General features: G+C 63.7%; 53 protein-coding genes and 1 riboswitch (2 of these 54 only partly in view). Of the genes, 22 read left to right on the top strand and 31 right to left on the bottom strand.

The window, feature by feature from the left end:
• The 3 genes from PPN31114_RS21415 to PPN31114_RS21405 form a co-directional block, all read right to left on the bottom strand.
• Positions 1 to 649, bottom strand: the 5' end (the start) of a protein-coding gene (locus PPN31114_RS21415; protein WP_150681524.1) for a 4-hydroxyphenylacetate 3-hydroxylase family protein. Its footprint begins 821 nt before the window's first position; the window shows 649 of its 1470 coding nt (coding positions 1-649); the start codon lies at positions 647 to 649; its stop codon lies beyond the left edge, outside the window.
• A gap of 72 nt (positions 650 to 721) precedes the next feature.
• Positions 722 to 1321: a flavin reductase family protein gene (locus PPN31114_RS21410; protein WP_150681523.1), complete on the bottom strand. Its 600-nt coding sequence runs from the start codon at positions 1319 to 1321 to the stop codon at positions 722 to 724.
• Between the two features lie 138 nt (positions 1322 to 1459).
• The gene (locus tag PPN31114_RS21405; protein ID WP_150681522.1) at positions 1460 to 2356 is read right to left on the bottom strand and encodes a VOC family protein; all 897 of its coding nucleotides are present in this window, start codon (positions 2354 to 2356) and stop codon (positions 1460 to 1462) included.
• Between the two features lie 364 nt (positions 2357 to 2720).
• On the opposite strand from PPN31114_RS21405, the gene PPN31114_RS21400 reads away from it, so the two are divergent.
• The gene (locus PPN31114_RS21400) at positions 2721 to 4574 is read left to right on the top strand and encodes a sigma-54-dependent Fis family transcriptional regulator (protein ID WP_150681521.1); all 1854 of its coding nucleotides are present in this window, start codon (positions 2721 to 2723) and stop codon (positions 4572 to 4574) included.
• Between the two features lie 139 nt (positions 4575 to 4713).
• Here PPN31114_RS21400 and PPN31114_RS21395 read toward each other — a convergent pair whose 3' ends face one another.
• Both PPN31114_RS21395 and PPN31114_RS21390 read right to left on the bottom strand, forming a co-directional pair.
• Positions 4714 to 5313 (bottom strand): TlpA family protein disulfide reductase, encoded by a 600-nt coding sequence (locus tag PPN31114_RS21395; protein WP_150681520.1) that lies wholly within the window; start codon positions 5311 to 5313, stop codon positions 4714 to 4716.
• A gap of 35 nt (positions 5314 to 5348) precedes the next feature.
• A complete protein-coding gene (locus PPN31114_RS21390; protein ID WP_150681519.1) occupies positions 5349 to 6512 on the bottom strand; it encodes a transglutaminase-like domain-containing protein in 1164 nt (387 codons plus the stop codon).
• Positions 6513 to 6723: 211 nt separating this feature from the next.
• On the opposite strand from PPN31114_RS21390, the gene selD reads away from it, so the two are divergent.
• Positions 6724 to 7791: a selenide, water dikinase SelD gene (gene selD, locus PPN31114_RS21385; RefSeq protein WP_150681518.1), complete on the top strand. Its 1068-nt coding sequence runs from the start codon at positions 6724 to 6726 to the stop codon at positions 7789 to 7791.
• On the opposite strand, the gene PPN31114_RS21380 is transcribed toward selD, so the two are convergent.
• Positions 7675 to 8925, bottom strand: coding sequence for an FAD-dependent monooxygenase (locus tag PPN31114_RS21380; protein WP_150681517.1), 1251 nt, complete (start codon positions 8923 to 8925; stop codon positions 7675 to 7677). The two genes, selD and PPN31114_RS21380, sit on opposite strands and share 117 nt — an antisense overlap.
• Positions 8926 to 9069: 144 nt before the next feature.
• Here PPN31114_RS21380 and PPN31114_RS21375 point away from each other — a divergent pair, with 144 nt between their 5' ends.
• Complete coding sequence (locus PPN31114_RS21375) at positions 9070 to 9759, top strand: TetR/AcrR family transcriptional regulator (protein WP_150681516.1); 690 nt, start codon at positions 9070 to 9072, stop codon at positions 9757 to 9759.
• A gap of 21 nt (positions 9760 to 9780) precedes the next feature.
• On the opposite strand, the gene PPN31114_RS21370 is transcribed toward PPN31114_RS21375, so the two are convergent.
• From PPN31114_RS21370 to PPN31114_RS21355, 4 genes are all read right to left on the bottom strand, one after another.
• The gene (locus PPN31114_RS21370; RefSeq protein WP_150681515.1) at positions 9781 to 10620 is read right to left on the bottom strand and encodes an alpha/beta fold hydrolase; all 840 of its coding nucleotides are present in this window, start codon (positions 10618 to 10620) and stop codon (positions 9781 to 9783) included.
• Between the two features lie 30 nt (positions 10621 to 10650).
• A complete protein-coding gene (locus PPN31114_RS21365) occupies positions 10651 to 12225 on the bottom strand; it encodes a benzoate-CoA ligase family protein (RefSeq protein WP_150681514.1) in 1575 nt (524 codons plus the stop codon).
• A gap of 177 nt (positions 12226 to 12402) precedes the next feature.
• Positions 12403 to 13980, bottom strand: coding sequence for a 3,4-dehydroadipyl-CoA semialdehyde dehydrogenase (locus PPN31114_RS21360; RefSeq protein ID WP_150681513.1), 1578 nt, complete (start codon positions 13978 to 13980; stop codon positions 12403 to 12405).
• A 70-nt stretch (positions 13981 to 14050) separates the two neighbouring features.
• Positions 14051 to 14521, bottom strand: a complete 471-nt coding sequence (locus PPN31114_RS21355; RefSeq protein ID WP_150681512.1) for a DUF4863 family protein — start codon at positions 14519 to 14521, stop codon at positions 14051 to 14053.
• Positions 14522 to 14781: 260 nt separating this feature from the next.
• Here PPN31114_RS21355 and PPN31114_RS21350 point away from each other — a divergent pair, with 260 nt between their 5' ends.
• From PPN31114_RS21350 to boxA, 4 genes are all read left to right on the top strand, one after another.
• Positions 14782 to 15696: a helix-turn-helix transcriptional regulator gene (locus tag PPN31114_RS21350; protein WP_150681511.1), complete on the top strand. Its 915-nt coding sequence runs from the start codon at positions 14782 to 14784 to the stop codon at positions 15694 to 15696.
• Between the two features lie 112 nt (positions 15697 to 15808).
• On the top strand, positions 15809 to 17464 hold the full coding sequence (gene boxC / locus PPN31114_RS21345) for a 2,3-epoxybenzoyl-CoA dihydrolase (RefSeq protein WP_150681510.1): 1656 nt from the start codon (positions 15809 to 15811) through the stop codon (positions 17462 to 17464).
• A 104-nt stretch (positions 17465 to 17568) separates the two neighbouring features.
• The gene (boxB, locus tag PPN31114_RS21340) at positions 17569 to 18996 is read left to right on the top strand and encodes a benzoyl-CoA 2,3-epoxidase subunit BoxB (protein WP_150681509.1); all 1428 of its coding nucleotides are present in this window, start codon (positions 17569 to 17571) and stop codon (positions 18994 to 18996) included.
• 47 nt (positions 18997 to 19043) lie between these two features.
• The gene (boxA, locus tag PPN31114_RS21335; protein WP_150681508.1) at positions 19044 to 20309 is read left to right on the top strand and encodes a benzoyl-CoA 2,3-epoxidase subunit BoxA; all 1266 of its coding nucleotides are present in this window, start codon (positions 19044 to 19046) and stop codon (positions 20307 to 20309) included.
• A gap of 144 nt (positions 20310 to 20453) precedes the next feature.
• Here boxA and PPN31114_RS21330 read toward each other — a convergent pair whose 3' ends face one another.
• Positions 20454 to 21140 (bottom strand): TetR/AcrR family transcriptional regulator, encoded by a 687-nt coding sequence (locus PPN31114_RS21330; RefSeq protein ID WP_246182679.1) that lies wholly within the window; start codon positions 21138 to 21140, stop codon positions 20454 to 20456.
• Between the two features lie 126 nt (positions 21141 to 21266).
• Here PPN31114_RS21330 and PPN31114_RS21325 point away from each other — a divergent pair, with 126 nt between their 5' ends.
• Positions 21267 to 21848, top strand: a complete 582-nt coding sequence (locus PPN31114_RS21325) for a DJ-1/PfpI family protein (RefSeq protein ID WP_150681507.1) — start codon at positions 21267 to 21269, stop codon at positions 21846 to 21848.
• Positions 21849 to 21948: 100 nt separating this feature from the next.
• On the opposite strand, the gene PPN31114_RS21320 is transcribed toward PPN31114_RS21325, so the two are convergent.
• On the bottom strand, positions 21949 to 22500 hold the full coding sequence (locus tag PPN31114_RS21320) for a 2-thiouracil desulfurase family protein (RefSeq protein ID WP_150681506.1): 552 nt from the start codon (positions 22498 to 22500) through the stop codon (positions 21949 to 21951).
• A 173-nt stretch (positions 22501 to 22673) separates the two neighbouring features.
• Between PPN31114_RS21320 and PPN31114_RS21315 the strand changes: the two genes are divergently transcribed.
• On the top strand, positions 22674 to 24119 hold the full coding sequence (locus PPN31114_RS21315; RefSeq protein ID WP_150681505.1) for a hypothetical protein: 1446 nt from the start codon (positions 22674 to 22676) through the stop codon (positions 24117 to 24119).
• Here PPN31114_RS21315 and PPN31114_RS21310 read toward each other — a convergent pair.
• Positions 24106 to 25113, bottom strand: a complete 1008-nt coding sequence (locus PPN31114_RS21310) for a LysR family transcriptional regulator (RefSeq protein ID WP_150681504.1) — start codon at positions 25111 to 25113, stop codon at positions 24106 to 24108. The two genes, PPN31114_RS21315 and PPN31114_RS21310, sit on opposite strands and share 14 nt — an antisense overlap.
• Positions 25114 to 25240: 127 nt before the next feature.
• On the opposite strand from PPN31114_RS21310, the gene PPN31114_RS21305 reads away from it, so the two are divergent.
• From PPN31114_RS21305 to nrdR, 3 genes are all read left to right on the top strand, one after another.
• On the top strand, positions 25241 to 26251 hold the full coding sequence (locus tag PPN31114_RS21305; protein WP_150681747.1) for a zinc-dependent alcohol dehydrogenase family protein: 1011 nt from the start codon (positions 25241 to 25243) through the stop codon (positions 26249 to 26251).
• A gap of 31 nt (positions 26252 to 26282) precedes the next feature.
• A riboswitch (ZMP/ZTP riboswitch) is annotated at positions 26283 to 26390 on the top strand.
• 97 nt (positions 26391 to 26487) lie between these two features.
• Positions 26488 to 27735: a serine hydroxymethyltransferase gene (glyA, locus tag PPN31114_RS21300; protein WP_150681503.1), complete on the top strand. Its 1248-nt coding sequence runs from the start codon at positions 26488 to 26490 to the stop codon at positions 27733 to 27735.
• A gap of 18 nt (positions 27736 to 27753) precedes the next feature.
• A complete protein-coding gene (nrdR, locus tag PPN31114_RS21295) occupies positions 27754 to 28236 on the top strand; it encodes a transcriptional regulator NrdR (RefSeq protein WP_058377782.1) in 483 nt (160 codons plus the stop codon).
• A 100-nt stretch (positions 28237 to 28336) separates the two neighbouring features.
• Here the strand turns inward: nrdR and PPN31114_RS21290 are convergent, their stop codons facing one another.
• Both PPN31114_RS21290 and PPN31114_RS21285 read right to left on the bottom strand, forming a co-directional pair.
• The gene (locus PPN31114_RS21290; protein ID WP_150681502.1) at positions 28337 to 29398 is read right to left on the bottom strand and encodes a porin; all 1062 of its coding nucleotides are present in this window, start codon (positions 29396 to 29398) and stop codon (positions 28337 to 28339) included.
• Positions 29399 to 29917: 519 nt separating this feature from the next.
• Positions 29918 to 30856, bottom strand: a complete 939-nt coding sequence (locus tag PPN31114_RS21285; protein ID WP_150681501.1) for a LysR family transcriptional regulator — start codon at positions 30854 to 30856, stop codon at positions 29918 to 29920.
• Positions 30857 to 31028: 172 nt separating this feature from the next.
• Here PPN31114_RS21285 and PPN31114_RS21280 point away from each other — a divergent pair, with 172 nt between their 5' ends.
• The 4 genes from PPN31114_RS21280 to PPN31114_RS21265 all read left to right on the top strand — a co-directional run bounded on the left by PPN31114_RS21280 (position 31029) and on the right by PPN31114_RS21265 (position 36178).
• A complete protein-coding gene (locus tag PPN31114_RS21280) occupies positions 31029 to 31934 on the top strand; it encodes a VOC family protein (protein WP_150681500.1) in 906 nt (301 codons plus the stop codon).
• Between the two features lie 100 nt (positions 31935 to 32034).
• The gene (locus PPN31114_RS21275; protein WP_281351014.1) at positions 32035 to 32955 is read left to right on the top strand and encodes an NAD(P)-dependent oxidoreductase; all 921 of its coding nucleotides are present in this window, start codon (positions 32035 to 32037) and stop codon (positions 32953 to 32955) included.
• A gap of 73 nt (positions 32956 to 33028) precedes the next feature.
• Complete coding sequence (locus PPN31114_RS21270; protein ID WP_150681498.1) at positions 33029 to 34543, top strand: aldehyde dehydrogenase family protein; 1515 nt, start codon at positions 33029 to 33031, stop codon at positions 34541 to 34543.
• Positions 34544 to 34807: 264 nt separating this feature from the next.
• Positions 34808 to 36178 carry a DUF3100 domain-containing protein gene (locus PPN31114_RS21265; protein ID WP_150681497.1) on the top strand — a complete coding sequence of 457 codons (1371 nt, stop codon included), beginning with the start codon at positions 34808 to 34810 and terminating at the stop codon, positions 36176 to 36178.
• Positions 36179 to 36309: 131 nt separating this feature from the next.
• Here the strand turns inward: PPN31114_RS21265 and PPN31114_RS21260 are convergent, their stop codons facing one another.
• From PPN31114_RS21260 to PPN31114_RS21245, 4 genes are all read right to left on the bottom strand, one after another.
• Positions 36310 to 36900, bottom strand: coding sequence for an EF-hand domain-containing protein (locus tag PPN31114_RS21260; RefSeq protein ID WP_246182678.1), 591 nt, complete (start codon positions 36898 to 36900; stop codon positions 36310 to 36312).
• A gap of 95 nt (positions 36901 to 36995) precedes the next feature.
• Positions 36996 to 37241 (bottom strand): glycine zipper 2TM domain-containing protein, encoded by a 246-nt coding sequence (locus tag PPN31114_RS21255; RefSeq protein WP_150681496.1) that lies wholly within the window; start codon positions 37239 to 37241, stop codon positions 36996 to 36998.
• 121 nt (positions 37242 to 37362) lie between these two features.
• A complete protein-coding gene (locus PPN31114_RS21250; protein WP_150681495.1) occupies positions 37363 to 37803 on the bottom strand; it encodes a hypothetical protein in 441 nt (146 codons plus the stop codon).
• A gap of 344 nt (positions 37804 to 38147) precedes the next feature.
• Positions 38148 to 39287 (bottom strand): MFS transporter, encoded by a 1140-nt coding sequence (locus PPN31114_RS21245; RefSeq protein ID WP_246182677.1) that lies wholly within the window; start codon positions 39285 to 39287, stop codon positions 38148 to 38150.
• A gap of 420 nt (positions 39288 to 39707) precedes the next feature.
• Between PPN31114_RS21245 and PPN31114_RS21240 the strand changes: the two genes are divergently transcribed.
• Both PPN31114_RS21240 and PPN31114_RS21235 read left to right on the top strand, forming a co-directional pair.
• On the top strand, positions 39708 to 40352 hold the full coding sequence (locus PPN31114_RS21240; protein WP_150681493.1) for a TetR/AcrR family transcriptional regulator: 645 nt from the start codon (positions 39708 to 39710) through the stop codon (positions 40350 to 40352).
• Between the two features lie 11 nt (positions 40353 to 40363).
• Positions 40364 to 41320 (top strand): LysR substrate-binding domain-containing protein, encoded by a 957-nt coding sequence (locus PPN31114_RS21235; protein WP_150681492.1) that lies wholly within the window; start codon positions 40364 to 40366, stop codon positions 41318 to 41320.
• 99 nt (positions 41321 to 41419) lie between these two features.
• On the opposite strand, the gene PPN31114_RS26470 is transcribed toward PPN31114_RS21235, so the two are convergent.
• The 11 genes from PPN31114_RS26470 to PPN31114_RS21180 all read right to left on the bottom strand — a co-directional run bounded on the left by PPN31114_RS26470 (position 41420) and on the right by PPN31114_RS21180 (position 51518).
• The gene (locus PPN31114_RS26470; protein WP_246182676.1) at positions 41420 to 41779 is read right to left on the bottom strand and encodes a helix-turn-helix domain-containing protein; all 360 of its coding nucleotides are present in this window, start codon (positions 41777 to 41779) and stop codon (positions 41420 to 41422) included.
• A 245-nt stretch (positions 41780 to 42024) separates the two neighbouring features.
• On the bottom strand, positions 42025 to 42735 hold the full coding sequence (locus tag PPN31114_RS21225) for an ABC transporter ATP-binding protein (RefSeq protein WP_150681491.1): 711 nt from the start codon (positions 42733 to 42735) through the stop codon (positions 42025 to 42027).
• Entirely contained in the window at positions 42732 to 43502 is a 771-nt protein-coding gene (locus PPN31114_RS21220) for an ABC transporter ATP-binding protein (protein WP_150681490.1), read from the bottom strand. The genes PPN31114_RS21225 and PPN31114_RS21220 overlap by 4 nt, the downstream gene beginning before the upstream one ends.
• Positions 43499 to 44473, bottom strand: a complete 975-nt coding sequence (locus PPN31114_RS21215) for a branched-chain amino acid ABC transporter permease (RefSeq protein ID WP_150681489.1) — start codon at positions 44471 to 44473, stop codon at positions 43499 to 43501. Before PPN31114_RS21215 ends, PPN31114_RS21220 begins: the two co-directional genes overlap by 4 nt.
• An 8-nt stretch (positions 44474 to 44481) precedes the next feature.
• A complete protein-coding gene (locus tag PPN31114_RS21210; RefSeq protein ID WP_150681488.1) occupies positions 44482 to 45402 on the bottom strand; it encodes a branched-chain amino acid ABC transporter permease in 921 nt (306 codons plus the stop codon).
• Positions 45399 to 46271 carry an alpha/beta hydrolase gene (locus PPN31114_RS21205; RefSeq protein ID WP_150681487.1) on the bottom strand — a complete coding sequence of 291 codons (873 nt, stop codon included), beginning with the start codon at positions 46269 to 46271 and terminating at the stop codon, positions 45399 to 45401. Before PPN31114_RS21205 ends, PPN31114_RS21210 begins: the two co-directional genes overlap by 4 nt.
• A 185-nt stretch (positions 46272 to 46456) precedes the next feature.
• Entirely contained in the window at positions 46457 to 47650 is a 1194-nt protein-coding gene (locus PPN31114_RS21200) for an ABC transporter substrate-binding protein (protein ID WP_150681745.1), read from the bottom strand.
• Positions 47651 to 47860: 210 nt separating this feature from the next.
• Positions 47861 to 48856: an amidohydrolase family protein gene (locus PPN31114_RS21195; RefSeq protein WP_150681486.1), complete on the bottom strand. Its 996-nt coding sequence runs from the start codon at positions 48854 to 48856 to the stop codon at positions 47861 to 47863.
• A gap of 60 nt (positions 48857 to 48916) precedes the next feature.
• A complete protein-coding gene (locus PPN31114_RS21190; RefSeq protein WP_150681485.1) occupies positions 48917 to 49453 on the bottom strand; it encodes a 3-hydroxyanthranilate 3,4-dioxygenase in 537 nt (178 codons plus the stop codon).
• Positions 49454 to 49507: 54 nt separating this feature from the next.
• Complete coding sequence (locus PPN31114_RS21185) at positions 49508 to 49948, bottom strand: RidA family protein (protein WP_150681484.1); 441 nt, start codon at positions 49946 to 49948, stop codon at positions 49508 to 49510.
• A 97-nt stretch (positions 49949 to 50045) separates the two neighbouring features.
• Positions 50046 to 51518 carry a 2-hydroxymuconic semialdehyde dehydrogenase gene (locus PPN31114_RS21180; protein WP_150681483.1) on the bottom strand — a complete coding sequence of 491 codons (1473 nt, stop codon included), beginning with the start codon at positions 51516 to 51518 and terminating at the stop codon, positions 50046 to 50048.
• A 453-nt stretch (positions 51519 to 51971) separates the two neighbouring features.
• Between PPN31114_RS21180 and PPN31114_RS21175 the strand changes: the two genes are divergently transcribed.
• A complete protein-coding gene (locus PPN31114_RS21175) occupies positions 51972 to 52730 on the top strand; it encodes a hypothetical protein (RefSeq protein ID WP_150681482.1) in 759 nt (252 codons plus the stop codon).
• Positions 52731 to 52746: 16 nt separating this feature from the next.
• On the opposite strand, the gene PPN31114_RS21170 is transcribed toward PPN31114_RS21175, so the two are convergent.
• Entirely contained in the window at positions 52747 to 53313 is a 567-nt protein-coding gene (locus PPN31114_RS21170) for an SRPBCC family protein (RefSeq protein WP_150681481.1), read from the bottom strand.
• Between the two features lie 251 nt (positions 53314 to 53564).
• On the opposite strand from PPN31114_RS21170, the gene PPN31114_RS21165 reads away from it, so the two are divergent.
• From PPN31114_RS21165 to PPN31114_RS21155, 3 genes are all read left to right on the top strand, one after another.
• Positions 53565 to 54602, top strand: coding sequence for a LacI family DNA-binding transcriptional regulator (locus PPN31114_RS21165; protein ID WP_150681480.1), 1038 nt, complete (start codon positions 53565 to 53567; stop codon positions 54600 to 54602).
• Positions 54603 to 54743: 141 nt separating this feature from the next.
• On the top strand, positions 54744 to 55757 hold the full coding sequence (locus PPN31114_RS21160) for an extracellular solute-binding protein (RefSeq protein ID WP_150681479.1): 1014 nt from the start codon (positions 54744 to 54746) through the stop codon (positions 55755 to 55757).
• A 36-nt stretch (positions 55758 to 55793) separates the two neighbouring features.
• Positions 55794 to 56515, top strand: the 5' portion of a protein-coding gene (locus PPN31114_RS21155; protein ID WP_150681478.1) for an ABC transporter permease. 103 nt of this gene lie beyond the right edge of the window; only the first 722 of its 825 coding nucleotides appear in the window; the start codon lies at positions 55794 to 55796; its stop codon lies off the right edge, out of view.

Here is a 56515-nt window from a genome sequence, read left to right as displayed (position 1 = left end):
TCATCGGAATGAGGAACGCCAGCGCGAAATCTTCTTCGCCCGCTTTGCGCGGGAAGAAGGGACCGACGTAGCACTCGTTGGCGACCGGTGCGAGCGTGGAGAGCATGCGGCAGCCGCTCACGACGACGCCGTCGGCACGGCGCTCGACAACGCGCACGGCTTCGACGGGCGCATCGGGCTTCGATCGATCCGTTTGCGGATCGATCAGCGCGTGGGTCACCTGAAGATCGTTTTCACGGCAATGCTCGACGATGCGTTGTGCGCGCTCGGCGGCTTCAAATTTGCCCATGGCGCGCAGACCGACCGCCTGATCGAGTAGAAAGCCCGACATGAAGTCGGTCAGGCGTCCCATCAGGCCAAAGGTCGACTGTGTGCGGAAGTGGAAGCATGCCGCCTGTTGACGGAATTCCTCTTGCGTCTTCGCTTCGAGATACGTCTTCGACACGGGCTCGTCGGTCGTCGGCGAGCGATACGTCAGCAGGTCGGAAAGTGCGGGATCGTGCTGCTGATCGTAGAGCGCAGCCATCGTGGCGATCACGCCCTTGAGTGGTCCGTAGGCGGTAACGTCGCGAACGAGCTTGCCGTCGATATAAAGTTTGCGGTTGTCTTGCAGCGAGGCAATGAACTGCTGGCCGGTACGAATACCCATGGTTGTCTCCTTAGTACTTGGGTGTGGGCTTGAATCGGGTTCGGAACAGGTGAGGCAAATTGGGGCGCGCACTCAGGCGGGCGGTGCCCCCGCATCGAGACGGCGGAAGCGGCCGTCGAAATACAACAGGCCGTCTGCGGCGCTGCCGGGCGCGCCGCCAACGCGGCAACTCACGACGTCGCACAGAAAAATCGAATGCGAAGCGGCGGGAATGCGCTCGACGATTTCGCAAGCGAACGCGACGCAGGCGTCGTTGAGCAACGGCACGCGATCGATCTCGTGCCACGTGGCGCTTTCCAAGTTTTCGAAGCGCGCGTCGCCCTTGATGGCGCTCGTGGCGAAGCGCTCGGCGATGTGTTGTTGTGCGCTTGTGAGCACGTTCACGGACAAGCGCCCTTCGGCGGCGATTTGCTCGTGAGCGCTGGCGCTCTGGTTGACGCAGACGAGCAGTCGCGGCGGCTCGGCGCTCACCGAGCACACGGCGGTGGCGGTCAGTCCGGCACGTGCGCCGACGGAACCTGTGGCAATGACGCACACGGCACCGGCAAGGCGGCGCATGCCATGTTTGAAGACGTCGGCTGCCATCGGCGCAAAAGGCACGGCGGGCGCGGTGGGCACGGTGGGGCGTGGTGTGATCGCGGCAGCGATCGAAGCATGCGAGGCGATAGCCATCGGGGGACTCCTGGCGTCAGGACGCACGCCGTCACCGCCGGACTTCGGCGAGTCTGGCGTCTTCGGTCATGCATCGGGTTTGGTTGGGCTGGCGTTACTGACGTAACAAGTGTTAGCGGCGTTAGTCAGCGAGCGGGGCTAGTGGGCTGGATTGCGGTGACCCCAGTCGCTCAGTTGTGCGTAGCGGCGGACTTCCCAATGGGCGTCGTCGACAACGATGCCGCCCGCGCCGAATTCGAGCGCGAAGCCAGAGGGTGTTTTCACGTAGAACGAGAACATCTGGTCGTTTGGGTGATGTCCGAGCTCCATGACGATGGGCAGCCCTGCGGCGACACAGCGGTCGTAGGCGAGCCCCACGTCGTTCATGTCGAGGGCTTCGACCATGATGTGATGAATGCGCTTGGCGTGCGGGAACGGTACGCGCGCGCAGGCGAGCGAGTGGTGACGCCCCGTTGCCGCGTGGAAGAACGCGATGTCGAGCACGACGCCCGGCGCAATTTCACCGCTGATGTAGTCGCTGACCTTCAAGCCGAGCGTGTGGCGGACGAAGGCGTCGGTGGCAGCGGCGTCTTTGGGGACCGCCACGAGATGACCGACGCCGAGGCGCCCGGTACTGAAGCCGCCGCGCATGACGGACGAGCGGAACGGGGCCGACATCGGCGCGCGTGTTGCGCCCACGTAGAACTCGTGACGAATGCCATCGGGGTCTTCGCACCAGAACAGACGCGTGACACCGCGCTGCGCCGCCAACGCGCCGTCGCCGGTTTCCATCGCGGCACCGGCGGCGCGACGCGACGCCACGAAGGCGTCGAGCGCTTCGTCGTTAGCCAACTCCCAGCCAGCGGCGAGCAGATCGTCGGCATCGTGTTTGACGAGCAACATGCGTTGCGCGTAGTCGTCCATGCGCAGCGCCAGCGTCTCGCCAGCGATGCGGTGACCGGCTTGCAAACCGATGACATCCAGCGCAAAGCGCTCCCAGGCGTCGAGATCGCTCACGCCAAGCACGAGGTATCCGAGGTTCGAAATATTCGCCACGGTTTGTCTCCTTCTCACTTCCGTTATCGATGAGCGAGCGCCGTCAGACATGCATCGGCGGCGTCGCATTCGTCCCTTGTTTTCAGGGATGCGTCATCGATATAGCGAATACCGTGCCAGTCTCACGCGTCGTGCTGCGAATCTCACGCGAGACCCCTCGATATTCCACGTTTACCCGTGCTTTGCGCGATGCTGCGCCACTTATCGCCCGGTTTTTGCGATGATCTCGCTCTGCCGCGCAGTGCCCCGTGCGTACGAATTTCGTAATTTCATGAATTCGCGCACGACCGTAGGCGGCGAGTTTTCATAATTTCAGGAAATACCGCCCGCCGCGATTTCCGAAGTCAGCAAGTCGAGGTTGTAGATGCCAGTGTCCCCGCCCCCGAAAGGCATAGCCGTACCCGACGTGCTCGTCGATCTCAAACTTCCGCAAGTCCGCGATCTCGCCAATCGCCTGCGCTTTTCGGTGGCAGAAGGGCGTATCTGGCTGGGCGAACGGCGTGTCGTTTTGCTGCATGCGCAGGCCTTCGCAGCGCTGCGCGACGCGCTGATCGAGACGCTTGGCATGGAGCAGACGCGCATGATCATCACGCGCATCGGCTACGAAGCCGGTCAGCGCGATGCCGAGATGGTGACCAAGATGGGTGGCCCCAACGTCTCCTGGCGCGAGGTGCTCAATGCCGGGGGGACATTGCACGCGTTGCAGGGTTTTCTCTTGCCTGAGCACGCGGGACCGGGATTGGCGGCAGGCGACCTGCACGCCGACGACTATTGCGGCGAAGCCATCTGGAAGGAATCGCTGGAAGACGAGGCGCACATTGCCTCGCATGGCGTGGGTGCGCACGCGGTGTGCTGGAACGCCGTGGGCTACTGCTCGGGATATCTCACCGTCTGCGCGCAACGACAGATCGTTGTGCGTGAAGTCGAATGCCGATCGATGGGGCATGTGCACTGCCGGATCATCGCGCGGCCTGCGAGCGAGTGGGCCGATGCGCAGGAGGATCTTCGCTACTTGCTGCCGCAGGAGCGGCCAGCGCGGGTTCATGTGGCGAGTACGGTGGGCAGTGATGTTGGTGATGGCAGTGGTGACGGCGGCGGTGATGCCACCAGCGGGGCACCGCATCAGCTCCCGCGAGTCGATACGCTGGGTGCTGCTGCGATGGACGATGCTCCCGAATCGCTAGTCACCGGTACGTCGACGGCCTTCACGCTGCTGCGGCATAAGATCGAGCGCGTCGCAGGCACACAGGCGACGGTGCTGCTACTCGGTGAGAGCGGTGTCGGTAAGAGCCTTATCGCGCGCGAAATTCATCGATTGAGCCAGCGCGCCGCGCAACCGTTCGTCGAAGTCAATTGCGCGGCGATTCCGGAGGCGTTGATCGAGTCGGAGCTGTTCGGCGTCGAGCGGGGTGCCTATTCAGGCGCGACCACGGCGCGTGTCGGCCGTTTCGAAGCCGCGCATGGCGGCACGTTGTTTCTCGACGAAATTGCCACGCTGAGCATGACGGCGCAGGGCAAACTGCTGCGCGTGCTGCAAAACGGGCAAATGGAGCGGCTTGGCAGCAACCGCACCGTGACGACCGACGTCCGGGTGATATCTGCCACGAACGAGCCACTCAAGATCGCCGTGCAGGAGGGGCGTTTTCGCGAGGATCTCTACTTCCGCCTCAACGTTTTCCCAATGTTGATTCAGCCGCTGCGCGAGCGCCGCGACGATATTCCCGTGCTCGCAGAAGTGCTGCTGCGCCGGTTCGCAAACCGCCATTCGCGCGCGGTACCGTCAATCTCGCCACGGGCGATGCGCGCGCTGATGCATCACGATTGGCCGGGGAATATTCGTGAACTCGAGAATATGCTGGAGCGCGGCCTGATTATGGTGCCAGCGGGCGAGACACTCGATATCGTGCACCTGACGAGCGTCGAGGACGCACTGAGCGCATCGGCGTTTCTTGAGGTCGGCCGGGACGGGGGACTCACCGAGAACCACGAGCCGCTCTCGGGGGATGTGTCGGACAGCGACTCGCCGGGGCTGTCGCTCGATACGATTGCGGAGGATGTCGTGCGACAGGGAACGATGTCGCTGCCACAGATGGAAGACGCGCTCGTGCGCGCGGCGGTCAAGCAAGCGGGGGGCAATATTTCACGCGCCGCTGGCTTGCTCGGTATCACGCGATCGCAACTCGACTATCGCGTGAAGCGGCTCGGTGATGTGACGTGAAGCGAGGCGACGTGAACCGAAGAAGCGGCTCGGTGATGTGACGTGAACCGAGGTGACATGAACCGAAGCGACGTGAGGTGACGGCCGCGATGCGCTGCCTCCCGCTACGGTCGCGCGCGTCGTCCGTCGCCCGTCACCTTTAAGCCGTAGCCCCGCCTTTCTGTTGCAGCAGCGCTTCGATATGTCCGTGCAGGCCGACGTCGGTCCATTCCAGTTCGCCCATGCGCCAGAAGCGCGCGTTGCCTGCGCGGTCGACGAGATACGTCGCAGGTAGCCCGATCGAGCCGAAACTCTTGAACGCGGTGCCGTCGCGATCGAGCAATACCGTGCCGTCGATCGGCAGTTTGGCGAGGAACGGCTTGACCGTCGGCGGCGACTCTTTCACATTCACCGCGACGAGCGCCAGACCGCGATCGCGGTATTGCCGGGCCACGGCGCCCATGGCAGGAATTTCGTCGCGGCAGGGGCCGCACCACGTGGCCCAGAAGTTGAGCACCACCACACGGCCGCGCCACTCGGACAACGCGTGTTGCTTGCCATCCAGCCCTTCCAGCGTGAAAGCGGGCGTCGCTCCGCGCCACGCCGAGAGCGTGCCGCCCGAGGTACCCGCGAGCGCGCTGTCGTCGACTTCGCCGCCGGGCTTGCCCGGCCCTGCCGCGAGTGCCGGGCTGTCGATGCCAGCCAACGCACCGGCAGTGCCGAGTGCGCCGAGCGTCTGAAGAAAATGACGGCGTTGCATGGTGAAGCTCTCCTTCGTTGTCTGACGCAGTGCAATCAAGCCTTGAGTTCGCGTGCGCTCATGCGATAGCGGAACGCGTCCGGGTCCAGGCTGTCGAGCCGACCCTGTGCCACTTCGCCATTCGGATACATGAGGAACGGTACGGTCCCGTCACGCTTATCTTGTGCGCCCGGCAGCGGCACGTCGGCACCGTGGTTGAACGCGACCCAGTTCATTTCCCACTGACCGAAGAGCATTGCCCGCGCAGCACGCACGCGCAAATCGTCGACAGGCAGGCCACCGGGCACTTCTTCGAGCACGACCTTGCGCACATCGGCCGGATCGACCGGCACCCAGCCGTAACCTGCTGCGTAGAACTCGGCGCGACAGTGCTGCGCACGCGTCACGTCCCCCGCCTTACCCAAGCTGTTGAAGCCGTGATTCGACGCGGCCACGCGCACACCATAAGCGTCACGCGCGGGAATACCCACCGAGCGGACGAGTGCCGTGAAGAGTGCATTGATGTCGGCACACTTGCCCGCGAGATTGCCCGTCGTGAGGATGTAGCGCACGTCGCCCGTGCCGCAGCCGCGCACGGAACCTTCGCGACGGCAGTTGTCGACGATCCACTGGTAAATGGCCTGCGCCTTGGCAACATCGCCGTCTTGCCCGCGCGTGATGCGTTGCGCCGTTTCGCGCACTAAACCGTCGGTCGGCTGCAATTCGGTCGGTTGCAGATAGCGGCGCAGCACCTCGGCCGATTCGCGCGGGGCGTTGGCCGACGGCGGCTGCGACAAATCGACCCGGCGGTCGCGCGTGGTGAACGTGTTGATGAGCGTGACCGTGCGTGCCGGGGCGCCCTGCGCGGGGGCGTCGGGCCAAGCGACGGCGAGCATTGGGACGTCGACGCCAGCCGCGCCGCGCACTTTGCGCAGTTCAGCCTGTGCGCCCGAGGCTTCCCAGCGGGTGCCGAGCGCCTGTTGATACGTGGCAGACGGGGAAATAGCGACCGGCAGCCAGACATTGGCGGGGCCCGCGGAGGCTGGCAAGTCGACTTGCGTCGTCAGTTCGAAGGTGCGCCAGCCATCGGCAGCAACGGGTGCGGTAGGGCCACCGGGCTGTGTGCCAGCGGCTGCGGCCTGGTTCGACACAAACGCAGCAGGGAGCATGGCGGCTGGTACGGTGGAGGCGGCCAGCGAGAGAAAACGACGACGTTGCATGATGGAATCCCCGTCAAAATCAGCGCGCACGGCGCATGGTGGTTGGGAGTTCGAGCGACTGACTTCGCCATGGCGCGGATGGCCGGGCGAAAGCTGCTCCATAATACGTCGACTTTTGGCAAACTGTCGTCATCGCGGCGCAGGGTATATCCGTACCCGCCCACAGACATTGCCGCACATCCCATAACGAATGCCTCCACGGCCCACGACCATGACCGATGCTGCTCAGACACCCCCTGCCACCCCGCGTTTGACGTCGCTCTCGCATGGCGGCGGTTGCGGCTGCAAGATCGCGCCGGGCGTGCTCTCCGAACTGCTTGCACGCAACGAGTCCCCAATGCCCATGCCTGCCGCCTTGCTCGTGGGCACCGAGACGGCGGACGACGCCGCCGTCTATCAACTGAATGACGAACAGGCGATCATCGCCACCACCGATTTCTTTATGCCGATCGTCGACGATCCGTTCGACTTCGGCCGTATCGCGGCGACCAACGCGCTCTCCGACATCTACGCGATGGGTGGCAAACCGATCTTCGCGCTCGCCATCGTCGGCATGCCGATCAACGTGTTGCCGCGCGAGACGATTCGCGACATCTTGCGTGGCGGGGAATCGGTGTGCGCCGAGGCGGGCATTCCGATTGCAGGCGGCCACAGCATCGATTCCGTGGAGCCGATCTACGGTCTCGCCGCGATGGGCGTCGTGCATCCGAAGCGCATCAAGCGCAACGCCGACGCGCAAGCCGGTGACGTGCTGGTGTTGGGTAAGCCGCTGGGTGTCGGTGTGATGTCGGCGGCGCTCAAGAAGAATCAACTCGACGCCGAGGGTTATCGCCGCATGATCGACGCGACGACGCGCCTCAATCGCGTCGGCCCCGCACTTGCCGCGCTGCCGGGCGTGCACGCGCTCACCGATGTGACGGGCTTCGGCCTGCTGGGCCACACGCTGGAAATGTGCCGTGGCGCGAACCTTGCCGCCTATCTGCGCATGTCGGACGTGCCGCTGTTCGACGGCGTGCGCGAGCTCGCCGACAAGGGATGCATCACTGGTGCCTCGGGCCGCAACTGGGCGTCGTACGGCAGCGCCGTGGAGCTGGGCGAGCGCCTCACCGAGCGGGATCGCGACTTGCTGTGCGACCCGCAAACGGCGGGCGGTCTGCTGGTGTCATGCGCGCCGGGTGCGGTCGACGACGTACTCGCCGTGTTCCGCGCCGACGGCTTCATCGAGGCAGGCATCGTCGGTGCCATGCGGCCGGGCCAGCCAGGCGTGCGCGTGATCTGATCCGGTCAACAGCGCACTGAGTAAATCGTCGACCTCGATACCGTTTTTAGCGGCATTCATCTGTGCATCGGGGATGGGGCCCTTGCGCTCCATATCGACGATCGCCTGATTGAGATCGACGTAAGGCCGCAGGCGTCCCTCGTACTCGGCAAACGCGTGCGAGGGGTTCGGCCAGTGCTTTGCCAGTGAGTACGCGAGCACTGCCGCGCCGACCAGCGCGAGGCTGGTGCCTTGCCCGGAGAACGGCGATGCGCAATGCGCGGCATCGCCCGCGAGCGTCACGCGGCCTTTCGACCATGACGGCATGCGGATTTGCGCGAGTTCGTTGTAATGGAAATCGTCCGTCGTGTGCATGGCGTCGATCAGCCCCCGGATGTCTCCGCCCAATGTCTCGCATCGCTGCATGACGAGCCGCTTCTGGGCATCGACGTCGTTGCGCGGCAGGGCGGGCGTGGGAGCCTCGAACCCCACCGCAACGCGTAACGTCGTCTGATCGAGACTCGGGTAGACGATGTAGCCCACGCCGCCTTCGCGATGGCCTAGCTGCCAGTCCTTCAGGTCGATCTGGTTCGGGGTGGTGAACAGCGCGAGGATCATATTCAACGGCCGCACGACCGACGCCTCGTCGTCGAAACACAAACGGCGCACGTTGGAATAAGTGCCGTCGGCGCCAATGACCAGATCGAAAGCGCGCGGCGGATGCTTCTCAAAACTCACCACCACTCGGTCGCCCTGATCGTCTAGCGCGCGGATACTGTCGTCGTAGATCCACTCGATATCGTCGCTGAGCGCGCCCATCAGCACTTCGCAAAGATCGTCGCGGAAAATCTCGAAATCGGCGGTGTTGAGGGGGCCGCCGCTGAAGGTGCGCTCCTCTGTCCGTTCGACTTCATTGCCCTGCGCGTCGAGCATCGACATGCCTTTGAGCCGTGTGCGCAGCGCGCGGGCAGGGGCCAGCAGCCCCATCGCTTCGGTCACATCTAACGCCACACCGCGAATATCGATGGCCTGACCGCCCCGGCGCAGTCCGGGCGCACGCTCGACCACCGTGGTGGCGAAGCCCGCGCGGTCGAGCCAATAAGCCAGCGCCAGACCGCTCACGCCGGCGCCGGAGATCAATACGTTTGCCTTCATGCCTGCCTCTCGTTCGGAAAAGTCGTTCTGGACATCACGGCGCTTGGCGCATCGCCAAACGTTCAATGTTTCCAGTGGAAAGATTTTGACGAAGCCGCCAATTGCCGTCAACATATTTTTCCGTTGGAAACATTGGCCTCGTGTATGACTGAAAAATCAGCAACAAAACCCGCAAGCGGCGGCGCGCAGGGGGCAAAGAAGCGGCCTTACCACCACGGTGGGCTGCCTGAGGCGTTGCTGGCGGCGGCCGAGACGGTGCTCAAGCGCGATGGTTTGCGTGGGCTGACGCTGCGCTCGATTGCGCGCGAGGCGGGCGTGTCGCACACCGCGCCACAGCATCACTTTGGCGATACGGCGGGGGTGTTGAGCGAACTGGTGGCTGACGGCCATCGGCGCATGGCGGCCGCGATGGCGGCTGCGTTGGTGGCTAGCGGCAGCGAGGCTGCGCCGGGGAAGGCGCGCCGCAAGGCGGTGGCGCACGCTTACGTGGATTTCGCGTTGGCGAACCCCGACATGTTCCGGTTGATGGCGCGTAATGAGTTGCTGGATTTGACGCGTCCGTCGCTAAGCGAGGCGCGCAGCAACTCGATGCGCTTGCTAGCGGGGGTGCTGGACCCAGCGCCCGGCGATGCCGAAGGCGACACCGGCCCGACCGAACTGAGCGCCGAGCGTGCCGTTGCCATGGTGGCTGGCTGGGCGTATGTGCATGGGTTGGCGGCGCTGCTGGTCGATCAGCGATTCGCCGGGATGGTACGGCGCACGCCGTCCGTGGCCGATGCGCGGGAGTTGGTGTCGCGCGCGATTGAACAGATGGAAGTGGTACCGGAGCGCTGAGCGCGCCCCGGTGGCTGGCCATCAAGCCGCGCGCTGATCGCCGTCGGCTTTCGCCGCGTACGCGCCATCGATGAACGGCACGATGGCTTGCGCCAAGGCTTCAGGTGCGTCGCGGTGCGGCGAGTGTCCGCAGTTGGGCAGCTTCACCACTTTCGCGTGCGAGACGTTGGCGGCAATGCTGTCCATCTGCGCCATCGTGCCGTACTCGTCGTCTTCGCCCTGAATGGCAAGCAGCGGCTTCTCGATACTCGCCACCGCCCCGACCAGATTCCATTCGCGAAATGCCGGGTTCAGCCAGATGTCGTTCCAGCCCCAGAAGGCGCTGTCGACGTCGTCGTGATAGCGCGCGAGCTTCGTACGCAAGTCGGTCGTTTCGTACACGGTCTTCGTCTTGGCAATGCTCTCGACCGACACGTCTTCCACGAACAAGTGCGGGGCGAGGACGACCGCACCAGCAAGCCTGTCAGGGAACGCGGCCGAGAACAGCAGCGCAATCGACCCTCCGTCGCTATGGCCGACCAGCCACACCCGCTCGGCAGCCTCTTTCCCCACCCCCACCGCATCGAGAAACGCAGGCAGCACTTCACGCGCCTGCTTGTGCATGAAATCCACCGGCCACTTCTCGCCTTGCGGGCGCGGGGTAGAGCGGCCGTAGCCGTTGCGCGAAAACACAAGACCGCGATAGCCACCGACATCGCACAACTGCTGCGGCCAGTCTTTCCACATGGCGACCGACCCCAGCCCTTCGTGCAGAAAGACCAGCAGCGGTGCCTCGGTGCGCTCACGGTTGAGCCATCGATATTCCAGCGAGAGCGCGCCGAGCGAGGCCGTCTCGATCTGGGCAAACTGAACGTCCGACATCGTTTCGTCTTCTCCTAGGGTGAACCGACCCTATAGCATCTCGCGCAGCTTGAAGCGTTGTACCTTGCCCGTGGCCGTCTTCGGCAAATCGTCGACGAACACCAGCTCGCGAGGGTATTTATGCGGCGCCAGACGCGCCTTGACGAACGCCTTGAGCGCGGTGGCCATCTCGTCATCGGCCACGACACCGGGCTTGAGTACGACAAACGCCTGCGTTTTCGTCAGACCGTTGTCGTCACGGCCGACCACGCCCGCTTCGAGGACTGCGTCGTGCTGCATCAACACCATCTCGACTTCGATGGGCGAGACGTACTGGCCGCTGACCTTGAGCATATCGTCACTACGCCCGGCATAGACGTAATACCCACTGGGCAGACGCTGGTACTTGTCGCCGCTCTTGAGCCAGTCGCCGAGAAACGTGGCGCGCGATTTCTCGCGATTGCACCAATACATCAGCGCTGCGCTCGGCCCCTTGATGTACAAGTCGCCGATCTCGCCATCGGGCACGGGCAGTCCGTTTTCGTCGCGCAGTTCCACCGAATAGCCCGGCACGGGCTCGCCAGTCGTGCCGTAGGCGACTTGCCCCGCGCGATTCGACAAGAAGATGTGCAGCATCTCGGTCGAGCCGATGCCGTCCAGAATCTCCGCGCCGAAGTGCGCGGTGAAACGCTCACCGATCTCACGCGGCAACGCTTCGCCAGCGGACGTGCACAAGCGCAGCGAGACGTCGGCGCGCGCGGGCAGATGCGGGGACGCGAGTAGGTTCGCGTACAGCGTAGGCACACCGTAGAAGATGGTCGGACGATGTTGTTTCAGCCGCTGCGCCACCGCTTCGGCGGTGGGCCGCTCGGCCATCAGAACGACGGTCGCACCGACCGACAGCGGGAACGTGAGCCCGTTGCCAAGCCCATAGGCGAAAAACAGCTTCGCCGCAGAAAACACGACATCGTCCTCGCGAATGCCGAGCACGTTGCGGGCGTAAGTCTCAACCGTCCAGTGCAAGTTCGCGTGCGTATGCACCGTGCCCTTGGGCTTGCCGGTCGAGCCCGACGAGTACAGCCAGAAGGCGATGTCGTCACCCGCGGTATCGGCAGGCAGCGCGCTGGGCGGGCCGTCGACGAGCGCATCGAAGGTGACGGGCGGCGTTTGCTGTGCGGCGTCGCTGGCATCTGCCACGGCGACCGGCTGCGAGACGATGCATGGCGGCGGGGCGCTCATTTGATCGAGCGCTGCCTGCACGGTCGGCATCAGCGCGCCGGACGCAATGACGAGCTGCGCTTTACTGTGCGCCATCATGTACGCGTAGTCGTCGGCGGTGAGCAGCGTGTTGACGACGACAGGCACCACACCCGCATAAAGTGCGCCGAGAAAGGCGACCGGCAAGTCGATGGTGTCGAGCATCACGAGCAAAATGCGCTCTTCGCGGTGCACGCCCGCACGCGCAAGTCCCGTGGCGAAGCGCCGGCTGCGCTCGGCGAGTTCGCCATAGGTGAGGGACTGCGTGTCGTCGAGATACGCCGTCTTGGCGGCGCGCGCGCGATTGAGCGCTTCAAGGTGCGCGGCGAAGTTGAAGTTCGCCGGCGGTGGGGTCAGTACGGCTTCCATGTTGCCTCCGGTGGATCGCCGCGCGTGCCCTGCCTACGAGCGAGGGCAACGCGCACACGGCGTTGGTTCTCTACGGCGCTCTGACGGCACCTGTGTGAAACACCTTGACTACGACGGCTTGCGACTACTAACGGCTAACGATTCACTACGATGAAAAGCGGCGACAACGAATAACGATTACTTGGGCAATTCGACGGCATCGGCCGTGAGCGCTTCGACCAGTGCGGCGGGGCCTTGTGCCGCCGAGCGCACGTGATAGAAACGCAGCGCGCGCAGGCCGCCCAATTCCTCACCGCCACCGGCACGCCCCGGGCCGCCATGCAACGATTGGGGCATCACGTTGCCGTGGCCGGTCTGCGTTTTGGCAACCGATGGATCGACCGCATGCACTCGGCCATGCGCGTCGGCCAACGCAAGCGCAGGCGCACGCATCGCGAGGGCGTCATTGCTGAATAGCGACACGACGAGCGATCCTTGACCGCGTTTGGCGAGGGCGACGGCCTCGCCGACATCTCGGTAACCCACCAGCGTGGCGACAGGCCCGAACACTTCGGTGTCGTGCACGCGCTGCCCCGACGCGCCATCGCGCAGGCCGAGCAGCACGGGGGCGAAACAGGCACTCTGCGCATCGGCATCGATAAACGTGGCTTCGCGATTGCCGTCGTACAGCGTCTGCGCTTCGGCTTGCAGCTCGGCAATGCCCTCGAGCACGGTACGTTTTTGCGCCGCACTCACGAGCGACCCCATTCGGACGTTCTCATTGCGCGGATTGCCGACGGTCGTTTTCGCCAAACGCTCGGCAATCGCACTCGCGGCGGCATCGAAGTGTTCCAGCGGCACCAACGCGCGGCGAATGGCGGTGCACTTTTGGCCCGACTTGACGGTCATCTCACGGGCAACTTCGCGCACGAATTGATCGAACGCGGCAGTGCCGGGCGCGGCGTCGGGCAACAGGAGGGCGCTGTTCAGGCTGTCGGCTTCCACGTTGATACGCGCGGAGCGCTCCGTGAAGGCCGGATGCGCGCGCAGCGTGGCCGCAGTGGCCGCCGATCCGGTGAAGGACACCACGTCGAACGGCCCGATACGATCGAGCAATCCGGCGGCGCTGCCGCAAATGATCGAGAGACTGCCCCTCGGCAGCACGTCGGCGGCGACGACATCGGCCACCATGCGCTGCGTGAGCCAAGCGGTAGACGTGGCAGGTTTCACGATTACCGGCACGCCTGCGAGCAGGGCGGCGGCGGCTTTCTCCCACAGTCCCCACGACGGGAAGTTGAAGGCGTTGATGAAGAGCGCCACGCCTGGTGTCGGACGCAAGACATGGCGCACGGCAAACGAGCCGTCTTTCGCGAGCGGCGTCGCAGCGCCATCGAGCAGCGTGTGGGCTTCGCCCAGCGATGCGCCCAACTTGGCGTAGGTCGACAGCGTGTAAATCGCACCATCGATGTCGACGGCAGAGTCGGTGGCGACGGTGCCGGAATTGGCGGTTGCAATGGCGTAGTAGTCGTCGCGATTCGCTTGCAACGTGGCGACGATTTGCGAAAGCCGCTGTGCACGCTCGGCAAACGACAATGCGCGCAACGCCGGTCCGGCCGTGTCGCGCGCGAAAGCAAACGCGGCGTCCAGATCGAGACCGTCGCTCGATACCCGCGCGAGCGTCTCGCCGGTGACAGGGTCGGTGAGGGTGGTGCCCTCGCCACGACCGGCCACCCATTGACCAGCGACGTAGTTTTCCAGCAAAGCAGGCGTACTCATGACAAAGGCTCGGTAGGCAAGCGCACGGGATTCAGATCGCACGAAGACGTAACCCTCGTGTGATCGGGTGTCAGGCGCTGCGGGTGAATTCGATCGCCCCCTGGGGCAGGAGATAAAGGACGAGTGCGCGGCCATGCGCCACTGTCGGGCGATGCGCCGTGCCGGGGCCGTAGACACACCACCCGGCCGGATGCCCGTCGAAGGTCGCGCCGGGCGTGAACGGCATGATCAGATCGATTTCGCCGTTCGGATGCACATGGTGCGGGCCGGCCAGATCGGCCATGTCGACGACATCGACGGAAAAGCCGTGCGTCTCGGGTGTCGGCTTGATCACTCGGCCATAACGAATGCCACCGCCTTCGCGGTTGCACAGCCAGCCGTCGGCAACACCGATGTTGCACGCGTCGGTGAGCGCGGCGAAGCCGGGCGTGTCGGCACCATAGTGCGTGTTGAGCCAGTCGGCGAGGCTGGCGTCGAGCGCGCGTCCGTCGAGTTGGCGCGTGAGGTCGGCGATCAGCGCCTGAAATTGGGGCACATCCATCCATGTCTCCTGGGGATGACGCAATGGCAAACTGGCCGCTTCATGTCACTGCGCAGCGCCTTCGGACGCGCGCAGGTGAAACGCGAGCGGCGGCTCGCACTGTCTTGTTCTGACGATCTTCCGTACACCGGGTTTGACGCCGATCAGGTCGGACTACCGTCCGCGTTTGCTTTTTTATCGACGCATGGTGAAAATTAGAGCATGCAATTTTCGCTGTCAAGCAATATATTACATGTTACCTGTTCCGAGGATCTCGCCCGATGAATAAGAGTGCGCCTGCCGATGGGGTGTTGACGGCGCGTGCCGCCGTAGAGAAAGACCCGTTCCTGGTTGCGCTGGGCGAGCGTGTACGCACGCTGCGCGCCCGCCGTGGCTTGACCCGTAAGGCGCTGGCGCTCGACGCGGAGGTGTCCGAGCGTCATGTGGCCAATCTGGAGTCGGGCGTGGGCAATGCGTCCGTGCTATTCCTGCGCCAGCTTGCACAGGCACTAAATTGCACATTGGCGGAAATCGTCGGGGACGAAACCACGTCGTCCGCCGAGTGGCTGCTGATTCGCGAAATCTTGCACGGCCGTGATGGCGAGGCGCTTACGCGTGCCCGTCAGGCGCTCAGCGAACTGTTTGCAGGCAGCGAGCGCGATCCGGACCGGCGCGGGCGGATTGCCCTGATCGGCTTGCGTGGCGCGGGCAAGTCCACGCTGGGCCGCATGTTGGCCGACGACATGCACGTGCCGTTCGTCGAACTCAATCGCGTGATCGAGCAATTGGCGGGCTGTCCGCCGTCGGAAATCTATTCGCTCTACGGTGCCACGGCTTACCGGCGCTACGAGTTGCGGGCGCTCGAGGCCGTCGTGGCCGAGCATCCGCGCGCCGTGATCGCTTCGCCGGGCGGGATCGTGAGCGACGCGGCAACGTTTAATTTCCTCCTGACTCACTGCTATACGGTCTGGCTGCAAGCTTCGCCGGAAGAGCATATGAAGCGCGTGGTGGCGCAAGGCGATCTGCGGCCGATGTCGGGGAATGCCGAAGCGATGGACGACCTCAAGCGAATTTTGGCAGGTCGCCAAGACTTCTACGCCAAGGCGGATATGAGCTTCGACACCGGCGGGCGGGCGCTCGCGGACGCTTATCTGCAACTTCGGGGACGCCTCGCAGTGCAGTTATCGACCGACTGATCGTCGCGTTACTGCAAAATAATTCATTTTTCTTCAAGTTAACCGTTGACGATGGGTTTGTGCTGCACTATATTGCAATTCAACAAGATCATTATTCGAGTTGGAGGCAATCATGTTCGGCAAACCCCACGTCGACTACCGTACGGACCCCACGCAGTACAAGCACTGGAAACTGAGTTTCGAAGGCCCGGTCGCCACGCTCACGATTGATATCGCTGAGGACGGCGGCATTCGCGAGGGCTACAAGCTCAAGCTCAATTCGTACGATCTCGGCGTGGACATCGAACTGCACGATGCCGTTCAGCGCATCCGCTTCGAGCACCCTGAAGTTAAGACCGTGGTGGTCACGAGCGCCAAGGACCGTGTGTTCTGCTCGGGCGCCAACATCTTCATGCTCGGGTTGTCCTCGCACGCATGGAAGGTCAACTTCTGCAAATTCACCAACGAAACGCGTAACGGTCTGGAAGACTCCAGCCGCCATTCCGGCCTGAAATTTCTTGCCGCTGTGAACGGCGCGTGCGCTGGCGGCGGATACGAATTAGCACTGGCCTGCGACGAGATTTTCCTGGTCGATGACCGCTCGTCGTCGGTGTCGCTGCCCGAAGTGCCGCTGCTTGGCGTGCTGCCGGGCACCGGCGGCCTCACGCGTCTGACCGACAAGCGCCATGTGCGCAACGACCGCGCCGACATCTTCTGCACCATCGTGGAAGGCATTCGCGGCGAGCGCGCGAAGCAATGGCGTCTGGTCGACGAAGTGGTCAAACCGGCGCAGTTCGCCCAAACCATCTCGGCCCGTGCGCTCGAACTGGCCCAGCAAAGCGATCGTCCGGGCGGCAAGGGCGTGACGCTCACCCGCATCGAGCGTACCGACGAGCCGGATGCGATCCGTTACGAATTCGTCGACGTGGAAATCGACCGCGTCAATCGCACGGCAAGCCTGACCGTGAAGGCACCGAAGTCGGCACCGCCGCAAGACATCGCGGGCATCGAAGCCGCTGGCGTGCGCTGGTGGCCGCTGCAAATGGCGCGTGAACTCGACGACGCCATCCTCAATCTGCGTACGAACGAACTCGACATCGGCACTTGGCTGCTGCGTACCGAAGGCGACGCACAACACGTGCTGGCCGCTGACGCCTCGCTCATCGCGAATCAAAACCACTGGCTCGTGCGCGAAACCATTGGTCTGCTGCGTCGCACGTTCGCCCGTATCGATGTGTCGTCGCGCTCGCTGTTCGCGCTCATCGAGCCGGATTCTTGCTTCACCGGCACGCTCGCCGAATTCGCCTTCGCTGCCGACCGCACGTATATGGCAGCCCTGCCGGCCAGCGAAGAAGACGAACCGGCCATCACGCTCTCGGAAGTGAACTTCGGTTTGCTGCCGATGGTGACCGACCAATCGCGTTTGGCACGCCGCTTCTACGAAGACAAGGCCGAACTCGACGCAGTGCGCGAGACCATCGGCCGCCGGGTGCGTCCGGACGAGGCCGAGCGTCTCGGGTTGGTGACGGCTGCGGTCGACGATCTGGATTGGCCCGACGAAATTCGCATCGCCATCGAAGAGCGCGCGGCGATGTCGCCCGATGCGCTCACCGGTCTGGAAGCGAACCTGCGCTTCAACGGCAAAGAGACGATGAACACGCGCATCTTCGGACGTCTGTCGGCCTGGCAGAACTGGATCTTCATCCGCCCGAACGCCGTGGGCGAGAAGGGTGCGCTGAAGGTCTACGGCAAGGGCAACAAGGCGCAATTTGATTTGAACCGCGTCTGACGACAGCTAGCTGACTTCAACCCGCTGACGTCAGCCCGCTGACGTCAACCAGGTACACAACGCGACGTTTCCACAGATACGCACGAGACACGAGGATTCCCACGATGGCTTCGATCAACTACAGCGAGAAGATCCCCAACAACGTCAACCTGTCCGACGACCGCACGTTGCAACGTGCGCTCGAACAGTGGCAGCCGAACTTCCTCTCCTGGTGGGGCGACATGGGCCCGGAAGGCTCGCACGGTTTCGACGTGTATCTGCGCACTGCGGTGAGCGTGGACCCGAGCGGCTGGGCGCACTTCGATCACGTGAAGATGCCGGACTATCGTTGGGGCATTTTCCTCACGCCGGGCGATGCCGATCGCAAGATTCACTTCGGCGAGCACAAGGGCGAGGCCGCGTGGCAGGAAGTGCCGGGTGAGCATCGCGCGAACCTGCGCCGCATTATCGTGACGCAAGGCGACACGGAACCGGCATCGGTGGAGCAGCAGCGCCATCTCGGGCTGACCGCGCCGTCGATGTATGACCTGCGCAACCTGTTTCAGGTGAACGTGGAAGAAGGGCGTCACCTGTGGGCAATGGTTTATCTGCTGCATCGCTACTTCGGCCGCGATGGCCGCGAAGAAGCCGAAGCGCTGCTCGGCCGCCGTTCGGGCGATGAAGACAACCCGCGCATTCTGGGGGCCTTCAACGAGAAGACGCCGGATTGGCTGGCGTTCTATATGTTCACGTACTTCACCGATCGCGACGGCAAGTTCCAGCTCTCGGCGTTGGCCGAATCGGGTTTCGATCCGCTTGCACGCACCACGAAGTTCATGCTGACGGAAGAAGCGCACCACATGTTCGTGGGCGAATCGGGCGTGTCGCGCGTGATTTCGCGTACGGCGCAGGTGATGAACGAGCTGGGCACCGACGACGTCTCGAAGCTGCGCGCTGCCGGGGTGATCGATCTGCCGACGATTCAGCGTTACATCAACTTCCATTACTCGGTGACGATCGACTTGTTCGGTGCCGACCAGTCGTCGAACGCGGCAATCTTCTATAGCTCGGGCTTGAAGGGGCGCTACGAAGAAGGCAAGCGCGACGACGATCATCAACTCAACGGCCAGATGTATCGCCTGCTCGACGTGGACAACGGCAAGCTCGTGGAGCGCGAAGTGCCGATGCTCAACGCGATGAACGAAGTGCTGCGCGACGACTACATCAAGGATTCGGTGGCGGGTGTCAATCGCTGGAACAAGGTGCTGGAAAAAGCCGGTATCGACTTCCGTCTGACGGTGCCGCATAAGGCGTTCAACCGCCAAATCGGTACGTTTGCCGGTGTGCGTGTGTCGCCGGATGGCCGCGTGGTGAGCGAGACCGAATGGGCCGCACACGAGCGTGAATGGCTCGCGAGTGCGGAAGATCGCGCGTATGTCGCATCGCTCATGGGCCGTGTGACCGAGCCGGGCAAGTTCGCGAACTGGATTGCGCCGCCCCCGCTGGGCATCAATCGCCAGCCGATCGACTTCGAGTACGTGCGCTTTAACTAAAGCGGGCCAATCGAGCCTGTAGCGCAACCCCACAAGGAGACAGCATCATGAACGGCCCCGTTCCGGTCGAAGTTCTGAAGCAGCATCTGATCGATCCGGAGATCTGCATTCGCTGCAATACCTGCGAAGAGACGTGTCCGATCGACGCGATCACGCACGACGAGAACAACTACGTCGTGCGCGCAGACACCTGCAACGGTTGCATGGCGTGTATCTCGCCATGCCCGACAGGGGCCATCGACAACTGGCGCGACGTACTCAAGGCCGCGTCGTACTCCGTTGACGATCAGCTCACGTGGGATGAATTGCCCGCGCAGGACAATGCGCTCGCCGGTCAGGGCACGATTGGCGAGGCAGCGCAGGACGGCGCAAGTGATGGTGCGCCGGTGGCGGGCGATTCAGCCGAGCCGGTGATCGGTGGCTCGGACCTCGTGCGCGGCTCGGTCGTGCCGCCGTGGTCCGCCGCCAAGCCCTACGTCAATCTGTACAACCACAAGGCGCCGGTGCAGGCCACCGTCGTGGGCAACTACCGCCTGACCGATACGAGTACCGAAAGCGATATTCATCACATCGTGCTCGACTTCGGCAAACAGCCGTTCCCGGTGCTTGAGGGCCAGTCGATCGGCATCATCCCGCCGGGCACCACCGCCGATGGCCGTGCGCATCACGCGCGGCAGTATTCGATCGCCTCACCGCGCGATGGCGAGCGCGCCGGTTATAACAATTTGGCGCTGACCGTGAAGCGGGTGACGAAAGATCATCACGAGCAAGCGGTGGGCGGTGTCTGCTCGAATTACCTGTGCGATCTGAAGAAGGGCGATGTGGTGAACGTGATGGGCCCGTTCGGCAGCACGTTCCTGATGCCCAATCACGCCGACTCGCATCTGCTGATGATCTGCACGGGCACGGGCGCAGCGCCGATGCGCGCGATGACCGAGTACCGTCGCCGCAACCGCCTGAAAGGCGCGACCGGCAAGCTCATGCTGTTCTTCGGCGCACGCTCGCAGGGCGAGTTGCCGTACTTCGGCCCGCTGCTGAATTTGCCGAAGGATTTCATCGACACCAATCTGGCCTTCTCGCGCACGCCGGGACAAGCCAAGCGCTACGTGCAAGATGTCATGCGCGAGCGCGCGGCCGACGTGGCGGCGCTGCTGCGCCACGATCACACCTATATCTACGTGTGCGGCCTGAAGGGCATGGAAGACGGCGTGTTGCAGGCGCTGCAAGCCATTGCCGCAGAGGTTGGCATCGATTGGCAAGCCCTGTGGCAGCGCATGAAGACGGAAGGGCGCTTGCACCTCGAAACGTATTGAATCGTCAAGTGTGAGCCGCAGGTGACCCGCGGCGCAGACACACGCTCACGATTGACCGACGGCGCATTGCGCCGGCTTGACACCGCGTGCTTCGGCATGCGGTTTTTTTTGTGCGGTGCTTATCCGCTATGTCCGCTTTATCCGCTATTTTCGCGGTGTCGCGATGGGCGAGAGCATTTGCAAACAAGCCTCCGAGAGGCTGCGTGCGAACGCAGCGCGGGCTTGCGCGCCACCGGCGTCGTTTGCGTTGTCCGGGGCGCTCGCCTGTGCGGCAATGATGTCGTCCGTCGCGCCGTGAACGCCTGAATAAATCAACAGCGCGACGATTCTGGGTTGTTCCGGGGCCCACACGCCTGCGGCCTTGCCGCGCTCGATGATCTGCGTCAACTGGTCGAGAATCGCGTTCTTCGCTTGATTGGTCCGGTCGTGGTGGTGGTGATTGGCGTAGACGATGTCGTGCGTGCGGTAAGTCTTGACGTAGGTCTCGACGTTCGTCTGAATCCACACGCGAAGGCGTTGCACCCAGTCGTCCTCGGCACACGCGTCGACCGCCTCCTGCAAGGTCGCCATGAACTGCTCGGTATAGCGCGTGGCCAGCGCTTCGAGCATCTCGTTCTTGGAAGCGAAGTAGTGATAGAACGTGCCCTTCGCGACCTGTGCCTGTTCCACGATTTCATTGATCGTGGTGGCTTCCACGCCCTGCGCCAGAAACAGCTTTTCCGCCGCGCCCATCAATTCGTCGAGACGAACCTCGGCCGGTTTGGTACGGGGGCGCGCCGGGTCTTTCTCCGGCGGCGTCGCGTTGTGCTGTCTCACAGTCATCGAGGTCATGTCACGAGAATGGGGAATCGGCGCCAGTGTAAGGGAAGTCTCGGCACGCTGTCCCAAGGGCGTCATCGGAATTAGGTAACATGGGCGTGCTGTTTCCTTCCATTTTTTCTCTGAACGGAGAGTCTCATGGGCAAGAAGCGGATTCTGGTACTGGCTGGCGACTACGTCGAAGACTACGAACTGATGGTGCCCGTGCAGGCACTGATGGCCGTGGGACATCGCGTCGAAGTGGTGTGTCCGGGCAAGAAGGCGGGCGACAAGGTGCGCACGGCCATTCACGATTTCGAGGGCGATCAGACCTACAGCGAGAAGCGCGGCCATGACTTCACGCTCAACGCCACTTTCGATGGCCTGTCTCCCGCCGATTACGACGCGCTGGTGATTCCCGGTGGACGTGCACCCGAGTATTTGCGGCTCAACGAGCAGGTGCTGGCCGCTGTGCGTCATTTCGCTGAAAACGACAAACCGATCGCCGCAATCTGTCACGGCGCGCAACTGCTGGCCGCCGCTGGCGTGATCGAAGGGCGCGAGTGCTCGGCGTATCCGGCCTGCGCGCCCGAAGTGCGGCTCGCGGGCGGCAAGTATATGGAGATCGAAATCGACGCCGCGCATACCGACGGCAAACTCGTGACCGCGCCCGCATGGCCCGCGCATCCCGCGTGGCTGGCGCAGTTCCTCGCAGTGCTGGGGACGAAGATCGAGCTTTGAGGGCGTTAGGCGTTGCCGATGAGCAGCGCTGCCATGCACCGGATTCACTGCCGGTGCAGACGCTAGCAACGGGGACCGGCGATGGTCCCCGTTTTCATTTCTATTCGAGGCCTGACGGATCCAGTGCGCGCAAACGCGCGTCGGCTTCCGCCAGCGTGTGCTCGCTGAACACCTCGATACCGTGCTCGCGTAACAGCGCAGCCGCGACGCCGTCACCGGCAATCTTCGCGCCGGTGAAGCTCCCGTCGTACACGAACGTGCTGCCACACGACGGACTCCCTTCCTTCAACACCGCAATGCGGATGCCGTAACGCTGTGCGAGCGCCAGTGCGCGTTGCGCGCCGTCGACGAACGCAGCCGTGACATCGGCCCCGGTGTCGTCAACGACGCGTGCCATCTGTTGCCACACGCGTTGGCCGCTGTTCGCGCCGGTGATTTCGGCGGGCGGGCGCGGCGTGGGCAGCCCGCCCGCGACCTCAGGACACACCGCAGCGATCAACCCGGCATCGCGCCAACGATCGAGGATGGCAGCGGCATCGGTTTCGCAGGCGGCCGCGCGGCCGTGATAGCGAACCGGCTGGCCGAGCAAGCAACTGCTCACGAGAACACGAGGGTGGCGGGCAGCAAGAGGAGAGGAGGGCTTCGAAGACATGCGCCGCAGCGTATCACGCGGTTTGAGCAAGCGTCAGTTTTGTCCGATTTCGGCGCATTTTCGAAAGCCTGTCGCCGTGCGGCGCAGCAGAATCCGCCGATCCTGGCCCTCACCGTTGGCGCGCTGCGCAGGCGGTCGGTGTCGGCCTCATGACTCGACGACGGAGGTTCGCCATGTTGCCCCTTGACCTTACCCGCGCCCACAGTGCCACGAATAGCCATCGGGTTGCGCCGGTGCAAGACGATACGACGCGACCAAACGCGGGTGTCGCCGGAGACGACATTCGTGCCGTGCTGCCGGAAGTCGGCCCGCAGGGGATGCAGGGGGCGGTGCTCGGGCACGATGGCAGTGTGGCCGAATTACCGGGGATAGGGCCGTATGACTTCTCGGCGGCGCAACGGGTGCGCGACACATTGCCCATGGGGGCGACGGGCACAGTGGTACGCGTGACACTGACGCACGAGGCGAATTCCCCGCAGTACGTGATCAAGCGCTGCCCGGATGCTTGGCACACGACGCAGACGTGGCTCGCGTCACGGCTTTTCGGTGCCCTCGGATTGCCTACGCCGACGACATTTCTTGTGCGCGGTTGCGACGAGGTCTTCGACGGTCCCCCCGAGTCCGGCCGCATGTATCTCGCGAGCGCCTATTTGCCGACGTACGAAGATCTCGGCCTATGGCTGGTGAGCGACGAAGCGCGACGTGCCATCGTGGGGCAGTCACAGGACGAAGACCGTACCCGGATTTGCGATCGCGCGCGCATCGGTGCCCGAGTGTCGGGCAAGGTGCTTGAGCGCTTGTGCAAACAGGAGGGGGTGGCGTTCTGGGCGCTGTCACCGCGTGGCGCGAACATTCATGCGGAAGAACTCAAGAAGCGCAACGACATGCTCGGCCTGCTGTGCAGCATGTTGCCCGACGTCTACCAATGCGAGTTGGAGCGGCACTACATCGCCGCGCTCTGGCTGGGCAACTGGGATCTGTGCAACGTGTTCATGGAAAACGTGGGCGTGTGGCGCGACAAGGAAAACCTGCCGCGCATGATGACCGTGGACTTCGGGGCGTGTCTTGAGATGGGGTTTCAGGGCACCTGCAAAGACACGGGCTACGATCTGGCCGTGGCGCAGCGTGCTGCGTTGACGGCGCTGCCGCCGCTGACGTCGGTATTCCGGCGCGACGCGGCGTGCTTCGACACGGAACTGGCGCCCGGCGCTCTCTCCGATCTCACGCAATTCCCCTATGGCGAACAGTACGCACCGTTTGTGCGTCGATTGGTGGACTTCACGCCGGGTGCCAACGAAGGTGTCGTCGACGACGAATTGCGCAACCCGACCGGCGTGCGTGCCGTGGCTGCCGAGATGGCGTATCGCCTCGCCAACATTCATCAAGACATGCTCTTGCCATGGGCGAGCGCTGCGAACGAGCTCGCTTGTGCCGAGATGGGAGGCAGCGCCTTGCCCGGGCGGGCCGACGCACGTGATCTAGTGCGCCGCTTGCTCTCGCGGCGCGACAGTGTCGTGCGATTGTTGGGCGGCGAGTGGGCCGCGAAGGCGTGGGCGCGCGCGCATCCGACGCGCGCGGCGGCCATCGACGCCCAGCAGTCGCCCTTTATGCGTCTGTGAGTGACATATCGGTGCCGGGGTGGCCGAGCAACTCAGGGGCGGCTTGCACCAGCGCGTCGATGGCGGCCCTCAGTTTTGGGGACGGATGCCGGGTGTCGGGCCAGACAAGATGCAGGGGCGTGCCAGCCGACCGGGTGTGCGGCATCAATCTGACCAGCGTGCCGGTGCGCAGCGGTAACGCGGCGATCCAACTGGGCAGGCAGACGATTCCCAATCCTTGCTCCGCCGCGGTGACGAGTGCCACGAGATCGTCGAGCACGAAGCGCGGCGTGCGACCACCGGGGAAACCGTGTGTCCCGGAGTTAGCGGGCGTGCGGGTATCGGCAGACACGGTCTGTGTTGTCGCATCCGGCACAAACGTTGGCCATTCATAGACGTTGCTGCCGCGTCCGTACATCAGACGCTCGTGATCGGCCAATTCGGCAGGCAGGTTCGGCGTGCCGTGCTCGGCCAGATAGGCAGGCGACGCACATAGGATCATCGTCTGTTCGCCGAGCGAACGTGCCTTGAGGCCGGGCGTGTCGTCGAGCCGCCCGCTGCGCACGGCCAGATCGTAGCCTTCCTCGATCAGATCGATGCGCCGGTCGCTGAATGCCATTTCGAGCCGCAACTGCGGATGCGTTTTCGCCAGTGCCAGCAAGACCGGCGCGATGCACTGCCGTCCGATCTGCACCGGCATCGTCACTCTGAGTTTTCCCATCGGCGATTGGGTGCCGGCGCTCAACTCGGCTTCCGCTTCCGACAATTCGGTCAGCACCTTGGTGCAGCGCTGATAGAAGGTTTGACCCTCGTCGGTCAGATGCTGGCTGCGCGTCGTGCGATGAAACAGGCGCACGGCAAGGCGCGACTCCAGCCGAGCAATGCGTTTGGCGACTGCCGAACGTGTGAGGTGCAGGCGTTCGGCCGCCCCCGCGAAGCTGCCCGCATCGACGGCTGCCACGAAGGCCGAAATGCCCGAGAGTCGGTCCGGCGAGTAACTGTCATTGATTCCCATTTGTCGCCAATTTGTAGAGAAATCGCCATCACTGCCGCGAAGTATTCTCCAATAAGCTGATGCTTGTCTACCCGGCCGTCTCTCAGAGACCGGGGCTCCCCAAGATAAGGAATTAGCGATGACGACGATGAAGCAATGGCAGATGGCATCCCTCGGAGAAACGGCCCTCGAACTGGCAACGGTCGACGTGCCTCGGCCGGGGCCGGGCGAAGTGCTGGTGAAGGTGAGCGCGGTGTCGCTCAACTTCCGTGATGCCTTGATGATCGATACCGGCATGGGTTTGCCGGTGACCTTCCCATTCGTGCCCGGTTCGGACATGGCGGGAGAAGTGGCCGCCGTGGGGCCGGGCGTGACGCGGGTGGCGGTTGGTGAACGGGTCATCAATACGTTTTGGGACCGCTGGATCGACGACGAGGCCGCGCCCGCCGGGCTGCAAATCTTCGGCGGGACCTTGCAGGGCGTGCTGCGCGAGTACGCGGTATTCCCCGAGGACGCGCTGGTGCCGACGCCGGGCACGCTTGACGACGTGGCGGCGTCGACACTCACCTGCGCCGGGCTGACCGCATGGTTCGCGCTGTTCGAGGCCGGACACAAGTTGCAGCCGGGCCAGACGGTGCTGTCGACAGGGACGGGCGGCGTTGCGCTGTTTGGTGCGCAACTGGCGCTGGCGCACGGGGCGAAGGCCATCGTGACGAGCGGCAGCCCGGCCAAGTTGGCACGTGCGGCGGCGCTTGGCGTGACCCATGGCGTATTGCGCACCGACGGCTGGGCCGACGACGTGCTGGCGCTGACCGAGGGACGCGGCGTCGACCAAGTGCTGGAACTGGCCGGGGGCGACATGACCGGCACCATGAAGGCGCTGGCGCCGAACGGGAAGGTGTCGGTGATCGGCATGCTCGACGGCGAAACGCTGCGGGTGCCGGTCTACGGTGTGCTGGGCAAGCGTGCCCAGATTCAGGGCATCGGGGTGGGGCACCGCCGGGCGCTGGCCTCGCTCGTGGCGGCCGTGGATAGGCACCGAATCGCCCCCGTGGTCGACGCCGTTTACGACTTCGCGGACCTCGGCGAAGCCCTGACGCACCTGCGCCGGGGGGCGTTCGGCAAGGTTGTGGTGCGCGTGGCAACGCCGGTTGCCTAACGCCGAAAGCTCGCATACACTATCGACGCCACAAACCCCGCGTGACTGGCGATTAGGGCGCACAGCCTTGTGTGCCCGAGGTGGAGCAACCCACCGGGAAGCGCCGGGGTCTTATTTGCCGTTCGCCTGGGCAGCCGTGATGGTTGGTGCTGCCCTGTCTATCGTCTTCCGAAGCACAAAGGAAGATGCGCTGCGCCATCCCCCCCGGAAAACCTGTTCAATTCAACGCAAACGCCATGTTCGATAAATCGAAATCCACTGTTGCCGCCGTCGATCCCGAAGTTTGGGCCGCGATTCAGAAGGAAGATCAGCGTCAGGAAGACCACATTGAGCTGATCGCCTCGGAAAACTACACCAGCCCGGCCGTGATGGAAGCGCAGGGCTCGCAACTGACCAACAAGTACGCTGAAGGCTACCCCGGCAAGCGTTATTACGGCGGTTGCGAATATGTCGACGTCGTCGAGCAACTGGCGATCGACCGTGTGAAGGCGCTGTTCGGTGCAGAAGCCGCGAACGTGCAGCCGAACTCGGGCTCGCAAGCCAACCAGGGCGTGTATTTCGCCATGCTGCGCCCCGGCGACACGATCATGGGCATGAGCCTCGCGCACGGCGGCCACCTGACGCACGGTTCGCCCGTGAACATGTCGGGCAAGTGGTTCAACGTGGTGAGCTACGGCCTGAACGAAAACGAAGACATCGATTACGACGCTGCCGAGAAGCTGGCACAAGAGCACAAGCCGAAGCTGATCGTGGCCGGTGCCTCGGCCTTCGCGCTGAAGATCGATTTCGAACGCATGGCGAAGATCGCCAAGTCGGTCGGTGCGTACTTCATGGTCGACATGGCGCACTACGCCGGTCTGATCGCCGCAGGTGTGTATCCGAACCCGGTGCCGCACGCCGACTTCGTGACCACCACCACGCACAAGAGCCTGCGCGGCCCGCGCGGCGGCGTGATCCTGATGAAGGCCGAGTTCGAGAAGCCGATCAATTCGGCCATCTTCCCGGGCATTCAAGGCGGTCCGCTCATGCACGTCATCGCCGGTAAGGCCGTGGCGTTCAAGGAAGCTGCCACGCCGGAATTCAAGGCTTACCAAGAGCAAGTCGTGAAGAACGCACGCGTGCTGGCCGAGACGCTGGTGGCGCGCGGTCTGCGCATCGTGTCGGGCAAGACCGAATCGCACGTGATGCTGGTCGACCTGCGCGCGAAGAACATCACGGGTAAGGCAGCAGAAGCCGCTTTGGGCGCTGCACACATCACCGTGAACAAGAACGCGATCCCGAACGATCCGGAAAAGCCGTTTGTGACGAGCGGTGTGCGTCTGGGTTCGCCGGCGATGACCACGCGTGGCTTCAAGGAAGAAGAAGCCAAGCTGGTCGGCAACCTGATCGCCGACGTGCTCGACAACCCGGAAAACGAGGAAAACCTGGCCAAGGTGCGTGCACAAGTGGCCGAGTTTACCAAGCGTTTCCCGGTCTACGGCTAAGCGGCCGGTCTCGCACGCATGCGCTGCCCGTTCTGCCGGCACGACGACACGCAAGTTATCGACTCGCGTGAAGCGGAAGACGGCGCTGCCATTCGGCGGCGTCGGCGCTGTCCGTCGTGCGACAAGCGATTCACCACTTACGAGCGCGTCGAGTTGACGATGCCGGCGGTCGTCAAGAAAGACGGCAGCCGCGCGGAGTACGACCGCGCGAAAGTGCGCGCCAGTATGCAGTTGGCGATTCGCAAGCGCCCCGTAAGCGCCGAAGCGATGGATGCCGCGATTGCGCGCATCGAGTACAAGCTGCTGGCTGGCGCGGAGCGCGAAGTGGTGAGCCAACGTATCGGCGAACTGGTGATGCGCGAGTTGAAGCGTTTGGACAAGATCGCGTACATCCGTTTTGCGTCGGTGTATCGCAGCTTCGAAGACATCGCAGAGTTCCGCGACGTTCTTGAAGAAATCGACAGTACGGACGTCAAGCCGAAGCGCAAGCCAGTGGCGTGATCATGTGGATCAGCGTGTGATGTGATGCGGTAGAAGACAAAAAACCCGTCGTGCCCAACCAGGGACGACGGGTTTTTTTATGCCCAAGCGCAGAACGCGTTCAGAACGAGTGCGAGACCCCGATATAGGCACCGGTCTGGCCCTTGCCCGGCGGCGGGTTGTCGAGCGAATCGCTCGGAATGGCCGCGACCGAGAAGCTCTGGTTGGCGCTGTTCGCCACGTAGGCAACGGTGCCGTACAGGAACGTGCGTTTCGAGAGGTTGTACGTCGTGCCCAGCTCGAACATCGTGGCGTGACCGAAGCTCGGCACGTTCACGTGATACACGGCGGCATTCGCGGCCCACGCTTGTGTCGCCTGATACTTCACGCCCGCCCAGTAGTGATCGGCACGCGTGGCGAAGTTGGGCGTCGGCGCATCCGGTGCCGACATGTGCGTGTAGCCCAACGACACGGTGAATCGATTTAGGAAGAAGTTGGCACCGGCGAAATACTCGCGTGACGAGGCAAACACGTCGGTGAACTGCCCGTTGGAATCGCGAATTTCGTCATACAACGCACGCAACTGGAAGCGATCGTGTGTATAGGTCAATTGCGCGCCCATGCCCCGGCCGCTGTTGAATTGGCCGACGACGTTGGAGAACGCGTACTGGCCCGCAATATCGAAGCCATACCAGTTCGGGCTTTGATAGTTGACCGTGTTACTCGCCTGCGGCCAGTTACGCCCGCGCACCAGCGACGCCGACGAGAAGGCCTGTTGCTGGAACGGATCGAAGTCCCACACGCCGTTGCTGATAAACAGATTGCGCCCGAGGGTGAATTGTCCCCAGCTCTGCGAGACGAAGCCCACCAACGCACGCCGGTCGAAGATCGAACCCGAGCCGTTATTGTTGTAGCCGTTCATCAACTGGAAGCCGCCTTCCAAGTTGAAGACTGCGTGCAATCCCTGCCCGAGATCTTCATAACCCCGCAGGCCGAACAGGCTGGTGCCGTAGTCGCCGCCCTGCGCGCTCCAGCGCGAGGCGGTGCCGCCATTGCCGTCCTGCAAATTGTTCATGAATTGAAAGCCGCCATCCACGCGGCCATAGAGTTGCACACTCGATTGCGCGTGCGCGAATGTGCCGATGCTGCAAAGCAGGCTAGCTGCAATGAGCTTCTTTTTCATGGTCTGCTCCCCAGGTTGCGTTTGCCCCGCACCTTCCCTTTGCGTGGTTATGACCGTCGTCGTCGTGCGCCGCCCGTGCGGGGGCGAAGCACAGCGCTTCCGGTAAAGCCTGAAAAATCGTCACGAATGGTAAGCAATTGGCAGACGCCAACGCCGGGGCAACGCGGGCCGCGAGAGGGTGCGGGCACGCTTGCGAGGGAAGCCGTCACGCTCTGGTCGTCAGAGTTCGTAGTCATGGCAGTCCACTGGCGTTGAGGCCGCAGCGGGCGCGGTGAGTACGCGTGCCGTGCGGCTGGAGTCGGTGGCGAAGCGCTTTTATCGATGGCGTGACACTGATGTCACGCAAAGCGCACCTTCGCTCGAATGGCTCATTTATATCCGAATTCGCAAGCCCGCAACATCGGGTAAAGGCTTAGTAGCCCAAATGTTGCGTGCCTGCAACCGGGCAGGCATGCCAAACCCAACCTAATCAGGGAATTCCAAACGCGCGGATCAATCGGCGCGGCCAGTCGGGCGCGATCAGTCCGGCGCGCCGAACGCCTCCATCTTGCTGGCCAGATGGGTGAGCAACCGGTTGGCCGCGCCGGACAACCGCCGCCCCGCGCGCGTGATGAGATGCGCTTCTGCGCTCGCCAGAATGGGGTGGTCGACGGGCAGGGCGCAAAGCACCCCCGCTTCGATCTCCTGCGATATCGCGAACGCGGGCAGGAACGTCGCGCCCAGCCCGCCCCGCACGAAATGTTTGAGCACCGAGATCGAGTTGGTCGTCACGGTCGCCACTAGGCGATGCTTCTCGGCCTGCTCGGCCAGTTCCATCAACTGTCGTGTGCCGTATGCGCCGTGCATGAGCGCAAGCGGGGTGTCATAAAGATCGTCGAGCTTAAGCGCGGTACCGGCAGGACTGGCGGCGAGTCGTGCGCGCAACGGCGAGTCGGGGGCCACGATGGCGTGCACCGGCTGGCGCATCTGGGCGCGCGAGACGATCTTGGGTTCGGCGGGCGGGTTGTACACGAGCCCGATGTCGGCGTCGTCTTCCGCCACCGCCCGCATGACCTCGTTGGTACCCGCGAGGTCGAGCGTGAGCGTGATGTCTGGATAGCGCTTGCAGAAGTAACGCAGGGGCGCCCCCATCAGATCGCTCACGAATCCTTCGCCCACGGCCAGCCGGATATGACCGCGCCGCAGCCCTCTCACTTCTTGCAGCTTCGCGAGCAAGTCTTCCTGGTGCGCGCGCTGCTCGCGGTAGTACTCCATGAGCAGGCGCCCGGCCTGCGTCAGGTGCACCCCGCGCTTGTGACGCTCGATGAGCGGCAAGGCGAGTTCCGCTTCCAGCAAGGCGATCTGGCGGCTGACGGCGGAGGGGGCGATGTCGAGCCGGTCGGCGGCGGCGCGAATGGTGCCGCACTGCACGGCTTCGAACAGATAGGGCAGGCGATTTTCGTTAATGGCGGGTGTCATGGCCTAAAGACTAATAATTAGAACAAAAATCTTCAAGCGTTGTCATTGAGCGTCGTTTTTTTTCACTCCACACTGCGAAGCATGCGGATCGGCCCCATCGACGGGCAACGAACCCAGGCGAGGCCCGACGACGGTGGCCCGATTCCGCGCCAGATAAGTACGGAGACGCCAGATGATTCCTCCGGGAAACACGCGATTTGGTATCGATCACCCGCTGGTCACGGTGCATGACCACCCGCGGCGTCTGTCGCATTACCAGCGCATGGGGTTCACCCCGTCGCCGGTGTCGTATCACCCGTGGGGAACGGTGACCTCGCTGATGATGTTCGGCAATAACTTCATCGAGCTGATCGGTGTGGACGATGCCCGCAAGTTCGGCACGCTCGCGCAAGGGGATTTCTGTTTCGGCCGGTATCTCGGCAGCTTTCTGGCGCGTGAAGAAGGCGTGTCGCTGGTGGCGTTGCACAGCAAGGACGCCCGCGCCGATCACAGCCGGCTGGCCAATGCCGGGCTCGAATCGCAGGGGTTCATCGACTTTCGGCGGCAGATGACCAAGCCCGATGGCACCCCCGACGAAGCCGTGGTGTCGCTCGGACTGTTTCTCGACGATGACCTTGGCGATGCGTCGAATTTCATCTGTCACCAGCATCGGCCTGAGCTGATCTGGGTGCCGGAGTGGCAGCAACACCCCAACGGGGTGACCGGCATCGTGGGCGTCACTTATGTGGCTCCCGACGCGCAAACATTGCGCCAACTGGCGACGCGCTGGCATCGGATGTACGGCGCGCGTCATGTCGACCTGTATGAAGGCGGCGCGACGGCCGACACGGGATGCGGGCAATTCCGCGCGCTCTCGCCGCAACGCGCCGAAGCGCGATTCGCCGCCGTTGGACTGCCGATGGCACAGGCCACGCGCACGCATGCGGTGGCGATTACGCTGCTCGCGCCGGATCTCGCCCACATCGAGGCGTTATGGCGCGAGAACGGCGTACCGTACGGCTACAACGAGCATGGCCTCGTCGTGGAGCCGGAGTTTGCAGGCAACGTGGTGCTGGAGTTCGTGAATCACTGTCACTGAGACTTCCCCAGTCATTCATTAGTATTCCAATAGATTAACGATCGAAAAGATCGACAACCCTTCGGCACGGGCCGACGGGTGGAAAAACGCGGCATCGCCCGTGGGGCGACGCCATTCTGGCAGTCAAACTGGAGTCAACATGAAAATCATCGGAGTGGTCGGTCTGGGCAATATGGGGCGCGGCATGGCGCTGTCGTTGCAGCGCGGCGGCTTCACGGTGCTCGGTTTCGATCCGTCGCCGGCCGCCGGGGCGGCGCTGGCGGAGGCGGGCATCGGCTTGCGCAATTCGGTCGCGGAACTGACCCGCGAAGCCGACGCGCTCGTACTCTCGCTGCCGACTTCGCAAGTCGTCGAAGCGGTGGTGAACGGTGCCGATGGCATTGCAGCGAATGGCCGCGAAGGGCTGATCGTGATCGACACGTCCACCGCCGACCCGCAAAGCACGCGTGCCTTGGCCGCGACGCTGCGCGAAAAGGGCATCTCGCTGGTCGACGCGCCGGTCTCGGGCGGCCCCAAGGGCGCGCTGAACGGCACGCTCACGATGGTGCTGGGTGGGTCGGTGGACGACATCGCACGCATCGAGCCGGTGCTGGCGACGATGTCGGCCAAGCGCGTGCATATCGGCGACGTGGGCGCGGGTCACGTGACCAAGCTGATCAACAACCTGATGTGCGCCGCGCATCTGATCGTCGCGGGCGAGGCCATGCGTCTGGCCACGGCGGCGGGTGTCGAGCCGGCACAGGTGCTCGAAGGCCTGAACGCAGGCTCGGGCCGCAGCGGCATTACGCAGACCAACTACCCGACGTGGATCCTGAACGACGCCTTCGACTCGGGCTTCACGATGAAGCTCATGCGCAAGGATGTGCGTCTGGCGATGGCGCTCGCCGAGCAAACCGGCACGCTCTCGACGGGTCCGCTGTCGGCCGAAGTCGGCCGCCTGTGGGCGGCCAGCGCGCAGAGCGTCGGCGACGACGAGGACTTCAACCGCATCGTGCAGTTCATCGAAGCCGGTCGCGCGTAATTTCCCCCCATCCATTCACAAGCTGATGCGCCCGTCGTGGGCGCGTCGGCACGCATCGCACGGAGTTAGTTTCATGGCAGATCAACAAGCCGCCGCCTTGCTCGGCGCATTCGCAAAGTTCTTCCCCAACGCCACGACCATCGGCTCGTATGTCAACGGTGAACTGGTCGCAGGCACGGGCGAGAGCGACATCGACATCGTGAACCCGGCCACGGGCCAGACGGTGCTGGCGTACCGTGATGCCGGTGCCGACGTCGTCGCGCAAGCCGCCGAGGCTGCGCAAGCGGCCCAAAAGACGTGGTGGGCACTGACGCACGCTGCCCGTGGCCGTGTGATGCAGGCCATCGGCGCGAAGGTTCGCGAGAATGCCGAAGCGCTGGCCCAACTCGAATCGATCGGCGCAGGCAAGCCGATTCGCGATTGCCGTGGCGAAGTCGGCAAGGTCGCCGAGATGTTCGAGTACTACGCCGGTTGGACCGACAAGTTCTTCGGCGACGTGATTCCGGTGCCGAGCACGCACCTGAACTACACGCGCCGCGAAGCGATGGGCGTGGTGCTGCAAATCACGCCGTGGAACGCGCCGGTGTTCACCTGCGGATGGCAACTCGCCCCGGCCATCGCCATGGGCAACGGCGTGCTGCTCAAGCCGTCGGAACTCACGCCCGCCAGTTCGCTGGCCGTGGCGGCGCTCGCCGAGCAAGCCGGTTTGCCGCGCGGTCTGATCAACGTGCTCGCCGGCTTCGGTCACACGACGGGGCAAGCCGCGATCTCGCACCCGGTGATCAAGAAGGTGGTGTTCGTGGGCTCGCCCGCCACCGGTAGCAAGATCGCCACGGCGGCGGCGCAACGTCTGCTGCCGAGCGTGCTGGAACTGGGCGGCAAGTCGGCCAATATCGTGTTCGACGACGCCGACCTCAAGCGTGCGTGCCTTGGCGCGCAAGCGGCCATCTTCTCGAGCGCCGGCCAAAGCTGCGTGGCAGGTTCGCGTTTGCTGGTGCAGCGCGGCGTGTACGACCAGATGGTTGAAATGCTGGCGCGCGGTGCTGAAAAGATTCGCGTGGGCGAGCCGCTTGACGACGCCACCGAAGTCGGCCCGATCTGCAATCGCAACCAGTATCAGCACGTGATGAACATGATCGACGCCGGTGTGGCCGGTGGTGCGCGCCTGGCGGCGGGCTCGCAGGCTCGCAGCGACGGCGGCTTCTTCGTGCGCCCGACCGTGCTGGCCGATGCGAACAACCAGATGGGCGTGGCGCGCACTGAGATCTTCGGGCCGGTGGTGGTGGCCATTCCGTTCGATACGGAAGAAGAAGCGCTGGCCATCGCCAACGACAGCGAGTTCGGTTTGGCCGGGGCGGTCTGGACGCAAGACGTGGCGCGTGCGCACCGCGTGGCGGCCCAGGTCAATGCTGGGACGTTCTGGATCAACGGCTACAAGACGATCAACGTGGCGTCGCCGTTCGGCGGCTACGGCCATAGCGGTTATGGCCGTTCCAGCGGGGTGGAAGCCCTGTACGAGTACACGCAGACCAAGAGCGTGTGGGTCGAGACGGCCGCCAACCCGGCCACGCCGTTCGGCTACGTCTAAAAAGTTGCCGTTTCAGCCTGCGAGATTTGTGGTCTGAAGGGGTTTTTTACCCGCGTATAATGCCGCCCTTCGGGAGGTTCTGCGCGGGGCGCTGTTACTGTCACCGAGGCGTGCCAACATGTCGCCGCGAGGCGCCGTGGGGGAAGTCCGCAGCAGTCGGGCGGGTGGTGCGTCGAATTTCCTTAACCATCGAATGGTTCGTACGCCGTCCGGTTACCCGGATGGCGCCGAACCGGTTCAATAGCAAGTGCAGTGGAGACCCAGATGGCAGTTATGGAACAAAACGCGGCCAAGCCGCAAGGGGGCGCCTTCAGCGATGGCGTGCGCCTGTATATTTGGGCGATTGTGATTCTCGTCATCGCCGAACTGATTGGTGCTATCAGCATCAACGCCGGTCACGGCAAGATCGTGTTGCTGCCGATGGTCTGGGCACTGCTGCTCGGCGCGGCGTTGGGCCTCGCACAAGGGCGTCTGCCGCGCTTCGCGCAGATCGATCTGCCGATGCAACACAAGGCCGCTGCCATTCTGCAACCGGCCCTGCTGCTCTTCGTCGCCAAGCTCGGCCTGCTCGTGGGCGGCTCGCTGCCCAAGCTCGTCGCGGCTGGCTGGGCGCTCGTGTTCCAAGAATTCGGCCACTTCGTCGGCACGATCATTCTTGGCCTGCCGGTCGCCCTGATGCTCGGCATCAAGCGCGAAGCCATCGGTGCGACCTTCTCGGTCGGCCGTGAGCCGAGCCTGGCGATCATCGGTGAAAAGTACGGCTTCGATTCGCCGGAAGGCCGTGGCGTGCTGGCCGAGTACCTGACCGGTACGATCTTCGGTGCCGTGTTCATCTCGCTGTTCGCAGGCTTTATCGCCAGCCTGAACATCTTCAATCCGCATGCGCTCGCCATGGGTGCCGGTGTGGGTTCGGGCTCGATGATGGCTGCCGCTGCCGGTGCGATTGCCGCACAGCAAACGCCGGAAGTCGCCAAGGAAGTCGCCACGTTTGCCGCGGCGTCGAACTTGATCACGACCACCATCGGGACGTACTTCACGCTGTTCATCTCGCTGCCGCTCGCCGTTTGGGGCTACCGCGTGATGGAGCCGGTGCTGGGCCGTATGACCAAGCGCGGCCGTGCCAATGCCGAAGCTGCTGCCGTGGCCGATGCCGAAGCCGCACAAGAACTCAAGCAAGCCAGCAAGGCCCACACCGTCGACATGAACTTCGGTGCACGCCTGTTCGCATGGGTGTTCTCGGGCGCGCTGGCACTGCTGGGCAACAGCATGGCCTTCAATACGTCGTTTATCGACGGCGTGCCGGGCATGCTGGTCATCATCGGCGCCGTGCTCGTGGGCGAAGCGCTGTACTACGTGACGCGCCGCAAGGTGCCGGCCGTGTGCTGGGTGTCGCTCGTCGCGATGTTCCTGACGTCGCCTGCCTTCCCGTACGCGCCGATCGTCGAGCAGTTCACCGGCAAGATCAACTTCTTGTCGCTGGTGACGCCGATGCTGACCTTCGCCGGTCTGTCGGTCGCCAAGGACGTGCCCGCGTTCCGCAAGCTGGGCTGGCGCATCGTGGTGGTGTCGTTCCTCGCGAATGCCGGTACCTTCATGGGTGCCGCAGTGATCGCGCAGTTCTTCACGCATCCGTAATTGATTTGGTAAGCGGCACGATGCCTTCGGTGCTTCACCCCTGAAGGCAAGCGCTTAAAAAAACGCCACGGCAATTTGTCGTGGCGTTTTTTATTGCGTGGCGCATTGTCACGCCCGGTTCGTGCTTAGCGTTAGGGCTTCGTCGTTGCCGCGTCGGCCTGTGCGCGCTCGTGATAATAGCGGCGGAAATAGGCGCGGATTTCACCGGGCGAGAGCTTGCCGTCGTGATTGACGTCGATCTCGTCGAAGTGCTGATACAGGAACGGTTCGGCGGCAGCGACTTCATCGCGGCTCAGATAGCCGTCGCCATCCTTATCGGCCGCCTTGAAGTAGCGCTCGAACGTGGCGCGGCGGGCTTCGATCTGGCTGCGTTGATACGCGGCCCATTCATTGCGGTCGATCTTGCCGTCGTGGTTGGTGTCGATCGCGTCGAAGGAGCGTTGCAGGTACAGACCCAGTGCGGCGTTCTGATCGGCAGCGTCGCCGTAATCAGGACCCGAGTTGGCGGCTTGCGGAGGCGGTGCCGGTGTCGACGGCACCACGCCGTTGATCGGCGCGCGCGACTGCGCATAACTCGGCAGCGAGACCAGCGACAGCGCGGCAGCACCGGCGCACAGGGTAATGGCGGCAAGCGTCGCGCGGCCGATTCGCCGCGTGCGCAGGGTTTCAATCGTTCCCGTCATGCGTTGGGAACGTTGGCGTTGGGTAGTGGGAGTGGTCATGTCGCACTTTCTCCTGGGTGTCTGGGGGGAATGGCGCGAACGCGCACGCGTACGCGCGATGAAGCGCGAGTGGGCGTAAGCGAGCCGTCGGTGGATTAGCGGCGGCGGTCGTTCGTAATCACGTTACCGATCACACCGCCGACGACGGCGCCACCGACGGTGGTACCCAAGTCGCCGCCGGAGATCAGTGCACCGCCAAGCGCGCCGACACCGGCACCCACGGCCGTGTTACGTGATTCACGCGGTGTCATTCCACCGCAACCTGCCAGCGAGCCGATCAGCGCGGCCCCGATGAGCAGGGTGCCGGCAGCGCGCGAGATCCGTTGTTGTGTCGTATTCATGAAGCTTGACTCCTTCAAAGGGGCACGGTGCCCCGGGACTGGCAAGCCGCACTCGACGGTGCGGGCTTGCTGTTCGTAATGTCGTGCTGGCCCAGGTGGCCTCGCCGACATCGGTGTGCGATCAGTGAGCCGTCTCCGAGCCCGGGGTCGGCGCACCCATGCCGTTAGCCGGGTACGTCTCCTGATAAGCAGGCGGCGGGGGCGGCGGCGGATACGGGCGGCCCTGGGCATCGGACGGATACGGGCGGCCATAGCCATCCGTTGGCGGGTACGGGCGTCCGTAGGCATCGGTTGCCGGGGCCACTGGCGGCGGCGGGGCGGCATACGGGCTGCATGGCGTACCGGCCGCGTACGGCGGCGGCCCGCACTTCGGGTCGTACGCCGGGTTCGTTGCCTCGTTGCCGCGATACGGCAAGCGAGGCTGCGGCGGCGCTTCGTACGCACAACCCGCTAAGGTGAGCAGCACGGCAACCAAACCTGCTGCCGTTGCCGCGGATGCCATCCGCCGCGTCGATGGGCTCGACAGGCGTGTGGCTGCGTGATTGGTATCGGTAAGACTCATTCGGTTGTTTCGCATCATGACCTCCTTGCGAGGGCAGTGTTGATCCCACCCGTCGTCATCATGGATCGACAATGGTTCGACGCTCGATGAGTGAATAAGATCGCGCGATCTTGTAAGTCTTTGTAATGGCCTTGCGGGGCTTGGCTTTGCTAGCCGTCCCGATCCGTCGCGAGTGGGTACGCAGTCAGCGGTTATTCGCGGCAGTACATGTGATGTACTCCGAACGATGTAGGAAGCCGCTGACAAGCGATGCAGGTGAATGGTGTAGGACGCGTGGATGACGCTATGAATCACGGCAATTACACGTCGCAGAAACGCGTTATGAGACACGTCAGAGATACACGTCAAGGAGATACGTCGCTGCGTGCGCCGCTGCGGTGCACGGCACAGGCGAGCGAGCCGAGGACCAGACCAAGCGCGCAGACGCCGTCCCATCCCCATGCGCTCCACGCCATCACGCCGAGCGCCGAGCCCGCCGAGCCCATCAAAAAGTAGACCGTCATATAGAGGGTGTTGAGGCGGCTAGTGGCGTCGGCATCGAGCGCGTAGATGCGTGTCTGGTTAGCGATCTGCGCGGTCTGCATGCCCAGATCGAGCACGATCACGCCGAGGGCAAGGCCCACGAGACTCGTCTGTCCTGCCCACAGCGCACCGAACGACAGCACCACCGCGCCGATCCCGATCCATAGCACGCGATGCGGTCCGCCGTGATCGGTGTGGCGTCCGGCAAGCGGGGCCGCGAGGGCGCCCGCAATGCCGATGACACCGAACGTACCCGCCACGCCCGCATGCTGACCATGCACCGGGCTGGCAAGCCAGAGCGCAAGGGTGGACCAGAAGGCACTGAAGGCCGCAAACAATAGCCCGCCGATGAGCGCCGATTGCCGCAACGCGCGATGTCGCGCAAACAGGGTGATCATCGAGCGCAACAACGCGGTGTACGTCATGGATGTCGTCGGTGGTGCGTACGGCAGCCGACGGCCGAGCAGGGCGGCTAAACACAGCATGGCGGCGGCCGCCACCGCAAACATCGCCCGCCAATGCCACCAGGTCGCCACCCATCCGGCCAACGTGCGAGCGCCGAGAATGCCGATGAGCAAACCGCTCACCACCGTGCCGACCACTGCGCCACGCCGCGCGGGCGGTGCCAGTTGCGCTGCCATCGGCACGATGTGCTGTGCGACGGTGCCTGTCACACCGATGGCGAAACTCGCGACGACGAGTGCCGCAAATTGCGTAGCTACGGACGCGGCGATCAGCGCTGCGCACAGGCCGACCATTTGCCAGACGATGAGCCACCGACGGTCTGTCACGCGATCCCCCAATGGCGTGAGCAACAACAAACCCGTCGCGTATCCCAGTTGTGCTGCTGCGGGTATCAGCGACAGCCGCCAGCCCGACGTGTCGAAGTGTTCACCGATATGCCCCAGCATCGGATGGCAGTAGTTGAGATTGGCCACCGCCAGCCCGCAGGCGATCGCCATCAGCCAGATATCGGCGCGCCCGAGCGGCGTCGTCGATGAGCGAGATGAAGGATCTGAGGGCGGAAGAGTGGGCAGGTGTGGCACGTGGATTCGCGTATTTCTTCGTATATGAACGCGGCAGAAGGTCCACATCCTAGGGACGATGAAGAGGGCTGTGGGGATAGCCCGTTAATCATCAGACAAGTCCCATCGGGCCATGCGTGTAATACGCGGTAATCCAGCGCATAACGCGATGTCTGTCATCGCAAACCGCGTTGTATGCGTTGGAATACCGGGAAAGTCCGGGGGAGTGTTTGCGCTTAGTTTTCGCCGCAAGCTGCGTGCGCGCTGGCATACTAGCCCCGCTGACGTTCGGTATTGCCTCAGCTGAGGTCAAGAAATTTCGATTGAGGTGCGCGGCTTACCCGCGCAGGCTTACTCATGCCACAAGTCAAGAAAGAAGACATTCGTCTGGCCATCCTCGAAGCGTCGCACGCCCTGTTTCTCGAGAAGGGATACGTCGACACCACGATGGTGCAGATCGCCAAGCGCGCCGGTATTTCGCACGCGAACATTTACAGCTACTTCACTGCAAAGCTGCAAGTCTTCTTCTGCGTCTACGAGCGCTGGTTCAAGGCGCGTATTTCCGCGCTCGAAGCCGAGGTACTCGCGGCACACGGCGCGCAAGCGCGCATGCGCCGCTTGCTTGCGGGCGTGCTAGTCGAGACGCCACGGCTCGACAACGGTTTTTCGCACAACTTGGTGCAGGCGCTCGCCACCGTGAGCCCCGGCGATCCGTACGATCCCTCGCTGCTTCAGTGGTTTCGCGAGCGGCTCTCGGCGATGCTCGCCGCCAGCGCCCCGAGCCTGGCCCGTGACAGCGTGCGGCGCGCACGGCTGGTCGACATGCTCGTGCTGACCTTCGACGGCTGCCTCGTCAATCATCATGTCAACCCGGCCTCGCTGCCGGACGTGGCGATGCTCGAAGAGTTCGTCGCCGCCTTCTTGTCGGCCGAGCCTGCCGACGCAACGCCGATGCCGCAGGGGGGAGGGGCGGGTTCGCCGTCCCCGGCGGCCGCGGCCTGAACGGGATCCCGATGCGTTCATTGCCCTGGACTGCCCTCAACCTCGGGCGAAAGCTCAAGTTCCATCAACTCCAAGTCTTCGATCGCGTGCTCGAAACGGGCTCGCTGGTGCGCGCCGCCAACGAGACGGGGCTTACGCAACCTGCGGTTAGCAAGATCGTGCATGAGCTGGAGGCCTGCTTTGAAGGGCCGCTATTCGTGCGCAGCAACCGGGGGATGCAGCCTACCGAGCTAGGCGAGTTGCTCGGCCATCGCGTGAAATCGTTGATGGCCGAGTTGCGTTATCTGACCGATGAAGTCAACGCGTTTAGCGCGGGCACGAGTGGTCACGTGATCGTGGGGACGCTGATCTCGGCCTCGGCCGACTTGTTGCCGCGCACGATTGCGATGCTCAAGTCGCGTGCGCCGGGCGTGCTGGTGACGGTGCGCGAAGCCACGACGGCGCAGCTATTCCCGGCGCTCGCGAGTGGCGATCTGGACATCGTCGTCGGGCGGCTGCCCGAGCGGGCGCTCCCGGTGGCCAACGCTTTCGCGCTGACGCACGAAATCCTTTTCAATGAATCGCTTTGTGTGGTCGGTGGCGTGCGCCACTGGCCCGCTTCGCCTGAGCGCGTGCCGTTGGCGCAGTTGCGCGAAGGCGCATGGATTCTCCCGGTGCCCGAGTCGCCTTCGCGGCTGGCGGCCGAACGCCTCTTTCACGACGCGGGGTTGCTGCTGCCGGAAGACGTCGTCGAATCGCTATCGATCCTGACCAACATCGGCTTGATGCTCGAATCGCCACGGGTGGCGCTGATGCCGCGTGCCGCGGCGAAGCCGTTTGTCGATTCGGGGCTGCTGCGAGTGCTGGCCGACACGGTGTCGGGCAGCTTCGGTGACGTGGGCTATTCGCTGCGCTCGGATAAGCAGCCGAGCCCGGCGTGCGAGCGCTTCGTCGCTTGTCTGCGCGAAGCCTGCGGCCTGAAGCCCTGAGGGTGATGCACGAGGAAGGGCGCTAAAAGGCAGAGCGGCGCATCGGACGATGCCGATGGCCGCTCTCGAACGTGCACATAAGACGACGCGATGTCGGCATCAAAGGCCGGCAAGCGCCGAAACCAGTCCCGGGTTCTGTTGAACGAGGCGAATCAGGCACACGGCCTGCGCATTGGGCCGCGCCCGGCCTTGCTCCCAGTTTTCCAGCGTGCGCGGGTTGGTTCGCAAGTAATGCGCAAAGACATTGCGCGACATGCCCAGATGCTTGCGCAAGGCGAGCAATTCCTCTGGAAAGACTTCCAACTTGGGTAACGGGGTACGTGGCAGTTCTTTGATGTTGAGCGGTAAGTCCGCTGGGAGTCCGCTGTTGACGTGCGCCGGCTCGGTAGGCGGTGGCGCACCGGTGTCCTGCGAGAGCAGCCAGCGGAACGGATTGGAAGGCGTATTCGAGTAAGCCATAGTCCTGCCCGGTGTCAGTGGGTGAGTTGAATGGAAAGCGTGGAAAGCGCGGGTCGCGCCAAGCGCATGAAGTCAATCAAGCGGGACCGATTGCAACACAACGTTTGTCCGGGCGCTTTCACAAAACTCTCGTGATTTTCGCGTCTGACACCTATCGAGTACTACGCACTCAGGTGATGCCTGAGTGCCGCAGAGTGGTGCTGCGCACGCCTCGCATGCGCAATTTCCGACATTTCGAATCAGACTCACACGCCCAGATACGTCTGCAATTGCGCCATGTCGCGACGCAGGCCAGACGAGTCGCCCTGCCAAGCCACACGGCCTTTGTCGACGATGTAGTGGCGGTCGCCAAGCTCGAGCATCGGCGCCAGATTCTTATCGATACAGAGAATCGACAGGCCGCTGCCTTTGAGTTGCTTGAGGCATTGCCAGATTTCACCGCGGATGAGCGGCGCGAGACCCTCAGTCGCCTCGTCGAGAATGAGCAATTTCGGATTCGTCATCAGCGCCCGCCCGATCGCGAGCATCTGCTGCTCGCCCCCCGAGAGATTGCTGCCGAGATTCTTCTCGCGCTCGCGCAAGCGGGGAAACAGTTCGTAGATGCGTTCGAGCGTCCACGGCGACGAGGCCCCGTGACGGTTGCCCGCCGTCGCGACGAGATTCTCACGCACCGTCAACGTCGGGAAAATCTGACGGCCTTCCGGCACGAGGCCCATGCCAGCGCGCGCGATGCGATGCGACGGGCTGGCGTGAATCGGCTGGCCATCGAAGACGATCTCGCCGCGCGCCGGGCGCATCAGTCCGGTAATCGACTTCACCGTCGTCGACTTGCCCATGCCGTTGCGCCCGAGCAGCGTGACGAATGCCCCGCGCTCGATGTCCAGTTGCATGCCGAACAGCGCCTGACTCGCCCCGTAGTACGACTCGACGCCGGCCAAAGACAACAGAGTGCTCATGCCGTCGCTCCCAGCATTTCGTTGCGGGTTTCGTCCCCGAGATAGGCTTCGCGCACGCCCGCGTCGTTGCGGATCGTGTCGGCGTCGCCGCAGGCGATGGCGCGGCCGTAGACCAGCACTGTGATGCGATCGGCCAGCGCGAACACGGCGTCCATATCGTGTTCGACCAGCACGATGCCGTAATCACCCTTGAGTTCGGCGAGCAGGTGCGTCATTTGCTCCGATTCGGCTTGCGACATGCCGGCCATCGGCTCGTCGAGCAGCAGCAGCTTCGGCTGCCCGGCAAGCGCCATGGCCAATTCGAGTTGCCGATGCTCGCCGTGCGCGAGTGCGGAGGCGGGCACGTTCATGCGCGCGGCCAGCCCGGTGCGGGCCAAAATCTCGCGTGCCGGTTCCACGAGCGAGGCCTGACGAATGGCCGGACGCCAGAACCCGAAACTGTGACCTTGCATCGCCTGCACGGCCACCAGGACGTTTTCCAACGCGGTGAATTCGCGAAACACCGACGTGATCTGATACGAGCGGGCGAGCCCGGCCCGCGCACGCTGCTCGATCGGCATGCCGGTGATGTCGCGCCCATTGAAATGAATCGAGCCTTCGTCAGAGCGCAACTCACCGGCCAACTGGCCGATCAGCGTGCTCTTGCCTGCCCCGTTGGGGCCGATGATGGCGTGCAGTTCGCCGGGGGCCACGTCCAGACAGAAGTGATCGGTGGCCGTCAGCCCGCCGTAGCGTTTGATCAGTTGGTCGACTTTGAGCAGGCTCATGCTTTGCCCTCCACGGTGCGCGCGCGACGCGCCAGACGCACTTGCAGGTCGCCGAGCAGCCCGTACAGGCCACGCCGCGAGACGAGCACCGACACCACGATCAGCGGCCCGAAGATGATCATCCAGTGTTCGGTCAGCCCCTTGAGCCCTTCTTCGATCAGCAACATGGCGGTGCTGCCGAGCACCGGGCCGAAGAACGACCCGAGCCCGCCCAGCACGACCATCACGATCAGCTCGCCCGATGCGGTCCACGCCATATAGGCGGGCGAGACGAAGTGCGTGAGGTTGGCGTAGAGCATGCCTGCGACGCCGCAGACCATGGCGCTGATGACATACGCCACCAGCTTGTAGCGCAGTGTGGGGTAGCCCAGCGCGCGCATACGGCGGTCGTTCTGGCGGCTGCCGCGAATGACCATGCCGAAGCGTGCATCGACCAAGCGGCGGCCCGCCCATACACACAGGCAGAGCACGGCGAAGGCCACGTAATACAGCACGGCCGGGTCGTCGAGCGACACATTGCCGAAGCGGCTGCCAGCGGCCACGGGCAAGCCGTCGTCGCCGCCGTACTGCTTCAGACCGACGGCGAGAAAGTAGAACATCTGCGCGAACGCGAGCGTAATCATGATGAACGCGATACCGGTCGTGCGCAGCGAGAGCAGGCCGGTGAGTGCCCCGACAAGCGCGCACACCACCAGCGTCACGCCGAGATGCACGAAGCCGTTATCGATACCGTGAAAGCTCAAAATGCCGACGACATAAGCGCCCAGCCCCAGATAGAGCGCATGGCCGAAGCTCACCATGCCGCCGTAGCCGAGAATCAGGTCGAGCGAGACGGCCGCAATGGCGAACACGACGATGCGCCCGAATAGGGTGAGATAGAACGGCTGTTGCACAGCCGCGGCGTACAAGGGCACCAGCGCCAGAAAGGCCAGCAACAGCAGCGGCACGGCGGTGCGAAGATTCAGTTTCATTTCCATCGTCAACCGTGTTTGACCGGGAACAGGCCTTGCGGACGCACTGCGAGCACCGCAGCCATGACAAGGTAGATGAGCATCGAAGCGAGCGCGGGGCCAGCCGTGTCGGCCGTGCTGCGCTCCATGAGACTGCGCAGCAGCGTGGGCAACAGCGTGCGGCCGACGGTATCGACCACACCGACGATGAGCGCGGCAAGAAACGCGCCGCGCACCGAGCCGATGCCGCCGATCACGATCACCACCATCGTCAAAATCAAGATCGGTTCGCCCATGCCCGGCTGCACCGAGAGGATCGGGCCAGCCATCAGCCCGGCAATGCCCGCGAGAATCGCACCCAGCCCGAACAGCAGCGAGTTGAGTAGCACGATGTTCACGCCAAGCGCGCCGACCATCTGGCGGTGCGTGGCACCGGCGCGAATCAGCATGCCGATGCGCGTGCGGTGAATCAGCAAATAGCAGCCCAGTGCAACCGCAAGCCCCACGACGATGATCAGGAAGCGATAGGCCGGGTATTGCAGCCCGAACAGATCGACAGTGCCGCCCAGCCACTCGGGCACTTCCATGTAGTAGGGCGACGGGCCCCAGATCATGCGTGCGAGTTCGTTGAAGAACAGAATCAGGCCGAACGTGGCGAGCACCTGATCGAGGTGATCGCGGTCGTACAGCGTCTTGAGCGCGATGAGTTCGACGATCAGCCCGATGATCAACATGGCCGGAATGATCGCGATGGCGGCCAGCGCAAATGAACCGGTGTGGTTGTAGACGGTGGCCGCAATGAACGCGCCCATCATGTACAGCGAGCCGTGGGCGAGGTTCACGAAGTTCATGATGCCGAACACGAGCGTGAGCCCGGCCGCCATCAGAAACAGCAGTACCCCGAGCTGTAGGCCGTTCAGGCACTGCATGATGAACAGGGTCAGGCTCATGCGGCCCCCCCAATCAAGCCCATCTGACGGAAGATCGCCTGCGTGAGCGGGCTGGTGGCATCGTTCAGCGTCAGCACGATATCGAAGTGATTGGTGCCCGGCATCGGCACGTATTCACCTGCGAAGCCGCGTTCGCGCCAAGCGGCGAGATAGTCGGTGCTTTGGCGTTTGAATTCAGCTGTCTCGGTCTCGCCATACGACACCACGATCGGGCAGCCGTGCGAAGGCAAATGAAACTGCGGGCTGTTGCGTGTCGCGTCTTCGGCCGAGAGTTTCATCCATTCGTTGATATGCGTGAACGGAATCGGCGTGAGATCGAACAAGCCCGAGAGCGGTGCCGCACCGGCGACAACGTCTTCCGGCACGCCGTATTGCGCATGCCAGCCTTGCGAGAGCAGCATGCCCGCGAGATGCCCGCCAGCGGAACTGCCGCAAACGTGAATGCGTTTCGCGTCGCCGTGATGTTCGCCGATATGGCAGTACACCCAAGCGAGGGCGCGGCGGGTCTGGTCGACGATAGTGTCGAGCGACGCGCCGGGGGCGAGCGAATAGTTGATCGTGACGACGGTCGCACCTGCCTGGGTGAACGCCGGGGCCATATTGCTGGAGTCGCTCTTGTTCAGCGCGCGCCAGTAGCCGCCGTGAACGAAGAAGAACACCGGGGCGCCGGGGGCGGGTGCGGGGAAGATGTCGAGCGTCTCGTCGGGATGTTCGCCGTAGGCGACGTCGAGGACGCAGGGGACCGTAGCGCGGGCATGCGCGCTCTCGGCGGCGTATTGCTTCAGGATGTCGAGAACGTTGGGCGTGGTGGCGCGGGCGTTGTACTCAACGTCCAGCTCGGCCTCGTCGAAATTGCGGTAGCGCTTCATAAACCCTCGATAGTGCTCAGGTAATGCTCAGCTCGTACAGATCGTGCGGGTCGTGCAAGAACAGGGCCGCCGGTGCCGATCGTTCATCGGCACCAGGGCACACTCGGTAGTGCCCGGCATCGCCCGTGATGCGCACGGGCAATACCGAGATACCGAGAAAGACGAATCACACTAAGCGATCGAACTTACGACTTGATCTTGCACTGCGCGGCCAGGTCGGCACGCGTCTGGATCTTGATCTGGCCCTTGGTCGCGAAGGCAGCGCCTGCGCTGTCCTTGACGACGTCCACGCGATAGAACTGCGCGACCGGGAACTGATTGCTCGCAAACTTGAACGGACCGCGCACCGACGAGAAGTCGGCTTGCTTGAGGGCCGCGCGCAGCGCTTCGCGATCGGCGACACTGCCCTTCGTCTTGGTGAGCGCCGAGTCGATCAGGTTGGCCGCGTCGTACGACTGCGCGGCGTACATCGACGGCACGCGGTTGTATTTCTTCTGGAAGGCCGCGACGAACTGCTTGTTCTGCGCGTTATCGAGATCGGGCGAGTAGGGGGCGCTGGTAATGGCACCCACGGCGAGTTCCTTGAGCGCGGGCAGGGTCGAGCCATCGATGGTCGAGACCGAGATCAGCGGAATCTTGCCGAGCAGCCCGGCCTGACGGTATTGCTTGACGAAGTTCACGCCCATGCCGCCCGGGTAGAACACATAGACGGCGTCGGGTTTGGCGGCTTGCAACTGGGCGATTTCCGCCGAGTAGTCGGGCTGATTGACCTGCGTGTACACCTCGTCGACGATCTGGCCCTTGTAGTCGCGCTTGAAGCCGTTCACAGCGTCGCGACCGGCTTGATAGTTAGGCGCCATGACGTACATCTTCTTGTAGCCCAGATCGGTCGAGAGCTGGCCACCGGCTTCGTGCAGTTCGTCGTTATCCCACGAGGTCGAGAAGAAGTTCGGCGAGCATTGCGCGCCAGCAATGGGGGTCGGGCCGGCGTTGGAGCCGACCATGACCACGCCCGCGTTGGTCACGTTCTTGTGAATGGCCATCATGACGTTCGAGAACGTCACGCCGGTGATGAGCGACACCTTGTCGCGCTCCACGAGCTTTTGCGCGGCTTGCACGCCCACGTCGGGCTTGAGCTGGTCGTCTTCCTTAATCACCTGCACGGGCACACCGCCCAGCTTGCCGCCCTTTTGCTCGACCGCGAGCATGAAGGCGTCGTACTGGTCCTGACCGAGCGCGCCGCCCGGGCCGGAGAGCGTGCCGATGAACCCGATCTTGACCTGCGCCTGTGCGCCGCCCGCCGTGAACATGGCGGCAGCCGCGGCGATAGCGCCCAGGACTGCGATCGTTTTGCGTTGCGTGGTCTTCGTTCCCGTCATCATGGTCTCCAAACTAAGTTCCGGAACTGGCAAACACTGTCAGCAGAGAGTCCGTGCCGGGCGGCCTGAGCGCTTCTTGATGGCGCTCATGGCTGGTCCGGCACGTCGACTTTATATGAATTGTTTAAGCATCAAATATTTCAGTGCCCAGCCTAAACGACGCCTATTACGTAGGCAAGCAATTTCAAAAACACCTCGGGAAAGCACCAGTTACAGCCCGAAGAACTCTCGGGCGTTGCCCACCAGAATGCGCTCGCGGGCGTGTGCGTCGAGCTCCGGCTGTTCGGCCACGAGCTTGCCGATGTCTTGCTCGCCCAGCGGGAACGGGTGGTCCGAGCCAAGCATGATGCGATCCACGCCCATCGTCTCGACCAGCAGGCGCAGCGCGCGCGGATCGAACACGGCGCTGTCCACGTAAAAGCGGTCGAGATAATGAGACGGCGGATGCGGGCTGTCGGCGCGCACGATGTCGCGGCAATGCCACGCGTTCTCGGCGCGGCCCAGCAAATAGGGGAAGCCGCCGCCGCCGTGGGCGAAGCACAGCTTGAGCGAGCGCGGCAGACGCTCGAACGCGCCCGAGAGAATGAGCGAGAGGATGGAGAGTTGCGTCTCGGCGGGCATGGCCACGAGCCACGGCATCATCCACTTCTTCATGCGGCCGTCGGTCATCATGTCCCACGGGTGCACCAAGACGGGGATGTGTTCGTTGCCGCAGTGCCGCAAGAACGCCACCAGATGTTCGTCGTCCAGATCTTTCGGGCCGAGGTGATTGCCGATCTGCACACCGACGTGGCCGGTGGCCTTGGCGCGCGAGGCTTCGGCACACGCCAGATCGAGATCTTGCAAAGGCACCTGCGCCATGGCTTTCAGACGCGTGGGGGCGTAGGCGCAGTGTTCCAGCGCGAGATCGTTCATGCGCTGCACCCAGTCCATCACGGCGTGGCCGTCATAGCGATACCCGAACATGATCGGCGTGGCGCAAACCACTTGCAAATCGATACCGTGGCGATCGAGTTCTTCGATGCGCAGCGCCGGGTCCCACAGAGCGCGATAGACCGGGCGAAACGCCTTGTCGGCGAGCATGATGTTGCCCGTCTCGCCGCCTTCGTCGATACGCAGCCACGGCGCGGTGGCGGCGTCCAGTCGGGCCGCTTCTTCGCGCGTGATACGCGGGAAGAAGTGGGCGTGCATGTCGATTTTCTTCATGAAATGACTAATGGTGTCGGGTGATGGGCTTGGCGCTGCGCCTGAAATTGGCGAATCGCGTCAGGCGGCTTTCGTGGCGGCGCGTCCCGGATGGATTTCTCCGCAACCCGGGCAACGGCGCAGCGTCTCGCTGCCGTAGAACGCTTCGAACAGCGGCGGCAGGTCGGTCACGATGCTCTTCAACTGCACTTCGACGCGATGCACCTGCGTGCCGCAGTTCAGGCAGTACCACTCGAAGCCGTCGACAAGACCTGCCGGGCGCTGGCGCTCGATCACGAGGCACAAGCTGTCGGCTTCAGGCCGTTGCGGCGAATGGCGCACATGCGGCGGTAGCAGGAAAATGTCGCCCTCCTTAAGATCGACGCGCTCTTCACGGCCATCGATCCACAACTTGAGCCACGCATTGCCCTTGAACTGGTAGAAAAATTCTTCGAGCGGATCGTCGTGATAATCGGTGCGGTGATTGGGGCCGCCGACCACCGTCACGATGAAGTCGCTGTCCTGCCAGACTTGCTGGTTGCCGACTGGCGGCTTGAGCAGGTGCGCATGCTCATCGATCCAGCGCTGGAAATTGAAGGGTTTGCCATACGTCAACATGCTGTCTCCCGGGTCATGTCGCGATGAATCAGTGTTTTTCAGTTGGCGTTGTACTCAACGCGCGCGCGGCGAATACGCCACGCATTTGATTTCGATGAGCAGCAGCGGGTGCGGCAACTGATGCACGGCCACCGTTGTGCGCGTGGGGCCGTTTTCGTCGAAGTACTCGCCGTACACCTCGTTGTAACCGCCGAAGTCGTTCATGTTCACGAGAAACGAGCCCACTTCGACCACGTCGGCCAGCGTGGCGCCTTCGCTCGCGAGAATGTCGCGAATGTTCTCGATGACGGCCCGCGTTTGCTCGCGAATGTCGAGCTGGGTCACGCCCAGCGCATCGACTTGTGCACCGGCGTAGCTGTTATCCGGGCGGCGCGAGCTGGTGCCCGAGACGTACAGAAAATCGCCTGCGCGTTTGATGTGCGGGAATTTGCCGCGCGGCTTGGCCTTGCCTTCGACCACGCGGGCTTGCGTGTCTTGCGATTGCGATGCGCTCATGAGTGTCTTGTCTCCGTGTTCTTGTGGGGATGGCGCACGGGTGCGGGGGTATCGACCCCCATCGATAGCCCCCGCACCGTCGCCTCACATTGTCAGGTCAGAGTTTGATGCAAATGTTGGTAATTTCGGAATAGAAGTCGAGCGAGTGACGCCCGCCTTCGCGCCCGAGGCCCGAGAGCTTCACGCCGCCGAACGGCGTGCGCAGGTCGCGCAGGAACCACGTGTTCACCCAGACGAGCCCCGTCTGGAACTGACGCGCCACGCGATGCGCACGCGACAGGTTGGTCGTCCACACGCACCCGGCCAGACCGTAGTCGCTGTCGTTCACGCGGCGAATCACTTCGTCTTCGCTATCGAACGGCGCCACGTGGCACACCGGGCCGAAAATCTCTTCGCGCACGCAACGTGCCGTGTCGGGCAGGCCGGTCCAGACGGTCGGCTGCACGAACGCGCCTTCGTCGCGGGCGTCGCCAAACGTGGGCACACCGCCGCCGGTCACGACCGTCGCGCCTTCTTCCACCGCCAACTGATAGTACGAGAGCACTTTCTCGCGGTGCTTACGCGAAACGAGCGGGCCCATCTGCACGCCCGGTGCGTCCGGCGCGTCGATGCGCAGCGCGGCGGCGCGCTCGGCCAGCGCGGCGACGAAGCGTTCGTAGATCGGGCGCTCGACGTACACGCGCTCGGAGCACAGGCAGACTTGGCCCGCGTTGGTGAACGACGAGCGCACCACGCCGTCGACGGCAGCGTCGAAGTCGGCGTCAGCAAATACCACGGCGGCATTTTTGCCACCGAGTTCGAACGAGATTTCTTTCACGCCGTCGGCCACGGCTTTCATGATCGCGCTGCCCGTTCGCGATTCACCGGTGAAGGTGATGGCGCTGACATCGCGGTGCTTGGTCAGGAATTCCCCGGCCGAGTTGGGCCCGAAGCCGTGCACGAGATTGAACACGCCGGGCGGCACGCCAGCGGCGTCCATCACTTCGGCCAGCAGCGTGGCCGACGACGGCGTTTCTTCCGACGGCTTGGCGACGACGCAGTTGCCCATGGCCAGCGCCGGTGCCACTTTCCACGTAAAGAGCAACAGCGGCAGGTTCCACGGCGAGATGATGCCGATGACACCGAGCGGCTTGCGGACGACGTAGTTCATCACGTCGGCACCATCGGCCGCGCGCATCTCGTGCATCTCGGTGCCTGCCGTCTTGATCAGATCGGCAAACATGCGGAAGTTGGCGATGCCGCGAGCGATGTCGAGCGTGCGGGCCTGTTCCACCGGGCGGCCGGTGTCGGCGACTTCAGCGGCGACGAAGTCATCGAAGCGCGCCTGAATGCCGTCGGCGATGCGGTGCAGCACGGCGGCGCGCTCGGCGGGCGTGGTCTTGCCCCACGGGCCGTCGTGTAGGGCGCGGCGCGCGGCGGTGACGGCGCGATCGACGGTGGCGGCGTCGGCTTCGCAAACCTTGGCGATGAGTCGACCGTCGACCGGACTCACGTTATCGAACTGACGATCGGTGGCAACGAACGCGCCATCCACGTAATGCCGCAGCAGCGGCGGAGTCGAAAGGCTCACGAGGTCTCCAGAAGCTCTAGTGTTTTGCGGGGCGGCGGCGCAGCCAAGACGACATGCCACCGCCAGATGCCCTCAAGTCTAGGCATCTGTCGATATAAAAAATAATGAAATCTACTGTGGTGACTATTCCTATGTGGAATAGCAAGGTGTGCCGGGTCTGCCATTGCCGAGACGCCAGCGTCCGAAAGCCCGCCGATGGATGTCGACAGCGTATGCGCTGGGGGGCGACGAGAATTGCCATTCCCTTTTTACCGGGCAGATTGAATGAACCCGAATTGTTCTCAGGTATCCGTCATCAGACGGTTTTCTCCGTATCCGAGCCCGGCGTCGCTGGGTTGTACAGATGGCATTCGGCACGCGTCCGCGGATCACGCGCATCGAACGTGCGCCATCGAAGCCGCCGCTGTACCGGCTCCAAACGCGTTGTAAACGTACGACAGGGGGAATGAATCAATGAAGTCCGAACGTAATACGCCACGGCAGACCGTGCCCTTTGCCCCCTATGCCTTGCACACCGGCAGGGCATCGCCGTCTAGATCGAATCGCGCCGTGCCGTCGGAGATGCGGCCCGTCGCTGGGGCGGACGATTCGGCAGCCTTCGCGTACACCGCCGTTTATCTGCGTTTTGCCGAGGGCATTTCCCGTGTGCTTCAGACGTCCATCGAATTCGTCGTCACTGGACATCGGAACGTAAGTTTCCGGCATGGCTGGCCCGACGGCGGTACGTGGACGGTACAGTTGATGTCGCTACATGGTCCCGGCGAGCTGATGAGTCATGACATCGTTAATGTCGGCCCGCTGAACGCCGCACATCGGTCCATGACACCAATCGGCATGCTGTATGGCAGCGCAGTGAACCAGGAATTGCTGCATCTCGACCTCACGTACCGCGATGCGCGTAACAACGAAGCCGAACACTACGTTCATCTCGTCCCCAGGCCTAGTGCGCTCGCCTGGGCAGGTGCCGCGATTCGGCAATGTCAGCGTGCGCAGGCCGCGGCCGTCTTTCAACCGCAGGGTGCACCGTCGGGCGAGGCGTCCAGTCCGTCCGACATTCCCCGCGCGTGGCACCCGCTGTACCGCGATTTGCCGCTGGTAACGCTGCAAGATGTGGACTTGTTCGAGCAGGATGTGCAGAGCTATCTCTTGCGCAGCGTGCCGAGCCTATCTGGCCCGTACCCGGCATCCACGGCAGCTTCCCCGCAGCCTTAAGCGGCACGCTTGCCGGTCAACCCCGCCCTTCGTGGCTGGCCCGTGCACGTGCGGCGCGCAAGTCGCGCGGTGTGCGGTCCTCGCCGATGGCGGCGGGGGGCAGGTCGGTATCGAGGCACTCCACCAGATGCGCGTTGAGCACGGCCGCGAGTCCTTCGCCGCCGCGGCGCATCACATAGTTGTGGTTCCAGCGAAAGAGCGGCTGGGCGAGCGGGGCCAGCTTGCTCATCCACGCGCGCGCTGTGCGCACGTCCCACGCATAGCGCACGACCGTGATCGTGCCCTCGGTGTCGAAGCGCCAGACGCCGGTGCCTTCCGCTTCGCCGCTGGCTTCCACCCGAATCTCGCGCATCGGCTCGATGTGGGTGACCCGTGTGTCAATCGTGAGCGAGTAGGGGAGCGCGCCATGCCAGGTCAAACGCCGTGCCGCGCCCACACCATCGGCAGCCCCCGCATCGAGCGTTTGCACTTCGCGCACGCAGGGCCACCAGCGGGCCCAGTGATCGACGTCGCGAATGGTGTCCCAGACTTCGTCGAGCGGTGCTGTGAGCCGCCACAAGGTAAGGAAGTGATATTCGTTCATGGCCGATCCCGGTCGTAGTGGGTTGGCGTGAGCCACCTAGCCGTCACGCCCGATGCGAGGGGAATTCCAGTATAGGTCGCATCCTCGGGCTTCGACGGCGGGGCTTCTCTGTCATCAAGTCATCACAATCCATCCATAGAATCCCCGAGTGAAAACGTTTTCGTAAACGTTTACATTTGCGCAAAAGCCGCTAACGGTTGTTATTGCTCGGAAGGGTAAACCGTTGGCAGCACGACAAAAGGAGACGGGGCGTGGCAGATATTCGGGATGTGGCGCAGCGCGCGGGCTGTTCGATTGCGACGGTGTCGCGGGCGCTCAATTCGCCGCAGCTAGTGCGCCCGGAGACGCTGGCTCGCGTGCAGGCCGCTGCCGCCGAACTGAAATTCCGCCCGAACGCGCTGGGCCGCCAGTTGCGCGGCGAGCGCACCGGTCTCATCGGCGTGATGCTCCCCACGCTGGGCAACCCGGTGTTTGCCGACTGTCTGGAAGGCATTGAGGCCGCCATCGACGGCACCGGCCGCCGCCTGTTGCTCGTCACCACCCAATACGACCCCGAACGCGAGCGCAACGCCATCGAAACGCTGCTGCAACAGCGCGTGGACGGCTTGCTGCTGACCCTGGCCGACGCCGAACACAGTGCGCTGGTCGACGACCTTGCCGCTGAAGGCGTGGCTTGCCAACTCGTCTACAACGATGCGCCGAACCGGCCCTGCGTGTCGGTCGATAACCGCGCCGCCGCCGCCCAAGGCGTGTCGATGCTGATCGAAGCCGGCCATCGCGACATCGTGATGGTGACCGGCGCGCTGCATGCGTCCGATCGCGCCAAGCGCCGCTTTCTCGGCTATGGCGACGCCATGCAAGCCGCCGGGCTCACGCCGCTGCCGGCCGTCGAAATCGATTTCAACAGTGGTGCCCGTGGCGAACGCGTGCGCGAGTGGCTGGCGCAGCGCGAGCGCGACGGCGCGCGTCCCACGGCGCTGTTCTGCTCGAACGACTTGCTCGCGCTTGGCGCGATGCGCGCCCTGCGCGAAGCCGGGCTGCGCGTGCCGGACGACATCTCGGTGCTTGGCTTCGACGGGCTGGCCGTGGGCGAACTGCTTTCCCCGACGCTGGCCACGGTGGTGCAGCCGAGCGTCGAGATCGGCCGCCATGCAGCGCAACGCCTGCTGGCCCAGATCGACGGGCGTGCGGCCTCTGCCGCGCCGGGCACCGTCGATGCGAACCACGCACTCATCCTGCCGCACGCGATTCGACGTGGCGGCACGGTGGCTGCGCCGCCGCGCCGATGAGTGGCGGCAGGGCATCGCTCATCGCAGCACGTGGCACCGGTTTTCATTCAGTAAGTCGGCACAGTACGCGGCACCCGTTTTCATTCATTCAGTAGGTCGGCAGTACCGGAAGTTAAGTCAGACACACAGGAGCCCATAGAAATGAAGCTTTGGATCACCCGCGCCGCCCGCACGCTGGCGCTTTTCACCTTGCTCGGCGCTGGCGCCGCGCAGGCCCAGCAGACGGCGATCTGCTACAACTGCCCGCCGGAATGGGCCGATTGGGCCGGTCAGGTCAAGGCCATCGCGCAAGACACCGGCATTCGCGTGCCGCTCGACAACAAGAACTCGGGTCAGGCTGTTGCCCAGTTGATCGCCGAGCAGAAAGCGCCGGTGGCCGATGTCGTCTATCTCGGCATCACCTCGGCCATCGAAGCCGGTAAGAAGGGCCTGCTCGCCCCGTACAAGCCCGCGCATTGGGATCAAGTGCCCGCCAACATGAAGGATCCGAACGGCCTGTGGACCACCATCCACTCGGGCACGGTCGGCTTCTTCGTGAACCGCGACGCGCTCGAAGGCAAGCCGGTGCCGCGTTCGTGGGCCGACCTGCTCAAGCCGGAATATCGCGGCATGGTGGGCTATCTGGACCCGAGCAGCGCCTTCGCCGGTTACGCCGCAGCGATTGCCGCCAATCAGGCCCTGGGCGGCTCGATGGACAACTTCGGCCCGGCCATCAGCTTCTTCCAGAAGCTCAAGGCCAACGCGCCGATCGTGCCGAAGCAAACCGCTTATGCGCGCGTGCTCTCGGGCGAAATTCCGATCCTGATCGACTTCGACTTCAACGCCTATCGTGCGATCTACAAGGACCGCGCCAACGTGCAGTTCGTGATTCCGATGGAAGGCACCGTGTCGCTGCCGTACGTGATCGCGCTCGTGAAGAACGCGCCGCACGCTGACAACGGCAAGAAGGTGATCGACTACACGCTCTCCGACAAGGGGCAGGCCCATTGGTCGCAAGCGTTCCTGCGTCCGGTGCGTGCCAACACGATGCCGGCTGACGTGGCAGCAAAGTTCCTGCCCGCCACCGACTACGCGCGTGTGAAGCCGGTCGATCTTCAGAAGCTTGCCGACCAGCAGGATGCGTTCGGTCAGCAATATCTGAAGAACGTGCGCTAAGCACGGGCGACGGGACTGAGAAAGAGGAACAAGACGATGCGAGACCTGACCCTGCCGCGCGGTTGGCGCGTGGCACTCCTGCTGCCGGCGCTGGCGGTGTTTCTGGCCTTCTGGCTGTTGCCGATGGCGGCGCTTGTGCAGGTGAGCGGCGACGGTCACGCGTTCGAGACCTATCGCGCCATTCTCACCAACGCGCGCTATCTCGACAGCCTGTGGCAGACGGTGGTGCTCTCGGCACTGGTCACGCTCGCCACGCTGGCACTCTCGCTCGTTGCGGGCCTCTTTCTCACCCGGCATAACTTCGCGGGCAAATCGATCCTCGTGTCGATGCTCACGTTGCCGCTGGCATTCCCCGGCGTGGTGGTCGGCTTCATGGTCATCATGCTCGCGGGACGTCAGGGCTCGATTGGCGACCTGACGTCAAAGCTCGTCGGTCACAAGCTGGTGTTTGCGTATTCGCTGGCCGGGCTCTTTCTCGGCTATCTGTATTTCTCGATTCCGCGCGTGATCCTCGCTGTGATGGCGGCGGCGGAGTCGCTCGATCATTCCCTCTCGGAAGCGGCGTCGTCGCTGGGTGCCGGGCCGTTTGCCATTCTGCGCGACGTGACGCTGCCCGCACTCGCTCCCGCGTTGATCGCCTCGGGCGCGATGTGCTTCGCGACCTCGGTCGGCGCGTTCGGCACCGCCTTCACACTCGCGACCGACATCGACGTGCTGCCGATGACGATCTACACCGAGTTCACGCTCAACGCCAACGT

The sequence above is a fragment of the Pandoraea pneumonica genome (assembly GCF_902459645.1).
GTDB lineage: Bacteria > Pseudomonadota > Gammaproteobacteria > Burkholderiales > Burkholderiaceae > Pandoraea > Pandoraea pneumonica.
This window is presented reverse-complemented; position numbering and strand designations above follow the sequence as displayed.

Coding starts and splice junctions, on each gene's coding strand:
- PPN31114_RS21390 (WP_150681519.1), bottom strand. CDS start 6,512: ATGCAACGTCGTCGTTTTCTCTCGCTGGCCGCCTCCACCGTACCAGCC.
- PPN31114_RS21240 (WP_150681493.1), top strand. CDS start 39,708: ATGCCACAAGTCAAGAAAGAAGACATTCGTCTGGCCATCCTCGAAGCG.
- PPN31114_RS21355 (WP_150681512.1), bottom strand. CDS start 14,521: ATGGATGTGCCCCAATTTCAGGCGCTGATCGCCGACCTCACGCGCCAA.
- PPN31114_RS21265 (WP_150681497.1), top strand. CDS start 34,808: ATGGCAGTTATGGAACAAAACGCGGCCAAGCCGCAAGGGGGCGCCTTC.
- PPN31114_RS21250 (WP_150681495.1), bottom strand. CDS start 37,803: ATGAGTCTTACCGATACCAATCACGCAGCCACACGCCTGTCGAGCCCA.
- PPN31114_RS21195 (WP_150681486.1), bottom strand. CDS start 48,856: ATGAAGAAAATCGACATGCACGCCCACTTCTTCCCGCGTATCACGCGC.
- PPN31114_RS21315 (WP_150681505.1), top strand. CDS start 22,674: ATGTTGCCCCTTGACCTTACCCGCGCCCACAGTGCCACGAATAGCCAT.
- PPN31114_RS21210 (WP_150681488.1), bottom strand. CDS start 45,402: ATGAGCCTGACCCTGTTCATCATGCAGTGCCTGAACGGCCTACAGCTC.
- PPN31114_RS21170 (WP_150681481.1), bottom strand. CDS start 53,313: ATGAACGAATATCACTTCCTTACCTTGTGGCGGCTCACAGCACCGCTC.
- PPN31114_RS21220 (WP_150681490.1), bottom strand. CDS start 43,502: ATGAGCCTGCTCAAAGTCGACCAACTGATCAAACGCTACGGCGGGCTG.
- PPN31114_RS21175 (WP_150681482.1), top strand. CDS start 51,972: ATGAAGTCCGAACGTAATACGCCACGGCAGACCGTGCCCTTTGCCCCC.
- PPN31114_RS21395 (WP_150681520.1), bottom strand. CDS start 5,313: ATGCAACGCCGTCATTTTCTTCAGACGCTCGGCGCACTCGGCACTGCC.
- boxC (WP_150681510.1), top strand. CDS start 15,809: ATGTTCGGCAAACCCCACGTCGACTACCGTACGGACCCCACGCAGTAC.
- boxB (WP_150681509.1), top strand. CDS start 17,569: ATGGCTTCGATCAACTACAGCGAGAAGATCCCCAACAACGTCAACCTG.
- boxA (WP_150681508.1), top strand. CDS start 19,044: ATGAACGGCCCCGTTCCGGTCGAAGTTCTGAAGCAGCATCTGATCGAT.
- PPN31114_RS21310 (WP_150681504.1), bottom strand. CDS start 25,113: ATGGGAATCAATGACAGTTACTCGCCGGACCGACTCTCGGGCATTTCG.
- PPN31114_RS21260 (WP_246182678.1), bottom strand. CDS start 36,900: ATGACCACTCCCACTACCCAACGCCAACGTTCCCAACGCATGACGGGA.
- PPN31114_RS21350 (WP_150681511.1), top strand. CDS start 14,782: ATGAATAAGAGTGCGCCTGCCGATGGGGTGTTGACGGCGCGTGCCGCC.
- PPN31114_RS21200 (WP_150681745.1), bottom strand. CDS start 47,650: ATGACGGGAACGAAGACCACGCAACGCAAAACGATCGCAGTCCTGGGC.
- PPN31114_RS21330 (WP_246182679.1), bottom strand. CDS start 21,140: ATGACCTCGATGACTGTGAGACAGCACAACGCGACGCCGCCGGAGAAA.
- PPN31114_RS21280 (WP_150681500.1), top strand. CDS start 31,029: ATGATTCCTCCGGGAAACACGCGATTTGGTATCGATCACCCGCTGGTC.
- PPN31114_RS21370 (WP_150681515.1), bottom strand. CDS start 10,620: ATGTCGGACGTTCAGTTTGCCCAGATCGAGACGGCCTCGCTCGGCGCG.
- PPN31114_RS21320 (WP_150681506.1), bottom strand. CDS start 22,500: ATGTCTTCGAAGCCCTCCTCTCCTCTTGCTGCCCGCCACCCTCGTGTT.
- PPN31114_RS21160 (WP_150681479.1), top strand. CDS start 54,744: ATGAAGCTTTGGATCACCCGCGCCGCCCGCACGCTGGCGCTTTTCACC.
- PPN31114_RS21305 (WP_150681747.1), top strand. CDS start 25,241: ATGAAGCAATGGCAGATGGCATCCCTCGGAGAAACGGCCCTCGAACTG.
- PPN31114_RS21255 (WP_150681496.1), bottom strand. CDS start 37,241: ATGAATACGACACAACAACGGATCTCGCGCGCTGCCGGCACCCTGCTC.
- PPN31114_RS21215 (WP_150681489.1), bottom strand. CDS start 44,473: ATGAAACTGAATCTTCGCACCGCCGTGCCGCTGCTGTTGCTGGCCTTT.
- PPN31114_RS21270 (WP_150681498.1), top strand. CDS start 33,029: ATGGCAGATCAACAAGCCGCCGCCTTGCTCGGCGCATTCGCAAAGTTC.
- PPN31114_RS21325 (WP_150681507.1), top strand. CDS start 21,267: ATGGGCAAGAAGCGGATTCTGGTACTGGCTGGCGACTACGTCGAAGAC.
- PPN31114_RS21410 (WP_150681523.1), bottom strand. CDS start 1,321: ATGGCTATCGCCTCGCATGCTTCGATCGCTGCCGCGATCACACCACGC.
- glyA (WP_150681503.1), top strand. CDS start 26,488: ATGTTCGATAAATCGAAATCCACTGTTGCCGCCGTCGATCCCGAAGTT.
- nrdR (WP_058377782.1), top strand. CDS start 27,754: ATGCGCTGCCCGTTCTGCCGGCACGACGACACGCAAGTTATCGACTCG.
- PPN31114_RS21185 (WP_150681484.1), bottom strand. CDS start 49,948: ATGAGCGCATCGCAATCGCAAGACACGCAAGCCCGCGTGGTCGAAGGC.
- PPN31114_RS21245 (WP_246182677.1), bottom strand. CDS start 39,287: ATGGCGATCGCCTGCGGGCTGGCGGTGGCCAATCTCAACTACTGCCAT.
- PPN31114_RS21285 (WP_150681501.1), bottom strand. CDS start 30,856: ATGACACCCGCCATTAACGAAAATCGCCTGCCCTATCTGTTCGAAGCC.
- PPN31114_RS26470 (WP_246182676.1), bottom strand. CDS start 41,779: ATGGCTTACTCGAATACGCCTTCCAATCCGTTCCGCTGGCTGCTCTCG.
- PPN31114_RS21290 (WP_150681502.1), bottom strand. CDS start 29,398: ATGAAAAAGAAGCTCATTGCAGCTAGCCTGCTTTGCAGCATCGGCACA.
- PPN31114_RS21205 (WP_150681487.1), bottom strand. CDS start 46,271: ATGAAGCGCTACCGCAATTTCGACGAGGCCGAGCTGGACGTTGAGTAC.
- PPN31114_RS21375 (WP_150681516.1), top strand. CDS start 9,070: ATGACTGAAAAATCAGCAACAAAACCCGCAAGCGGCGGCGCGCAGGGG.
- PPN31114_RS21365 (WP_150681514.1), bottom strand. CDS start 12,225: ATGGAAGCCGTACTGACCCCACCGCCGGCGAACTTCAACTTCGCCGCG.
- PPN31114_RS21360 (WP_150681513.1), bottom strand. CDS start 13,980: ATGAGTACGCCTGCTTTGCTGGAAAACTACGTCGCTGGTCAATGGGTG.
- PPN31114_RS21235 (WP_150681492.1), top strand. CDS start 40,364: ATGCGTTCATTGCCCTGGACTGCCCTCAACCTCGGGCGAAAGCTCAAG.
- selD (WP_150681518.1), top strand. CDS start 6,724: ATGACCGATGCTGCTCAGACACCCCCTGCCACCCCGCGTTTGACGTCG.
- PPN31114_RS21225 (WP_150681491.1), bottom strand. CDS start 42,735: ATGAGCACTCTGTTGTCTTTGGCCGGCGTCGAGTCGTACTACGGGGCG.
- PPN31114_RS21380 (WP_150681517.1), bottom strand. CDS start 8,925: ATGAAGGCAAACGTATTGATCTCCGGCGCCGGCGTGAGCGGTCTGGCG.
- PPN31114_RS21400 (WP_150681521.1), top strand. CDS start 2,721: ATGCCAGTGTCCCCGCCCCCGAAAGGCATAGCCGTACCCGACGTGCTC.
- PPN31114_RS21190 (WP_150681485.1), bottom strand. CDS start 49,453: ATGTTGACGTATGGCAAACCCTTCAATTTCCAGCGCTGGATCGATGAG.